Annotated in this window: 51 protein-coding genes and 4 tRNA genes (2 of these 55 running past the window's edge); 39 read left to right on the top strand and 16 right to left on the bottom strand. The window is 65.0% G+C overall.

What is annotated here, in order from left to right; translation table 11 throughout:
- Positions 1-1,221 carry the 5' portion of a tRNA (N6-isopentenyl adenosine(37)-C2)-methylthiotransferase MiaB gene (gene miaB, locus AC3DET_RS04035; RefSeq protein ID WP_446537584.1) on the bottom strand. Its footprint begins 216 nt before the window's first position, so the window shows 1,221 of its 1,437 coding nt (coding positions 1-1,221); its start codon is at positions 1,219-1,221; its stop codon lies beyond the left edge, outside the window.
- Between the two features lie 217 nt (positions 1,222-1,438).
- Between miaB and AC3DET_RS04030 the strand changes: the two genes are divergently transcribed.
- The 6 genes from AC3DET_RS04030 (at position 1,439) to AC3DET_RS04005 (ending at position 6,469) form a co-directional block, all read left to right on the top strand.
- Positions 1,439-2,341: a lytic transglycosylase domain-containing protein gene (locus AC3DET_RS04030; RefSeq protein WP_488390777.1), complete on the top strand. Its 903-nt coding sequence runs from the start codon at positions 1,439-1,441 to the stop codon at positions 2,339-2,341.
- A 170-nt stretch (positions 2,342-2,511) separates the two neighbouring features.
- The gene (petA, locus tag AC3DET_RS04025) at positions 2,512-3,123 is read left to right on the top strand and encodes a ubiquinol-cytochrome c reductase iron-sulfur subunit (protein WP_488390776.1); all 612 of its coding nucleotides are present in this window, start codon (positions 2,512-2,514) and stop codon (positions 3,121-3,123) included.
- Positions 3,124-3,126: 3 nt separating this feature from the next.
- Positions 3,127-4,386 carry a cytochrome b gene (locus AC3DET_RS04020; RefSeq protein ID WP_192200459.1) on the top strand — a complete coding sequence of 420 codons (1,260 nt, stop codon included), beginning with the start codon at positions 3,127-3,129 and terminating at the stop codon, positions 4,384-4,386.
- On the top strand, positions 4,379-5,125 hold the full coding sequence (locus tag AC3DET_RS04015) for a cytochrome c1 (RefSeq protein ID WP_192200461.1): 747 nt from the start codon (positions 4,379-4,381) through the stop codon (positions 5,123-5,125). The genes AC3DET_RS04020 and AC3DET_RS04015 overlap by 8 nt, the downstream gene beginning before the upstream one ends.
- A gap of 185 nt (positions 5,126-5,310) precedes the next feature.
- Entirely contained in the window at positions 5,311-5,946 is a 636-nt protein-coding gene (locus AC3DET_RS04010) for a glutathione S-transferase N-terminal domain-containing protein (protein ID WP_142123694.1), read from the top strand.
- Positions 5,947-6,016: 70 nt separating this feature from the next.
- Positions 6,017-6,469 carry a ClpXP protease specificity-enhancing factor gene (locus AC3DET_RS04005; RefSeq protein ID WP_142123695.1) on the top strand — a complete coding sequence of 151 codons (453 nt, stop codon included), beginning with the start codon at positions 6,017-6,019 and terminating at the stop codon, positions 6,467-6,469.
- A 50-nt stretch (positions 6,470-6,519) separates the two neighbouring features.
- On the opposite strand, the gene AC3DET_RS04000 is transcribed toward AC3DET_RS04005, so the two are convergent.
- The 3 genes from AC3DET_RS04000 to AC3DET_RS03990 are packed head-to-tail and all read right to left on the bottom strand — an operon-like array spanning position 6,520 to position 7,995.
- Positions 6,520-6,855 (bottom strand): DUF3301 domain-containing protein, encoded by a 336-nt coding sequence (locus AC3DET_RS04000; RefSeq protein WP_446537582.1) that lies wholly within the window; start codon positions 6,853-6,855, stop codon positions 6,520-6,522.
- Between the two features lie 7 nt (positions 6,856-6,862).
- Positions 6,863-7,729, bottom strand: coding sequence for a carboxylating nicotinate-nucleotide diphosphorylase (gene nadC, locus AC3DET_RS03995; protein ID WP_488390775.1), 867 nt, complete (start codon positions 7,727-7,729; stop codon positions 6,863-6,865).
- The gene (locus tag AC3DET_RS03990; RefSeq protein WP_488390774.1) at positions 7,726-7,995 is read right to left on the bottom strand and encodes a Trm112 family protein; all 270 of its coding nucleotides are present in this window, start codon (positions 7,993-7,995) and stop codon (positions 7,726-7,728) included. Before AC3DET_RS03990 ends, nadC begins: the two co-directional genes overlap by 4 nt.
- Positions 7,996-8,062: 67 nt before the next feature.
- Between AC3DET_RS03990 and purE the strand changes: the two genes are divergently transcribed.
- Complete coding sequence (purE, locus tag AC3DET_RS03985; protein ID WP_337730375.1) at positions 8,063-8,572, top strand: 5-(carboxyamino)imidazole ribonucleotide mutase; 510 nt, start codon at positions 8,063-8,065, stop codon at positions 8,570-8,572.
- Positions 8,569-9,711: a 5-(carboxyamino)imidazole ribonucleotide synthase gene (locus AC3DET_RS03980; protein WP_446537579.1), complete on the top strand. Its 1,143-nt coding sequence runs from the start codon at positions 8,569-8,571 to the stop codon at positions 9,709-9,711. The genes purE and AC3DET_RS03980 overlap by 4 nt, the downstream gene beginning before the upstream one ends.
- A 78-nt stretch (positions 9,712-9,789) precedes the next feature.
- Here the strand turns inward: AC3DET_RS03980 and AC3DET_RS03975 are convergent, their stop codons facing one another.
- Complete coding sequence (locus AC3DET_RS03975; protein WP_093300497.1) at positions 9,790-10,368, bottom strand: superoxide dismutase; 579 nt, start codon at positions 10,366-10,368, stop codon at positions 9,790-9,792.
- A gap of 157 nt (positions 10,369-10,525) precedes the next feature.
- Here AC3DET_RS03975 and grxD point away from each other — a divergent pair, with 157 nt between their 5' ends.
- The 5 genes from grxD to ppnN all read left to right on the top strand — a co-directional run bounded on the left by grxD (position 10,526) and on the right by ppnN (position 17,412).
- Entirely contained in the window at positions 10,526-10,846 is a 321-nt protein-coding gene (gene grxD, locus AC3DET_RS03970) for a Grx4 family monothiol glutaredoxin (protein WP_142123702.1), read from the top strand.
- Positions 10,843-11,589, top strand: a complete 747-nt coding sequence (locus tag AC3DET_RS03965) for an SDR family NAD(P)-dependent oxidoreductase (protein ID WP_337730373.1) — start codon at positions 10,843-10,845, stop codon at positions 11,587-11,589. Before grxD ends, AC3DET_RS03965 begins: the two co-directional genes overlap by 4 nt.
- Positions 11,586-12,188: a YhgN family NAAT transporter gene (locus tag AC3DET_RS03960; RefSeq protein WP_142123704.1), complete on the top strand. Its 603-nt coding sequence runs from the start codon at positions 11,586-11,588 to the stop codon at positions 12,186-12,188. The genes AC3DET_RS03965 and AC3DET_RS03960 overlap by 4 nt, the downstream gene beginning before the upstream one ends.
- A gap of 261 nt (positions 12,189-12,449) precedes the next feature.
- The gene (locus AC3DET_RS03955) at positions 12,450-15,899 is read left to right on the top strand and encodes a TonB-dependent receptor (protein ID WP_488390773.1); all 3,450 of its coding nucleotides are present in this window, start codon (positions 12,450-12,452) and stop codon (positions 15,897-15,899) included.
- Between the two features lie 130 nt (positions 15,900-16,029).
- Positions 16,030-17,412, top strand: coding sequence for a nucleotide 5'-monophosphate nucleosidase PpnN (gene ppnN / locus AC3DET_RS03950; protein ID WP_488390772.1), 1,383 nt, complete (start codon positions 16,030-16,032; stop codon positions 17,410-17,412).
- Here ppnN and AC3DET_RS03945 read toward each other — a convergent pair.
- Positions 17,394-18,461, bottom strand: coding sequence for a sensor histidine kinase (locus tag AC3DET_RS03945; protein WP_488390771.1), 1,068 nt, complete (start codon positions 18,459-18,461; stop codon positions 17,394-17,396). The genes ppnN and AC3DET_RS03945 overlap by 19 nt on opposite strands.
- Before the next feature lie 159 nt (positions 18,462-18,620).
- Here AC3DET_RS03945 and AC3DET_RS03940 point away from each other — a divergent pair, with 159 nt between their 5' ends.
- Genes AC3DET_RS03940 through AC3DET_RS03915 form a run of 6 tightly spaced genes read left to right on the top strand, consistent with a single transcriptional unit; the run spans position 18,621 to position 25,115 of the window.
- Positions 18,621-19,160: a GspH/FimT family pseudopilin gene (locus AC3DET_RS03940; RefSeq protein ID WP_488390770.1), complete on the top strand. Its 540-nt coding sequence runs from the start codon at positions 18,621-18,623 to the stop codon at positions 19,158-19,160.
- Positions 19,160-19,636, top strand: coding sequence for a type IV pilus modification protein PilV (pilV, locus tag AC3DET_RS03935; RefSeq protein ID WP_488390769.1), 477 nt, complete (start codon positions 19,160-19,162; stop codon positions 19,634-19,636). The genes AC3DET_RS03940 and pilV overlap by 1 nt, the downstream gene beginning before the upstream one ends.
- Positions 19,633-20,499, top strand: a complete 867-nt coding sequence (locus AC3DET_RS03930; protein ID WP_488390768.1) for a PilW family protein — start codon at positions 19,633-19,635, stop codon at positions 20,497-20,499. Before pilV ends, AC3DET_RS03930 begins: the two co-directional genes overlap by 4 nt.
- Positions 20,496-21,032: a pilus assembly PilX family protein gene (locus AC3DET_RS03925; protein ID WP_488390767.1), complete on the top strand. Its 537-nt coding sequence runs from the start codon at positions 20,496-20,498 to the stop codon at positions 21,030-21,032. Before AC3DET_RS03930 ends, AC3DET_RS03925 begins: the two co-directional genes overlap by 4 nt.
- A 16-nt stretch (positions 21,033-21,048) precedes the next feature.
- A complete protein-coding gene (locus AC3DET_RS03920; RefSeq protein WP_488390766.1) occupies positions 21,049-24,690 on the top strand; it encodes a pilus assembly protein in 3,642 nt (1,213 codons plus the stop codon).
- Between the two features lie 8 nt (positions 24,691-24,698).
- A complete protein-coding gene (locus AC3DET_RS03915) occupies positions 24,699-25,115 on the top strand; it encodes a type IV pilin protein (protein WP_337730878.1) in 417 nt (138 codons plus the stop codon).
- A gap of 120 nt (positions 25,116-25,235) precedes the next feature.
- Here the strand turns inward: AC3DET_RS03915 and AC3DET_RS03910 are convergent.
- A tRNA-Asn gene (locus tag AC3DET_RS03910) sits at positions 25,236-25,312 on the bottom strand.
- Between the two features lie 72 nt (positions 25,313-25,384).
- Positions 25,385-25,951: a GspH/FimT family pseudopilin gene (locus tag AC3DET_RS03905; protein WP_337730364.1), complete on the bottom strand. Its 567-nt coding sequence runs from the start codon at positions 25,949-25,951 to the stop codon at positions 25,385-25,387.
- A gap of 153 nt (positions 25,952-26,104) precedes the next feature.
- Here AC3DET_RS03905 and uvrB point away from each other — a divergent pair, with 153 nt between their 5' ends.
- From uvrB to AC3DET_RS03840, 13 genes are all read left to right on the top strand, one after another.
- Positions 26,105-28,123 (top strand): excinuclease ABC subunit UvrB, encoded by a 2,019-nt coding sequence (gene uvrB, locus AC3DET_RS03900; protein WP_337730363.1) that lies wholly within the window; start codon positions 26,105-26,107, stop codon positions 28,121-28,123.
- Between the two features lie 74 nt (positions 28,124-28,197).
- Positions 28,198-28,272 (top strand) — tRNA-Val (locus AC3DET_RS03895).
- Between the two features lie 222 nt (positions 28,273-28,494).
- A complete protein-coding gene (thrS, locus tag AC3DET_RS03890) occupies positions 28,495-30,399 on the top strand; it encodes a threonine--tRNA ligase (protein WP_488390765.1) in 1,905 nt (634 codons plus the stop codon).
- Positions 30,400-30,449: 50 nt separating this feature from the next.
- Positions 30,450-30,974: a translation initiation factor IF-3 gene (gene infC / locus AC3DET_RS03885; RefSeq protein WP_233210880.1), complete on the top strand. Its 525-nt coding sequence runs from the start codon at positions 30,450-30,452 to the stop codon at positions 30,972-30,974.
- Between the two features lie 322 nt (positions 30,975-31,296).
- On the top strand, positions 31,297-31,494 hold the full coding sequence (gene rpmI, locus AC3DET_RS03880) for a 50S ribosomal protein L35 (protein WP_014160066.1): 198 nt from the start codon (positions 31,297-31,299) through the stop codon (positions 31,492-31,494).
- A gap of 11 nt (positions 31,495-31,505) precedes the next feature.
- The gene (rplT, locus tag AC3DET_RS03875; RefSeq protein ID WP_337730361.1) at positions 31,506-31,865 is read left to right on the top strand and encodes a 50S ribosomal protein L20; all 360 of its coding nucleotides are present in this window, start codon (positions 31,506-31,508) and stop codon (positions 31,863-31,865) included.
- 190 nt (positions 31,866-32,055) lie between these two features.
- The gene (pheS, locus tag AC3DET_RS03870; protein ID WP_337730360.1) at positions 32,056-33,051 is read left to right on the top strand and encodes a phenylalanine--tRNA ligase subunit alpha; all 996 of its coding nucleotides are present in this window, start codon (positions 32,056-32,058) and stop codon (positions 33,049-33,051) included.
- Between the two features lie 86 nt (positions 33,052-33,137).
- Positions 33,138-35,531 (top strand): phenylalanine--tRNA ligase subunit beta, encoded by a 2,394-nt coding sequence (pheT, locus tag AC3DET_RS03865; protein WP_488390764.1) that lies wholly within the window; start codon positions 33,138-33,140, stop codon positions 35,529-35,531.
- A 56-nt stretch (positions 35,532-35,587) separates the two neighbouring features.
- Entirely contained in the window at positions 35,588-35,887 is a 300-nt protein-coding gene (locus tag AC3DET_RS03860) for an integration host factor subunit alpha (protein WP_055936063.1), read from the top strand.
- Positions 35,868-36,224 carry a MerR family transcriptional regulator gene (locus tag AC3DET_RS03855; RefSeq protein WP_056878218.1) on the top strand — a complete coding sequence of 119 codons (357 nt, stop codon included), beginning with the start codon at positions 35,868-35,870 and terminating at the stop codon, positions 36,222-36,224. The genes AC3DET_RS03860 and AC3DET_RS03855 overlap by 20 nt, the downstream gene beginning before the upstream one ends.
- 86 nt (positions 36,225-36,310) lie before the next feature.
- A tRNA-Pro gene (locus AC3DET_RS03850) sits at positions 36,311-36,387 on the top strand.
- A gap of 102 nt (positions 36,388-36,489) precedes the next feature.
- The gene (locus AC3DET_RS03845; RefSeq protein ID WP_337730358.1) at positions 36,490-36,960 is read left to right on the top strand and encodes a cupin domain-containing protein; all 471 of its coding nucleotides are present in this window, start codon (positions 36,490-36,492) and stop codon (positions 36,958-36,960) included.
- 89 nt (positions 36,961-37,049) lie between these two features.
- Positions 37,050-38,072: a TraB/GumN family protein gene (locus AC3DET_RS03840; RefSeq protein WP_488390763.1), complete on the top strand. Its 1,023-nt coding sequence runs from the start codon at positions 37,050-37,052 to the stop codon at positions 38,070-38,072.
- 18 nt (positions 38,073-38,090) lie between these two features.
- Here the strand turns inward: AC3DET_RS03840 and dxs are convergent, their stop codons facing one another.
- The 5 genes from dxs to AC3DET_RS03815 all read right to left on the bottom strand — a co-directional run bounded on the left by dxs (position 38,091) and on the right by AC3DET_RS03815 (position 44,720).
- Complete coding sequence (gene dxs, locus AC3DET_RS03835) at positions 38,091-39,998, bottom strand: 1-deoxy-D-xylulose-5-phosphate synthase (protein ID WP_488390762.1); 1,908 nt, start codon at positions 39,996-39,998, stop codon at positions 38,091-38,093.
- A gap of 127 nt (positions 39,999-40,125) precedes the next feature.
- Positions 40,126-40,779: an HNH endonuclease gene (locus AC3DET_RS03830; protein ID WP_192200495.1), complete on the bottom strand. Its 654-nt coding sequence runs from the start codon at positions 40,777-40,779 to the stop codon at positions 40,126-40,128.
- A gap of 96 nt (positions 40,780-40,875) precedes the next feature.
- Complete coding sequence (locus AC3DET_RS03825; protein WP_488390761.1) at positions 40,876-42,669, bottom strand: acyl-CoA dehydrogenase C-terminal domain-containing protein; 1,794 nt, start codon at positions 42,667-42,669, stop codon at positions 40,876-40,878.
- A gap of 40 nt (positions 42,670-42,709) precedes the next feature.
- Positions 42,710-43,186: an LEA/WHy family protein gene (locus tag AC3DET_RS03820; protein WP_446537560.1), complete on the bottom strand. Its 477-nt coding sequence runs from the start codon at positions 43,184-43,186 to the stop codon at positions 42,710-42,712.
- Between the two features lie 73 nt (positions 43,187-43,259).
- Positions 43,260-44,720, bottom strand: a complete 1,461-nt coding sequence (locus tag AC3DET_RS03815) for a glycoside hydrolase family 30 protein (RefSeq protein WP_488390760.1) — start codon at positions 44,718-44,720, stop codon at positions 43,260-43,262.
- 226 nt (positions 44,721-44,946) lie between these two features.
- Between AC3DET_RS03815 and AC3DET_RS03810 the strand changes: the two genes are divergently transcribed.
- The 4 genes from AC3DET_RS03810 to AC3DET_RS03795 all read left to right on the top strand — a co-directional run bounded on the left by AC3DET_RS03810 (position 44,947) and on the right by AC3DET_RS03795 (position 52,804).
- Complete coding sequence (locus AC3DET_RS03810; RefSeq protein WP_488390759.1) at positions 44,947-47,715, top strand: TonB-dependent receptor; 2,769 nt, start codon at positions 44,947-44,949, stop codon at positions 47,713-47,715.
- Positions 47,716-47,847: 132 nt separating this feature from the next.
- A complete protein-coding gene (locus AC3DET_RS03805) occupies positions 47,848-50,391 on the top strand; it encodes a glycoside hydrolase family 3 protein (protein ID WP_488390758.1) in 2,544 nt (847 codons plus the stop codon).
- Between the two features lie 118 nt (positions 50,392-50,509).
- Entirely contained in the window at positions 50,510-51,964 is a 1,455-nt protein-coding gene (locus AC3DET_RS03800) for an MFS transporter (RefSeq protein ID WP_142123725.1), read from the top strand.
- Positions 51,965-52,288: 324 nt separating this feature from the next.
- Positions 52,289-52,804, top strand: a complete 516-nt coding sequence (locus AC3DET_RS03795; RefSeq protein WP_488390757.1) for a Rid family hydrolase — start codon at positions 52,289-52,291, stop codon at positions 52,802-52,804.
- A gap of 13 nt (positions 52,805-52,817) precedes the next feature.
- Here the strand turns inward: AC3DET_RS03795 and AC3DET_RS03790 are convergent, their stop codons facing one another.
- The gene (locus tag AC3DET_RS03790; protein WP_488390756.1) at positions 52,818-53,228 is read right to left on the bottom strand and encodes a hypothetical protein; all 411 of its coding nucleotides are present in this window, start codon (positions 53,226-53,228) and stop codon (positions 52,818-52,820) included.
- A gap of 340 nt (positions 53,229-53,568) precedes the next feature.
- Between AC3DET_RS03790 and AC3DET_RS03785 the strand changes: the two genes are divergently transcribed.
- Positions 53,569-53,829, top strand: a complete 261-nt coding sequence (locus tag AC3DET_RS03785) for a hypothetical protein (RefSeq protein ID WP_488390755.1) — start codon at positions 53,569-53,571, stop codon at positions 53,827-53,829.
- A gap of 147 nt (positions 53,830-53,976) precedes the next feature.
- On the opposite strand, the gene AC3DET_RS03780 is transcribed toward AC3DET_RS03785, so the two are convergent.
- On the bottom strand, positions 53,977-54,687 hold the full coding sequence (locus tag AC3DET_RS03780) for an rRNA pseudouridine synthase (protein ID WP_488390754.1): 711 nt from the start codon (positions 54,685-54,687) through the stop codon (positions 53,977-53,979).
- A gap of 96 nt (positions 54,688-54,783) precedes the next feature.
- Between AC3DET_RS03780 and AC3DET_RS03775 the strand changes: the two genes are divergently transcribed.
- Positions 54,784-55,638 (top strand): PA4780 family RIO1-like protein kinase, encoded by an 855-nt coding sequence (locus AC3DET_RS03775; RefSeq protein ID WP_192200506.1) that lies wholly within the window; start codon positions 54,784-54,786, stop codon positions 55,636-55,638.
- 91 nt (positions 55,639-55,729) lie between these two features.
- On the opposite strand, the gene AC3DET_RS03770 is transcribed toward AC3DET_RS03775, so the two are convergent.
- A tRNA-Phe gene (locus tag AC3DET_RS03770) sits at positions 55,730-55,805 on the bottom strand.
- A 181-nt stretch (positions 55,806-55,986) separates the two neighbouring features.
- On the opposite strand from AC3DET_RS03770, the gene AC3DET_RS03765 reads away from it, so the two are divergent.
- On the top strand, positions 55,987-56,080 hold the beginning of the coding sequence (locus AC3DET_RS03765; protein ID WP_446537552.1) for a DUF6491 family protein. The gene runs 362 nt beyond the window's last position; 94 of the gene's 456 nt are visible here — the first part of the coding sequence; it begins with the start codon at positions 55,987-55,989; its stop codon lies beyond the right edge, outside the window.

Here is a 56,080-nt window from a genome sequence, read left to right as displayed (position 1 = left end):
GTAGGCGTTGATCTGCTGCTGCAGGCGGTCCAGGCGCGCGTGCTTCACGGCATCCGGCGTGTCGTCTTCCAGGTCCGCGGCCGGCGTGCCCGGGCGGCGCGAGTAGATGAAGGAGAAGCTCTGGTCGAAGCCCACGTCCTCGATCAGCTTCATCGTCTTCTCGAAATCCGCATCGGTCTCGCCGGGGAAGCCGACGATGAAGTCCGAGCTGATCGAGATGTCCGGCCGCACCGCGCGCAGCTTGCGGATCTTCTGCTTGAACTCGAGCGCGGTGTAGCCGCGCTTCATCGCGGAGAGGATGCGGTCGCTGCCGGCCTGCACCGGCAGGTGCAGGAAGTTGGCCAGCTGCGGCACGTCGCGATACGCATCCACCAGCGAGTCGCTGAATTCCAGCGGGTGCGAGGTGGTGAAGCGGATGCGGCCGATGCCGTCGATCTCGGCGATCGTGCGGATCAACAGGCCGAGGTCGGCGACCTCGCCATCACCATAGGGACCGCGATACGCGTTGACGTTCTGGCCGAGCAGATTGATCTCCCGCACACCCTGCGCGGCCAGCTGCGCCACTTCCACCAGCACGTCCTCGAACGGCCGGCTGACCTCGGTGCCGCGCGTGTAGGGGACCACGCAGAACGAGCAGTACTTCGAGCAGCCCTCCATGATCGACACGAACGCCGAGGGGCCCTCGGCGCGCGGCTCGGGCAGGCGGTCGAACTTCTCGATCTCGGGGAAGCTGATGTCGACCTGCGGCCTGTTCTGCTCGCGGCGGGCGCGGATCAGCTCCGGCAGGCGGTGCAGGGTCTGCGGGCCGAACACCAGGTCCACGTAGGGCGCGCGCTTGACGATGGCTTCGCCTTCCTGCGAAGCCACGCAGCCGCCCACGCCGATGATGACGTCACGGCCACCGGCCTTGAGTGCCTTCCAGCGGCCGAGCTGGCTGAAGACCTTCTCCTGCGCTTTCTCGCGGATGGAGCAGGTGTTGACCAGCACCACGTCCGCTTCCTCGGGGTTGTCGGTCAGCTCCAGCCCATCGGAAGCGGCGAGCACGTCGGCCATCTTGGCCGAGTCGTACTCGTTCATCTGGCACCCGTGGGTCTTGATGTAGAGCTTGCCCTTGACCTGCTCGGGTGCACGGGGGCGACCGGTGGGCAACGGAACAAGGGCGGGGTCGGTCACGGCAGGGGCGGCCGTGGTCGGCAGTGCGGGGGCTTGCGTCCCGGTCATGGCGCTTAATCCAGTCGGGTGGGCGGGCAGGGGGCGCGTAGTTTACGCGCTGCGCGACGGCCGGTCCCCGTCCCCGCTGGCGTTGATAGCGGGTAACAGCCCGGCATGAAGGGGCCGGCGTCCGGCAGTCGGAACTCCGACCGGCCGCACAGATTGGAGGAAACCTTTGTTGGACAAGGACTTGGCAATCACCCGGGAATTCGGGACACTGCGCGGCATGAGGGGGACTCTGACGCTTCTGGCCGCACTGGCCGCGTTGACCGCACTGCCGGCCAGCGCGGGCACGCTGTACAAGTGCACCGGCAATGACGGTGTGCCGAACTACGTCAGCAAGCGTGTCAGTGGCGCAAGCTGCGAAGTGGTCAGCCGCTACACGCCCGACCGCAACCGGCCGACGCAGGTCTCCGCCGTGTCACGGCCTGCAGCCGCCACACCGGCGGTGGGAGCGGCCAGCTCGCCCGCCCTGTCCGATTCGGCCAGCGCCATCGTCCCGGCAGCGGTGCCAGCCGCGTCCGTCCCCGCGCCGGCCACCGGTCCGCGCCGCGTGGTCAGCGGGCAGGTCTACTCCTACATCAAGGACGGCGTGCGTCACTACACCAGTACGCGCCCGCGCGGCGGCACCCAGGTCGCCAGCCTGCGCACCATCAAGTACAGCTACATCGAGACCTGCTTCGCCTGCGGGAATCCGAGCGTCGACTTCGGACGGCTGCGACTGAACACATCCGCCTACCAGGCCGAGATCGCCGCCGCGTCGCGCGAATTCGGCGTGGAGGAATCCATCCTGCGCGCGATCATGCACGCGGAATCGTCCTATAACCCGATGGCGCTGTCGCATGCCGGGGCGCAGGGCCTGATGCAGCTGATGCCGGCCACGGCGCGCCGGTTCGGCGTCACCGATTCCTACAACGCCGCGCAGAACATCCGCGGCGGCGCGCAGTACCTGTCCTGGTTGCTGAAGCGCTTCAACGGCAACCTGACCCTGGCCGCCGCCGGCTACAACGCCGGCGAAGGTGCGGTGGACCGCCACGGGGGCGTTCCGCCGTACAAGGAAACCCAGCGCTACGTGCAGCGCGTGGCCGTCCTGGCCGACCGCTACCGGCAGGCGGTTGCCGCGCGCTGAAACAGCTCGCGGCGACGCCGGACGCGCCGCAAGGCCTTGATTTCACGGCGCCCGTTGTCGGCCCATTAAGCCATCCGTTACACTTCGCCGTCTTTATGCGGCCCGCACCGGCGTTTCGGGTGCGGCCTTGGCAGCCTTTTTAGCTACCTGATTGTTTTGCGGAGTGCCGGATGGCCATCGATGGGGTCAATGGGCCTGTGAATACGGGCCGACGCCGGTTCCTGACTGCGACCACCGCTGTGGTGGGTGCAGTGGGTGCCGGTATTGCAGCTGTACCTTTTATCAAGTCGTGGAATCCGAGCGCCCGGGCCAAGCTGGCCGGTGCCCCGGTGACCGCCGACCTGACCGGTCTGCAGGAAGGCCAGCGCCTGATCCTGGAATGGCGCGGCCAGCCGATCTGGATCGTCAAGCGCTCGAAGGCCATCCTGGATGCGCTGCCGTCCCTGGACGCGAACCTGCGCGACCCGCAGTCGCAGAACCTCGATCAGCAGCCGTCGTACATCAAGGGCGAGACGCGTTCGCTGAAGCCGGAGATCTCCGTGCTGGTCGGCCTGTGCACGCACCTGGGCTGCTCGCCGGAAATGGCGGCCGAGATCAAGCCCGAGCCGTACGATCCGGACTGGAAGGGCGGCTACTTCTGCCCTTGCCACAAGTCGCGCTTCGACATGGCCGGCCGGGTGTTCCAGGGCGTGCCGGCCCCCACCAACCTGGTGGTGCCGCCGCATTACTACGAGAACGACACGACCATCGTCGTCGGCCTCGACCCGCAGGGGGGCGCATAAGCCATGGCGAACATCATTACCCGTACCGCTGATGGCGTGATGGACTGGTTCAACGCGCGCGCCCCGGGCTTCATGCCCGTGTACCGCAAGCACATGAGCGAGTACTACGCGCCCAAGAACTTCAACATCTGGTACATCTTCGGCGTGCTGTCGATCGTGGTGCTGGTCAACCAGATCCTGACCGGCATCTTCCTGACGATGCACTTCAAGCCGAGCGCGGCGGAAGCCTTCGCCTCGGTCGAGTACATCATGCGCGACGTGGAGTGGGGCTGGCTGATCCGCTACATGCACAGCACCGGCGCCTCGCTGTTCTTCATCGTCGTCTACATCCACATGTTCCGCGGCCTGATGTACGGCTCGTACCAGAAGCCGCGCGAGCTGGTGTGGATCCTCGGCATGCTGATCTACCTGGTGCTGATGGCCGAAGCCTTCCTCGGCTACGTGCTGCCGTGGGGCCAGATGTCGTTCTGGGGCGCGAAGGTCATCATCTCGCTGTTCGGCGCCATCCCGGTGATCGGCAACGGCCTGACCGAATGGATCATGGGCGACTACCTGCCCAGCGACGCCACCCTGAACCGCTTCTTCGCGCTGCACGTCATCGCGCTGCCGCTGGTGCTGCTGCTGCTGGTGGTGCTGCACATCTTCGCGCTGCATGAAGTCGGCTCGAACAACCCCGATGGCGTGGAGATCAAGAAGGGCCCGAAGGGCAACCGCTGGTCGCCGACCGCTCCGGCCGACGGCGTGCCGTTCCACCCGTACTACACGGTGAAGGACGGTTTCTATGTCGGTGGCTTCCTGATCCTTGCGGCGTTCATCGTGTTCTTCGCCCCCGCCATGGGCGGCTGGTTCCTCGAGCACGACAACTTCTCCGAAGCCAACAGGCTGGTGACGCCGGAGCACATCAAGCCGGTGTGGTACTACACGCCGTACTACGCCATGTTGCGCGTGGTGCCGCACAAGCTCAGCGGCGTACTGGTGATGTTCGGCGCCATCGCGATCCTGTTCCTGGTGCCGTGGCTGGACCGCGCCAAGGTCAAGTCCTACCGCTACCGCGGCCTGCTGTCCAAGGTGCTGCTGGGCGTGTTCGCCATCTGCTTCGTCTGGCTGGGCAAGATCGGCGCCGGCCCGGGTACGGATCCGGTGGAAACCATCATCGGCCGTTTCCTGACCGCCTTCTACTTCCTGTTCTTCCTGACCATGCCGATCTGGACCAAGATCGACAAGACCAAGCCAGTGCCCGAGCGGGTGACGACGCATGACTAAGACTTTCGCCTCTCGCCTAGCTGTCTTCGCCAGCGGGTTGCTGATCTCGTTCTCCGTGTTCGCCGCAGGCGGCGGCGACAAGCTGCAGGCCGGCAACGACCTGAGCGATCGCGCCTCCCTGCAGCGCGGTGCGCAGCTGTACATGAACTACTGCGCGGGCTGCCACTCGCTGAAGTACATGCGCTATTCGCGCATGGCCGAGGATCTCGGGCTGACCGAAGACGAGGTGATGAAGAACCTCAACTTCACCGGCGCGAAGTTCGGCGAGCAGATCCAGGTGTCGATGCCGCATGACCCGGCCACGAAATGGTTCGGCAAGATGCCGCCGGACCTGAGCGTGATCTCGCGCGTGCGTGGCAGCGACTGGATCTACACGTACCTCAAGTCGTTCTACCTCGACGAGTCGCGTCCGCTGGGCTGGAACAACAAGCTGTTCCCGAACGCGTCCATGCCCAATCCGTTGTGGGAGCTGCAGGGCCTGCAGCATGCGGAGTTCGGCCAGCCCGACGCGGCCACCGGCGAACGCCATGTGGAAAGCCTCAAGGTGACGCAGGCCGGTCGCCAGAACGCGCAGCAGTTCGACCAGACCGCGCGCGACATCACCAACTTCCTGGAGTATGTCGGCGAGCCGGCAGCCCTCAAGCGCCAGAGCATCGGCGTGTGGGTGATCCTGTTCCTGGCGGCGCTGACGTTCCTGGCCTACCTGCTGAAGCAGGAGTACTGGAAGGACGTCCACTAAGGACCGTCGCGCATCCACTGCAGCGGTGCAGGGCTTCCGTGCCCGCACCGCAGGCGAAACCGGCCGGGCTGGGGTTGCTTGGCTTTTTTCGGCAGGGATTGCACACTCAAGGACCGTGGCGACCGTCAGCAAGGGGCTGGCGGCGTCGGTGCGATCGGCGGATTCCGATCGTCGGAGAGCCGTGAATGGCTGCGAGTCCACGTATGCGCAATACACTGACGCTGTTTTCTTCCACCGATGACGTGCTCTGCCACCGCGTGCGGCTGGTGCTCGCCGCCAAGGGCGTCAGTTACGACCTCGTGCCGGTGGATCCGCAGAATCCGCCCGAAGACCTCATCGACCTGAATCCCTACCATTCCGTGCCCACCCTGGTGGAGCGCGACCTGGTGCTGTACGCCGCGTCCGTGGTCAGTGAGTACCTCGACGAACGTTATCCCCATCCGCCGCTGATGCCGGTGGATCCGCTGTCGCGCGCACGCCTGCGGCTGGCCATGCTGCGCATCGAGCACGACTGGGTGCCCCAGGTCCAGGCCATCCAGCTGGGCAACAAGCAGCAGGTCGAAGCGGGCCGCAAGCGCCTGAAGGAATTGCTGACCGCCTCGGTGCCGCTGTTCAAGGCGAGCAAGTTCTTCCTCAACCCCGAAATGAGCCTGGCCGACTGTGCGATGGCCCCGATCATCTGGCGCCTGCCTTCGCTCGATGTGCCGCTGCCGAAGGACGGCAAGGCGATCGAGGACTATGGCAACCGCATCTTCCGCCACCCCGGTTTCCTGCGCAGCCTGACGGATGCGGAGAGGAAGCTGCGCGAGATCCCGGCTTAGCCGGCATCCGAGCAAGGCTTGGTTCGCAGGCATTGCAGGACAGCCCAGCGACCGGCAGCCGAGACGCGAAATGACTGACGCCACGCCCCGCATGACCAGCCATCGCCCGTACCTGTTGCGGGCGCTGAACGAATGGATCGCCGACAACGGCATGACGCCGCATCTGCTGGTGGACGCCACGCAGGCGGGCGTCCAGGTGCCCGTCAGCGCGGTGAAGGAAGGCAAGGTGGTGTTGAACATCGCCGAACGTGCGGTGGTGCGGCTGTTGATCGACAACGAGGCGGTCAGCTTCACTGCGCGGTTCGGCGGGGTCAGCCAGGCCGTGTACGTGCCGGTCAGTGCCGTGCTGGCGATCTACTCGCGCGAAACCGGGCAGGGCATGGCGTTGCCGGACGACGTGGCACACGATCCCGATGCCGGTGGTGGTGACGACGACCAGCCGCCCTCTCCGGACACGCCACCCGATGACGATGCACCGCCGCCAGCGGGCAAGCGCCCGCCGTTCCTGCGCGTGGTGAAATAGGTCTGTATCGCGCTCCCGCGCGGATAGGTCGACAGACCCCGGTAGCGGACTCAGTGCAGATCGAGCGGCGTGACGGCGCGTGCGACCGGCCCGACGAACGAGACCAGTTGGCCCTTGCGCAGCACCAGCCGCCCCACATGGCGATCGATGCCGTCGTGGGAATACTCGAAGCGGAAGCTGCGCTCGAAGCCCAGCCAGCCATCTTCGCCGCGCCGCAGACGTAGTCCGCTCGCATGCACGCTCTGGTCAAGCCAGATGACCCCGGCTGCCTGGCAGGCATTCCGGCCAAGCGCGCCTGCACGCTCCGCCGCCGCGCGCGCCGCATTCCAGTAGGCGAACGCAGCCGCCGCGGCGATCAGCCATAACAGGGCGCTCAGTGGCGACATGCGTTGCTCATGGCGCCGGGCCGAGTTTCATCGACAGGTCGATGGCGCGGACATGCTTGGTCAGTCCGCCGATGGAAACGAAATCCACGCCGTCTTCCGCAATGGCGCGCAGCGTGCCCAGATCGACCCCGCCGGAGACCTCGAGAGGGATGCGGCCGGAATACGGTGCGGACTTCGCGCGACGGACCGCGTCGCGTCGCGTCTCCGCATCGAAGTCATCGACGAGGATGCGCTCGCAGCCTTCAGCCAGTGCTTCATCGAGTTGGGCCAATGTCTCCACCTCGACGATGAGCGGCAGCGACGGTTGCAGATGGCGCGCTGCGCGGATCGCCGCAGTGAGCGATCCCGCCGCGCGGACATGGTTCTCCTTCAGCATCACGGCGTCGTACAGGCCCATGCGATGGTTCTGGCCGCCACCGCAGCGGACCGCATATTTCTGCGCCAGCCGCAGGCCGGGCAAGGTCTTGCGCGTATCCAGGATCGTGCAGCCGGTGCCACGCACGATATCGACGTAAGTGGCCGTCACCGTGGCCGTCCCCGTCAGCGTCTGCAGGAAATTGAGCGCGGAACGCTCCGCCGTCACGAGCGCGCGCGCGCGTCCCTCCAGCGTGGCCAACACGGTGCCGGCCGGGACCCGGTCACCGTCCTGGAAACGCCAGTCGATCCGTACGTCCGGATCGAGCGCACGGTGGCAGGCATCGAACCACGGCTGTCCGGCGATGACGGCCTCCTCCTTGCAGAGCAGGTAGGCGATGTCCGCCACGTCCGGCAGCAATGACGCCGTGGCGTCGCCGCTGCCCACGTCTTCGGCCAGCGCGCGCGCCACGTCGTCGGCGATCGCGTCAGCGGCGGGGGGTACAGGGCGCGTGCTCATCGGCTGGCGAATTCGCCCGCCTGCGCCGTGGCGATCGCTTCTTCTGCGAGCAGCACGGGTATGCCGTCCTCTACGCGGTAGACGGTCTTGCGGTCATGCGTGACCAGCGCCTCGCGCAAGGGTTCGGCCTGCACGGTATCGTCGGCGCGCTTGACCTGGCCCGCACTGATCGCGCGGTTGAGCGCCTCCAGGCCGCGGGCATCAAGCACGGCCAGTGGCTGGCGGGTGGTGGGGCAGCAGAGGAGGTCGAGCAGTTTGCGATCCATCGGGATGGGGACTCGATCAGCGGTTCGGTCAGAAGGGTAGAATACGTCTTTGCGACCGAGGACGGCCATGACCGCCAGCGTTTCCAGCCCCGTGGTGGGCATCGTGATGGGTTCCCGCTCGGACTGGGACACCATGCAGCATGCCGCGCAGAAGCTGGATGCGTTGGGCGTTCCCTACGAGGTGAAAGTGGTGTCGGCGCACCGCACGCCGGACGTGCTCTTCTCGTACGCGGACGCCGCCGGGTCACGCGGGCTGCGCGCGATCATCGCGGGCGCGGGAGGGGCCGCGCACCTGCCAGGCATGCTGGCGGCGAAGACGGCGGTGCCGGTGCTCGGCGTGCCGGTGCAGTCGAAGGCGCTCAACGGCATGGACTCGCTGCTGTCCATCGTGCAGATGCCGGCAGGTATTCCGGTGGCGACGTTCGCGATCGGCAATGCAGGTGCCGCCAATGCAGGCCTCTTCGCTGCCGCCCTGCTGGCTTCCGACTATCCGGCCATCGGTGCCGCGCTCGCCGCCTTCCGTGCACGCCAGACCGAGGATGTGATGGCGCACGACGATCCCCGCCAGCCGCTATGACCACGGTCGGCATCCTGGGCGGCGGGCAACTCGCGCGCATGCTCGCATTGTCTGGCGCGCCGCTGGGCCTGCGCTTCCTGGTGATGGATACGGCGGCCGATGCGTGCGCCGGCCAGTTCGCTCCGCTGCTCGTCGGCGACTACCGCGACGAAGCCGCGTTGGCCGAGTTCGCGTCGAAAGTCGACGTGGCCACCTTCGATTTCGAGAATGTGCCGGCGGAAAGCGCCGAGTGGCTCGCGCATCGCGTCCCGGTGTTCCCGAATCCGCGCGCGCTCGCCGTCGCGCAGGATCGCCTGGTCGAGAAGACGCTGTTCCGCGAACTCGGCATTCCGGTAGGTGCCTTCGCGAATATCGAAACGCGCGCGCAGTTGCAGGCCGGGGTCGAGCAACTGGGCGGTGCCTGCATCCTCAAGACGCGTCGGCTGGGCTACGACGGCAAGGGCCAGTTCCGCATCAGGTCGGTGGCGGACGTCGACGCGGCCTGGCAGGCGCTCGGTGCGCAGGCTGCGACCGTCGGCCTGATCGTGGAGGCGTTCATCCCGTTCGAGAGGGAACTGTCGGTGATCGCCGTACGCAGCCGTGACGGCGAGTTCCGTACATGGCCGATGACCGAGAACTGGCATGTCGATGGCGTGCTGTCGGCCAGCCTGGCGCCTGCGAGTGTCGACGCAGCGCTGGCAGGCGCCGCGTGCGCCCATGCGCGGCACCTGGCCGACTCGCTCGACTACGTCGGCGTGTTCGCGCTCGAACTGTTCTATCGCGACGGTGAGCTGTTGGCCAACGAGATGGCGCCGCGCGTACACAACTCGGGCCACTGGACGATCGAAGGCGCCGAAACCTCGCAGTTCCAGAACCACCTGCGTGCGGTACTCGGCTTGCCGCTGGGCGACACGCGGGTGCTCGGCCATGCCTGCATGCTCAACTGGATCGGTGAAATGCCGGCGTCGGGCGCGGTCCTGCAGGAAGCGGGCGGGCATTGGCACGATTACGGCAAGGAGCCGCGGGCCGGGCGCAAGGTCGGCCATGCCACGTTGCGTGCCGACGATGCCGCCCTCCTGGCCGAAGCGTTGCGTCGCGTGGGATCGGCGCTGGGGCGTGAAGCTCAGGTAGCGCCTGTCGTGGGGCGCCTGTCCGCCTGACTTTGCGGTTCCTGCAGGAAGGAAACGAAAACGGCCGGGTCTCCCCGGCCGTTTCTGCATTGAAGCGGAGCCTGTGGATCAGCGCAGGTTGCCGGCCACGAAGTCCCAGTTCACCAGCGCCCAGAACGACTCGACGTACTTCGGTCGCGCGTTGCGGTAGTCGATGTAATAGGCGTGCTCCCACACGTCAATGGTCAACAGCGGCTTGTCTTCACCGGTCAGCGGGGTGGCGGCGTTGGACGTGCTGGCCAGGGCCAGTGAACCGTCCGGACGCTGCACCAGCCAACCCCAGCCGGAACCGAAGGTACCGATGGCGGTCTTGGTGAATTCTTCCTTGAACTTGGCGAAGTCGCCGAAGGTCTTGTTGATCAGTTCGGCCAGCTTGCCGGTCGGCTCGCCGCCACCGTTGGGCTTCAGGCAGTTCCAGTAGAACGTGTGGTTCCACACCTGCGCGGCGTTGTTGAACATGCCGCCCTGCGACTTGCGCACGATCTCTTCCAGCGATGCGTCGGCGAACTCGGTGCCCTCGATCAGCTTGTTGAGGTTGTCCACATAGGTCTTGTGGTGCTTGCCATAGTGGAAGTCGATCGTCTCGCCGGAGATGTGCGGTTCCAGCGCGGTGCGGTCGTAGGGCAGGGGGGGAAGTTCGATGGCCATGGCTCGGTTCCTTACGCTAGGCGGGTAAAAAGGGGGTGCGGGCACCGTCGGAGCGATGCGAGGGCTTACACTATGCAATCCGCGGGCGAAGCCGGCGGAACGGACCGAAAGTGTACCCGACGATGGTTGCCAAACCGTCAAGGAAGGAGAAATCAGCATGCCGGTGATGGAACGCATCCAGGCCGAAGTGGATGGCCACCCGATCGTCCTTTTCATGAAGGGCACGCCGCAGTTCCCGATGTGCGGCTTCTCCAGCCGTGCGGTACACGCGTTGCGCGAAGCGGGCGCGGAGCATGTCTACACCATCAACGTGCTGGAAGAGCCCGAGATCCGCGCCAACCTGCCGCGCTTCTCCAACTGGCCGACGTTTCCCCAGCTTTTCATCAATGGCGAACTGATCGGCGGTTGCGACATCACGCTGGAGCTGCACGAGTCCGGCGAACTGCAGCGGATCGTGGCCGAGGCGCTGTCGCAGTGAGCCTGGTCGGGTTGCCCAAGCGTGCACCGCGTGCCCTGGACCAGCGTGTGGTGCTGGTCAGTGGCGCGCATGGCGGGCTGGGCAGTGCGGCGGCGGTCGCTTGTGCCGAAGCGGGCGCCACGGTGGTGTTGCTGGGCCGCAAGGTTCCGAAGTTGAACCGGATCTACGACGCCGTGTCGCAAGTGGGCGCGGAACCCCTGTTGTATCCACTCGACCTGGAAGGCGCGACGCCCGACGATTACGCCGAACTCGCCGACCGCCTGCACGCCGCGCTGGGTCGTCTGGACGGCGTGCTGCATTGCGCCGCCGAGTTCAAGGGGCTGACGCCGCTGGAACATACCGACCCCGCCGCGTTCGCGCGTGTCGTGCACGTCAACCTGACCGCGCCCTGGTGGCTGTCGCAGGCCTGCCTGCCCCTGCTGAAGCAGTCGGACGACGCGGCGCTGGTTTTCAGCGTCGACGATCTCGCACGGGTGGGCCAGGCGTACTGGGGCGCGTATGGCGTGGCCCAGCATGGGCTGACATCGCTCGTCGGCATGCTGCACGCCGAACTCGCCAGCAGCAGCGTGCGTGTCGCCGCACTGCAGCCGGGGCCGATGCGGACCGCATTGCGCTCTCGCGCCTATGCCGACGACAACGACGCACAGGCCCGGGACGCCGCCGATTACGCGGCGGCCTGTGTCACCCTGCTGTCATCTGCGGGCGCAGCGCACAGGGGGCAGATATGGAAGGTGCGGGCATGACCGTCCTGTCGGCGGCCCTGCTGCTGTTCCTGATCCTGGATCCGCTGGGCAACATTCCGGTGTTCCTCAGCGTGCTCAAGCCGTTGCCACCGCGTCGCCAGCGCATCGTGGTGGTACGCGAGTTGCTTATCGCGCTGGTCGTGCTGATGCTGTTCCTGTGGGGCGGCAAGTACGCGCTGGAAATGATGCACCTGCGCCAGGAATCGGTCGCCATCGCCGGCGGTATCGTCCTGTTCCTGATCGGCGTGCGGATGATCTTCCCCCGGCCCGAGGGCCTGATGGGCGAACTGCCCGGGGGCGAACCCTTCATCGTGCCGCTGGCCATCCCGCTGGTCGCCGGCCCGTCCGGCATGGCCGCCGTCATGCTGATGGGCAGCAACGACCCGTCCCGGCTCGGCGACTGGAGTCTGGCGCTCCTGCTGGCCTGGGGCGCCACCGCAGCGATCCTGTTCTCGGCGACAGTGCTCTACAAGTGGCTGGGAAGAAGTGTCTTGACCGCGATCGAGCGGCTAATGGGCATGCTTCTGGTCGCCATTTCCGTGCAAATGGTCCTGGATGGCATCGGCACCTACCTGAAGCTGACCCCGCCCAACATCTGACAGTTCAGGCGCTCCGGCCCGCTGAGGGCAGGGTCCGGCGGCGACCATCCGCCTTGGGGCTGCACGCTCATGCTGCAGTGCGGAACATTGTCATGCCGCGGTCACAAAATGGTCCTATCGTGTTAACCTGTTATTAACCTCCGCGAACGACGCGTGGGCCATGGGAACCCCTAGCACGCCCTTCAGAACCGACCCACCGGGTGGTTCCGCACGTCTCGTCAGCCAGCTTCGCCACATCACTCCCGTACCGAGGTTTATCCGATGAACCAATCCCGTCGTCTTCGCCTGTCCAAGCTCAGCCTTGGCCTCGTCGTCGCACTCGCCGCCGCGCCTGCCTTCGCGCAGAGCACCTCGGCCGGCGTGGGCGGCCTGGTCACCGACAATGGCGGCCAGCCCGTCGTCGGCGCCGAGGTGACCATCACCCACGTCGAATCCGGCACGGTCAGCCGCGCCACCACCGATGCCAGCGGTCGCTACAACGCGCGCGGCCTGCGCGTGGGCGGTCCTTACCAAGTGACGATCACCAAGTCGGGCTCGGGTACCAAGACCGAGGACAACGTCTTCCTCACGCTGAACCAGGTGAACACCGTCAACGCGGCGCTGACCGGCGACCTGACGACCCTGGAGACCGTGACGGCCGTGGGCTTCACCGGCGGCTCGGAAGTGTTCAGCGCCACCAAGATGGGTTCGGGCACCAGCGTCGACCGCGTCACCATCGAGAACCTGCCGTCGGTCAATGGCAACATCCAGGACTACATGCGCCTCGACCCGCGCGTGACCTTCAGCGACCGCGCTTCCGGCAGCATCACCGCCGGTGGCATGAACCCGCGTTTCAACAAGATCACCATCGACGGCGTGTCGGCCAGCGACACCTTCGGCTTGGAAGGCAATAACATGCCGACCCAGCGCCAGCCGGTCTCGATGGAAGCCATCGAAGCCATCGACGTCAATCTGTCGAACTACGACGTGACGATGTCCGGCGCTGCCGGTGCCAACGTCAACGCGGTGACCAAGTCGGGTACCAACGAATTCCATGGTTCGGTGTATGGCACGTACCGTGACGGCGACTGGTTCGGCGACTATCCGGGGCGCGTCGCCGGCAGCACGGCAGTCAACGTCACCGGCATGCCGTTCGACGAATACGACGACGAGTCGACCTGGGGTGTGACCCTTGGCGGCCCGATCATCAAGGACAAGCTGTTCTTCTTCGCCAATTATGAGAAGTTCAAGCAGACCAACATCGGACCGGCCGGCAAGAGCCAGGGCACCAACCCGCTGGCCACCGGCAATGCCGACTTCACTGCCGCAGACTTGGCCGAAGTGCAGCGCATCGCACTCGACGAGTGGGGTTTCGACGCCGGTGGCCTTACCGGCGGCGGCGACACCGAGTTGGAAGAGTATGCGCTGAAGCTGGACTGGAACATCAGCGACGCCCATCGCGCCAGCCTCCGTTACAGCAAGCTCGAGCAGAATCGCGTGCGCCCGGAAGCCTCGACGGCCAGCGTTCTGGCGCTGAGCTCGAACTGGTTCAACCATGCCAAGACCGTGGAGAGTTACGTCGGCCAGCTGTTCAGCGACTGGTCCGACACATTCTCGACCGAGCTCAAGGTGTCATATCGCGACTACTCGGCGATCCGCATCAGTCCGACCAACGCACCGACCATCCAGGTCTACTTCGACGACGGCGTTGCCCAGAATGGAAACGACAGCCCGATCGGCAGCAACAGCAATAGCTTCGCAGGCCTGGACGCCATCCGCCTGGGCACCGAGCGCAGCTCGCCCGGCAATGCCTTGATGACCGAGACGTGGAACTACTTCGGCTCGGGTACCTGGACTATCGGCGACCACGACATCAAGTTCGGCGCCGAGTACAGCGAGAGTGAGATCTACAACTTCTTCCTGCAGGACTCGTGGGGCAATTACAGCTTCTACGTCCCACGGCCTCTCGTTAACGGCGTGCGGGTGTCCGATTTCAGCAACCTGCTGCGCGGCCAGTACTTCGACTACGACCTGCAGACGAATCCGGCCAATCCGGACGCCATCGCCGCGCGCTACAAGAACAAGAGCCTCGGTTTCTTCGTCCAGGATACGTGGTACGTCACGCCGAACCTGACGCTGACCCTCGGCCTGCGTGCAGACAAGCCCAGTGCCAGCCCCAACCCGCCGTTCAACGAGTGCTTCGCCGCCGCCCCGGGCACGGTGAACGCTGCCTGCGGCACCGGCTACACCGGCGGCTTCGGCATTGCCAACAACAACACCTACAACGGCGACTACATCATCCAGCCGCGCTTCGGCTTCAACTACACCTTCGACAGCGAGCGCTCCATGCAGCTGCGTGGTGGCGTGGGTCTGTTCCAGGGTGACGCCCCGAATGTGTGGGTGGGCAACGCCTACAGCAGCACGGGCATGAACTACGTCTCGTACCAGAACCTCAGCGCCTGGCAGACCGTGCCCTTCAGTGCCGATGGCCTGAACCAGAACGTGCCGACCACGCCTGGTGCGGGCGTGCGTAACGTCAACGCCATCAGCGATGACTTCGAACTTCCGTCGGTATGGAAGGCCAATCTGGCGATCGACGTCGAGACGCCGTGGAATGGCATCGTCGCATCGGCCGAACTGTTGTTGACCGACGTCAAAAATGGCCTGTTCTACCGCAGCCTCAACGTCGGTCCCGGCTACCTCGGTCCGGACGGTCGCGTGCTGTACTGGAACCCGAACAGCCCGCGTCCGTTCGGTAACACCAGCTCGTGCCAGAACAATAGCAACCCCTGCAATGCGCCCAACACGACCATCACCAATGGTGCACGCTACAACCGCAACGCCTACTTCGGCGATGTCTTCCTGCTGGAGAACACCAACAAGGGCAAGGGTCAGCAGCTGACCGTCTCGTTGACCAAGCCGTTCTCGACCGAAAGCGACTGGTCCTGGAGCTTGGGTTACACCCGCACCAACGCCGAGGAAGTGTCGGCGCTGACCAGCTCCACCGCAGGTTCGGGCTACGGCTCGCAGCTGGGTGTCAACATCAACGAGCCGACCAGCTCGACCGCGCGTTACGAGATCAAGGATCGCTTCAGCGGCTCGTTGAACTGGACGCACAAGTTCTTCGGCGACTACGCCACCCAGGTGGGCCTGGTCTACGAAGGCCGCAGCGGCCGTCCGTTCAGCTACATCTTCTCGGGCGACGCGAACGGCGACAACCGCACGTTCAACGACCTGTTCTACGTGCCGAACGGCACGGGCAACGACGTCAAGTTCGGTACGCTTACCCCGACCGGCGGGTTTGTTGCCAACGCAGCGATGGAGCAGGCCTTCTGGACGTGGCTGGAACAGCAGGACGGCCTGAGCCGCTACAAGGGGACCTACGCGCCCGAGAACGGCTTCACCTCCGGCTGGGTCAACACGTTCGACATCCGCATCAGCCAGGAACTGCCTGGCTTCATGAAAGGCCACAAGTCCAAGATCTGGCTGGACATCCAGAATGTCGGCAACCTGATCAACAAGGACTGGGGCCACGTCCTCGACTACGGCTTCAATGCCAACAACGCCGTGGCGACGCTGCAGGGCATCCACAACGGCCAGTACGTGTACGGCTACCGCTCGGGCACGGAGTTCGGCCAGGCGACTGCGTACGGCATGCCGACCAACGCCGACGGCCAGACCAACGGCATCTCGCAGTGGTCGCTGCAGGTGGGTCTGAAGTACGAGTTCTGATTCGCAGCGACATCGCGGAACGCAACACGAACGGCCGGGGCAACCCGGCCGTTTTCTTTTGGGCGGGCTCCTCAGGCCCCGGGGACTGCGCTAAAGTCCCGCCTCTGACGAACGAAGACAGGAACAACCCATGAGTGAAACGGCATCGAGGGCGTTGCCGGTGCAGGACGCGCGGATCTACCCGCGCGGTGGCCTGGACGTGCTTTCCCGCGCCGAAGTGGCGCGCCTGCGTGACGCCTCCTCCGGCGGCATGCACGAACTGCTGCGCCGCTGCGCGCTGGCCGTGCTGACCAGCGGCAGCGCGTCAGACGATCCGCGCGCCGCGCGCGATCTGTATCCGGATTTCGACATCCAGGTACTGCAACAGGACCGCGGCGTCCGCATCGACCTGATCAACGCGCCTTCGATGGCCTTCGTTGACGGCGAAATCATCCGTGGCGTGGCCGAGCTGCTGTTCGCCGTCGTGCGCGACCTGGCGTATACCGCGATCGAACTGGGTCCGGAATATGCGGCCGATCTGGAATCTTCCGCCGGCATCACCAACGCGGTGTTCCGCCTGCTGCGCAACGCGCGGATCCTGAAGCCGAGCGATCCCAACCTGGTGGTCTGCTGGGGTGGCCATTCCATCTCGCGCGACGAGTACCTCTACACCAAGCAGGTCGGCTACGAGCTGGGCCTGCGCGGGCTGGACATCTGTACCGGCTGCGGCCCCGGTGCGATGAAGGGGCCGATGAAGGGCGCCACGATCGCGCACGCCAAGCAGCGCCGCGCCAAGACCCGCTACATCGGCGTGACCGAGCCGGGCATCATCGCCGCCGAATCGCCGAACCCGATCGTCAACCACCTGGTCATCATGCCGGACATCGAGAAGCGCCTGGAGGCGTTCGTCCGCATCGGCCACGGCATCATCGTGTTCCCGGGCGGCGTGGGTACAGCCGAAGAGATCCTGTACCTGCTCGGCATCCTGCTGCACCCAGACAACGCGCACCTGCCGTTCCCGCTGATCCTGACGGGCCCGACCATCGCCGCACCGTACTTCGAGCAGATCGACCGCTTCATCCGCCTGACGTTGGGCGATGAGGCCGCCGAACGCTACGAGATCATCATCGGCGACCCCGTGGCCGTCGCGAAGAAGATGATCGCGGGCGTCCGACGCGTGCGCGAGTACCGGATCGAGCACAAGGATTCGTTTTTCTTCAACTGGGCCATCCAGATTCCCGAGGACTACCAGCAGCCGTTCGTCCCATCGCATGAAGCGATGGCAGCGCTGCAACTACGGCCGGGACGCGCCGTGCACGACCTGGCCGCCGACCTGCGGCGCGCGTTTTCCGGCATCGTCGCGGGCAACGTCAAGGAAGACGGCATGCGCCGGATCGAGGAGTTCGGTCCGTTCGAGATCCACGGCGACGCGGCGATGATGCAGGCGCTGGACGCGTTGTTGCGCGCTTTCGTGGAGCAACGGCGCATGAAGATCGCGGGCGAGTACAAGCCCTGCTATCGCGTGGTGACCTGAGGCCTGGAACTATCAGCGGCTGATGCGTCGTACGGCATGCGGATGGTCGCCAGGTAGCGATCATCCGTTGTCTTGATGCTGACACCGCCCAGGCCCTGGGTCAGGGCATCGATGCGGGCACGCACCGAGCTGAGTCCTACCTGGTGGCCCGTCGCGACCCGCACGGAGTCGGAGGGCAGAGTGTTGGCCACCGATACCCGAAGCTCCGTTGGCCCCACTTCAACCCGGATGCTCACCTCTCCGCCGCCCGTGGAGGGCTCGATGCCGTGCCGGATGGCGTTTTCCGCTAGCGGCTGGATCGACAGGGTCGGAACCCTGACGTCGGGCAGGGTGCTGGGAAGTTCCCACGTCAGGCGCAGTCGATCACCCAGCCGTAGCTGCTCGATCTCCAGATAGCGACGCGCGAGCGACAGTTCCTCGGCAAGGGGAATGGTGTCCCGCGTCGAGAGCGCAGCCCGGAACAGGTCCGAAAGGTCCAGCAGCAACCGTTCGGCGGTGTCGGGCTTTGCGTGCAGCAGCGAGATGCCGGTGTTGAGGGTATTGAACAGGAAATGCGGCCGGATGCGGGCTTGCAGGGCCTGGAGCTTGGAGTGTTCGGCATTGACGGCGAGTTGCTTCGCTTTCCACTGCGCCTGGAAGGCGCCCAGGCCCAGCAGGCCCATGATCAGGGCTATCGAGGTGACGCGCAGGATGAAGCCGCGCCAGCCTTCTTGAGGCGGTGGCGCCAGATCCCGGAGTGTCAGCCAGGCTAGGAAGAGGACAAGCCAGGTTGCCAGCAACAATGCACCCAATCCGAGCTGTGCCACGACAGGCGGGCTCACATCGCGGAGCCAGCGACGGACGAGGTAGAGCATGCAAAGCGACGTAAGCGTGATCCATTGGATCGCCAAGGATGCGACGCCAAAATAAGTCAGCCGGTCGCCCTCCGTTCCCGGGGCGACGGTGAGCACCGCAGCCAGCGCTTCTCCCGCCAGGACCGTCCAGATCAGCGTCCTGGCCTGCCACAAGGTATCGAGAGGGCTGAGAGGCGCGTTACGGGAGGTCGGCATCGGGAGGTCGGCATCGTTGACGTCCCCATGATGCCCCGACCGACCGCCCCCCGGACAGCCTCCCTGCCTTTCAGTCCCCGGATCGCGCCGTTCGTTCGGGAAAGACTGGTGCGCGGTCCGGGGAGTGTTCTACCGTCTGGTCGTTCATAAGGGGGGGGTATGTCCGCATTCCGCAAAGCTCGCCAGGCGCCGGGAAGGCATCAGCGGTCTCGGGGGTTCACCCTGATCGAGCTGATGGTGACCATTGCCGTGGTCGCCATCATTGCTGCGATCGCCACGCCGGGCATGGTGACCCTGATCAATTCCAACCGTTTGGCCGGGACGACGGGGGAGATCTCGGCGGCAATCCAGCTTGCGCGTTCCGAAGCCATACGTCGCAACGCCCGCGTGACCGTCTGCAGCAGCACGAATGGCACCACTTGCAGCAATAGCGACAATTGGTCGCGATGGATCATCACCGGGCGGGACAATACGACCGGCGTGATCGACGTGATCCGTGACGAGACCCTGACCGGAACGATGCGCGTTGCCGGACCGGCGGCGGGTATCCAGTTCAGTCCTTCGGGTCTGCTCAATGCGGGGCAGCTCGTTACGGTGTGCATTCCGACCGACAAGCCCCAGGCCAACCTGCGTGCCATCAATGTGCTGGTCAGTGGCAGCCTGACGACGACGAAAGTGAATAATGGAGGTACGTGCTAGTGAAGGCAAAAACTCCGGCTCGCGAACGTGATGGGGCATTGCGGATCCCGTATCGAGCGCGCGGCGTCAGTCTCATCGAAGTGCTCGTCTCGGTGGTCGTGCTGAGCATCGGCCTGCTGGGCGTAGCTGCAATGCAGTCGGTCGCCCTGCGCGGCGGTCAAAGCTCATTGGAAAGCAGTCAGGCCGTCATGCAGACAACCGCCATCATCGAAGCCATGCGAGCCAACAGCGCCGCTGCGGCGGACTACAACATGGCAATGACGTGTGCGGTTCCGGGAGGAGGAACCCTCGCCCAGAACGACCGGAGGGCGTGGATCGCTTCCCTGAAAGCCACCCTCGGATCGGGTAATGCGGATACGACCACATGCGGTGCGATTGCCGGGTGTCCCGCCGCATGCGTGATAACCGTGCAATGGGATGACTCGCGTGCGCGGGGTGGGCAGACACGTTCCATCGTCACGGGAACCCGCATATGAGCCGGTTCTCTCGAAAGGGTCCCACTAGTTCGCCAAGAGGCGGTGCAGGCTTCAGTCTTATCGAGCTGATGGTCGCCCTGGTTCTGGGGTTGCTTGTGGCCGGCGCAGCGTTTGCCATCTTCCATGCGAATCAACTCAGCTACCGTTCCAACGAAGGTCTTAACCGCGTGCAGGAAAGCGCGCGCGTCGCATTCGAGTTGATGTCACGCGACATCCGTGCAGCCGGGGGGTCTGCCTGTTCCAATGTCGCCAGGCCTAACGTGGAGCATGCGAATTCGGCCGAAGAGGTTGCATTCCTCACCGCCCCCTTGAGTAGTGTGAGCCCGCAGACTGAGCTTACGACCGTGTCGGGCGACGATACGGCGTACCGGATCACCGCCTCGACGACCTCATCGCTCACGCTGGATGCCGCACAGATTGCTGACGCCACAACGGCCTTCAACGTGAACGACCAGCTCGTGCTGTGCAATGCAAATCAGTTGTATATCGTGCGCGCGACAAGCGTCACGCCCACGACAGTCGCCTTCACCCCGGCCACTACGGTGGCGCTCACCGCAGACCCGCTTGCACCCGCGGCTACGGTGATGCTGGCGCGTTACCGTAACACCCGCTGGTTTGCCGCCGACAACTCGCTTTTCGTGTCCCGCGCCGGCGGTGCCCGCGAGGAGGTCGCGCAGGGCGTGCAGAATCTGGCCGTGAGCTACCTGGAAACAGGCGGCAATACTTACAACCCGGTACCCGCCGACTGGGCGAACATTGTGGCCGTCCGGGTCAACATGACCTTGGTGGGGCAGGATGGTGAAGGTCGTGCCATCAGCCGCAACGTCTCAAACGTGGTCAGCCTGAGGAGCCGCACGCCATGAGGCAAGCGAACGACATCCAGAGATCGCCGCGATCAGGGCATCGCGAAGCCGGCGTATCGCTGGTGGTGGTGTTGATCCTGCTCGTGGCCATGTCCATCCTGGGCCTTGCAGTGATGCGCAGCTCGGGCATGCAGGAGCGGATGAGCGCCAACATGCGCGACCGCAGCCTGGCATTCCAGGCAGCGGAAACCGCGCTGCGCGTCGCGCAGGAAGACGTGCTCGGCAACCCGGCCATCGAGGATCTCCAGTATGGCCGGACACTCACCGAGCTCGGGATTACCTGTGCGGGAGACGGCATCTGCGATGCGACCGCAGTGCCCGCGCCTGCAGCCGTATGGTTGACCGCGCCGGATGGCCGCTCCACGTATCGCATCGAGTACCTCGGTACCGGCAATGGGGCGAAGTTGCCTGGCGTTTGCCAGACGACCCCAGCCACCTACGAGTGCGAGAGACCCATGTTCCGTATCACCGCGCGCGGCCGTAGCCCAGGCCTGTCCGAGGTGTTTCTGCAAGCCAACGTTGTGAGCCGGTAAGCCGGGAACTTCAATCATGAATCTTCGATCTGTGCAGAACCCACATGCCACCGCTCGCGCACGCGGCGTGGGGTTCCAATGGTGGTCCGCCCCTGTAGCGTTCCTGGCCACGCTGCTGGCTCTGCCAGTGAATGCAGGGATCACGCTGCCGGATGATCCGCTTACGACGACCAGCCGCGTCGCGCCCAACGTGCTCTTCATTCTGGACGACTCGGGGTCGATGGAAGAGACGAGCATGCCTTCCACGCCGCCGGCGACGACGGCGCCCAACGTGGCGAACCTGGCGTATACGCGCAACACGTTGTCGTACAACCCGGGCGTCTCCTATCAGGCATGGACGCAGGCGAGCGGTGACCGGATGACTGGCGGCGTCGCATACACGGGGGCGTATTCCGACCTGAGCCTTGCCAGCGGCAACATCAACTTGGCGAGCGCGACCAGAACGTTCTATGTGCCCAAGAATACGGCGAGTAGCGATGCAACCTATCTGGGGGCCGGCACCAATTATTACCGCTACCAGATAACGCCGGATGGCAGAATTTATCGGAGCGAGTGGTTGACCTCGGGCAGTTCCACGTCGCCAACGGTGAACGGGACCTTGGGAACGGCGGGGACCACGAACGCGGGCAATTACTCGAATATATGGAACGTGTTGATTCCGCCTTATGCGTACGGTCTGACCTTTGCCAGCAGCGGCGGTACGGTCAGCGGTACCAATCGGGGGGCGGATCTGTATATCCGGTCGGGCAACCAGACTGTGAATATCAACAACAACTACACCAGCCGGGGCCTGAACAACGGAAATGCTGAAAGCGTCGCGGGGGCCGTTTCCGACTCGGAGGTCACATGGTACGCACGCCTGTATGCCCAGACCAATTTCGGCGGGACGGTCACCGTCGGCTACACCTACAGCCTGTGCGCAACGGGGTCGATATCCGGCGCGGCATGGCGCAACTGCACCGAGGTGAGCTCGATTCCGAATACCGGCCGCTCAACGGTCGCCGCTGAGCTGACGAACTACGCCACGTGGTATTCGTATCATCGCACCCGCATGAAGGCGGCCAAGGCCGGCGCCGGCGACGCGTTCCGTGGACAGGGCAACAAGGTGCGCGTGGGTTTCCGCACCATCTGGGGGCGCAATACGTTCGATATCCCCGTTGGCGACGGAAACGATGGTCGCTTCGTCAACAACATGGACGACCCGAATACCGTTGCGAATGAGTCCACAACGTCGCGCAGTACGTGGTATTCGCGCCTCTATGGTGCCGAGGGCAGCGGCTATACGCCCTTGCGCACCGCGCTGCGAGATGCTGGTGCGTACTTCAGCCTGGACACCAACAGCGGCCCGTATGGCCCGCAGGCGCGGGTCAGCCAGTTCTCCTGCCGGCAGAATTTCACCATCCTGACAACCGATGGTTACTGGAACGACGATGGACAGGGTGGCAGGCCCTCGTTCGACGCGACCGGCACGGGCGATCAGGACGGCACGGCCGGCGCCACTATTACCGGTCCGAACGAACAGACCTTCACTTACACGCCGGGTGCGCCATTCCGGGACGGAGCAACCACGCATTCCAATACGCTCGCTGACGTTGCCATGAGGTATTGGAAGGGCGATTTGCGCAGTGACCTGATCAACAATGTTCCTGCGACGCCCGAGAATCCCGCCTTCTGGCAGCACATGGTCACGTTCGGGATCTCGATCGGCCTTTCGGGCACCAGCGGCCGTAGCTCGGTCGATGACGTGCCGGCGAATGCAACCTGGAACAATCCGCTGGATGGTGAGGACGGCGACCGCATCGATGACCTGTTGCATGCGGCAGTGAATGGTCGCGGAGCCTTCGTGTCAGCCTCGAATCCGAAGGAGTTTGCCGCGGGCCTGTCCCAGGCACTGGACGTCATTGCCAAGCGTACGAGCTCGTATTCGAACGTCGCGACCAACTCGACCTCGCTGAACACCGGCGCCCAAGTCTTCAGCGCAAGCTATACGTCAGGTACTTGGGTTGGCTCGGTTACGGCACGTTCCGTCACCCGTGCCGGTGTGTCCGACACCGTGGCCTGGACGGCGTCCATCCCCACGTGGAGCACGCGTCGGGTATTCACTTCAAATGGCACCTCGGGTTCCGCGTTCCCGACAAGCTCCCAGGTGGCCGCGCTGTTGCGTACGGGTGGCCCCGTCGATTACCCCGTTACCGGGACTGAGAACGCGAACTATCTGAAGGGTGATGCCAGCAAGGAAGAACGCAACGGTGGTTTGCTGCGGAACCGCGCCACCCTGCTTGGTGACGTTGTGGGCTCATCGCCGGCCTACGTGAAGGACACGAACACGGTGTATGTCGGTGCCAACGACGGCATGTTGCATGCCTTCGATGCTGCCAATGGCAACGAGCTTTTTGCCTATGTGCCCAGCATTCTCAACTTCAACCATCTGGCAACGTTGAGCCGGGGTGACTACACCCACAAGTTCTTCGTCGACGGCCCGGTTGCAGTGAGCAATCGCACGTTGACGCCCGGCCGGAATACGCTGGTCGGCACGCTGGGTCGCGGCGGCAAGGGACTTTATGCCTTGAACGTGAGTGCTCCCGCCTCCTTCGGTGGTACCGATTTCAAATGGGAGCTTGCAGACACGCCGGCGGGCAATATGGGCCTTGTGCTTGGTGCGCCCGTCCTCGCGCAGGTGCGCAACGGGGCATCGAGTCCGGCAGTGGTCATTGGCAATGGCGTGAACAGCACCACGGAGCGTGCCGTTCTGATCGTCCTCAATCTGGATACCGGCGCCGTGATCCGCGAGATCGATACGGGCGTTGGCAGCACCTTGGCGCCCAATGGCCTGTCCGCGCCGACCGGCGTGTATGCCGCAGACGGCAAGACGCTCGCCTATGTCTACGCGGGTGACATGCAGGGCAATGTGTGGAAGTTCGACCTGCGCAGTACGTCGCCTGCGGCGTGGTCGGCTACCCGGTTGTTCACTGCGGCAAAGCCCGGCGTTACGCAGCCGATTACCAGCGGCATCACGCTGGCGACAGATCCGGCCACCAACGCGCGCTGGGTATTCTTTGGCACAGGCCGCTTCATGACGACGAGCGATGCCGACGACAAATCCACCTTCAGCCAGAGTATCTACGGCGTCAAGGACGAGGACGTCGCATACGCGCGGGCAGACTTGACCGCGAGAACGATCACGGTCACCGATGCGACATCCAGCGGGTATCCTGTACGCGCGTTCCAGACGAAGGAGGCGCTGCCTCTCGCATCCAAGGGTTGGTATGTCGATCTGCCGGCCGCGGGCGAACGGATCGTGCAGGATGCGCAGATTGTCTCGAACTTTCTGGTGACGGCGAGCATGATCCCGGAAGGTAACGCCTGTGAATCTTCGGGTACCGGATACATCAATGCCTTGGATGCGTTCACGGGCACGAGTGGAGGAACGTCGTTCTTCAATCTCGACAACGGCACCACGACCGACGACACAGCGGTAGGAGGTCTGCCCGTGGGCTCGGTGAACCTTGGGGTCGGCATGCCTACGCGGCCGGTACTGCTGCCGGGGCAGATCGTGCTTGGAGGGTCGGGTGACGGTAGTGCGGCTGGTCTCGGCGGAAGCCCGACTTTCGGCATGCGCTGGCAGCGTGTCTCGTGGCGCGAAGTCCGGCAGGATTAAACAACGTGATGTTCAACAAGGAACAGGATGCTATGCGCTACTCACGTGTGTCGGGCTTCTCGCTTATCGAGATCATGATCGTGGTGGCGATCCTCGCCATCATCGCCTCGATCGCGCTGCCCAGCTACAACGAGCACATCCGCAGGACCCGGCGTGCTGCCGGCGCCGCCTGCCTGTTGCAGGCGTCGCAGCAGATGGAGCGCTTCTACACCGTGAATCTGGCTTACAACGCACCCGGATCTCCGGCGGCGTTCACCTGTGACTCCGATACGACTCCGTTCTACACCATCACGCCAGGGGCAGTCGCGGCGAAAACGTACACCCTCAATGCCACTCCCATCGGGGCGCAGGCGGGCGATAGTTGCGGCACATTGTCGATCACCGCAGCAGGGGTCCGGTCTCCCACAACGGCGGGTTGCTGGTAAGCAACATGTTGCACGTGTGGGCGCAGGTCAACGCGCGATAGTGGTATCAACGCGAGCGCCTTACTGACGCTCCAAAAGCAGAAGGCCGCGATTACTCGCGGCCTTCTGCTTTTTTGATGCTGGCGCCCGAAGTTGGACTCGAACCAACGACCCCCTGATTAACAGTCAAGTGCTCTAACCGGCTGAGCTATTCGGGCGGGGCGCGTATTGTAGCCAGCCTTTCAGGTGGGGACAAGCCTCCAGGCTGCCCTTCGGGAGCCTCGACGTGATCAGCAGGGCGTCGTCATGTCGCCGCGGACCGTGCGGGGGCGGCCCGTGCTGTTCACGATGACGCTGCCCGCCACGCGACCATCGTGGCAGATGCGGATGGTGAGGTTGGTGCCATAGCTGAATCCGGAAGACTGGTAACGTAAAAATCGACGTCCCGACGTAGAAAGGATCTTCAGGTCACGCTGCGCGGGTGCAGGATCATTCCTGTAGATATCGAGCTCCTCATCAGGTTGCCGATTGCCATCCGGATCGCGAAAGGCAAGCCAGTGGCTGCTCCAGTCGCTGCCCTGGCTGCACAGGCCGTCGCCCAGGCTCGGACACACGACTACCGGCACGCCCTGGGTGATGGCGGTTATCCGTGCGGATGCGAAGTGGGAGGTGAGCAGGTTCATGGTGGCACTGGCCTGCTGTCGGACCATGAGCCGCTGGAACGACGGCAAGCCGATGGCGACCAGCATGGTCAGGACGGCGAGACAGACCGACAGCTCGACCAGGGTGAATCCTGTCCTGCCGGTTCTCTTGCCCGTGTGGGCCCCGTTTCCGGGAGATGAGGGCATCCATGCCATCAAAGACTCCTTGTCCGAATTGACGGCTACCACAGTCATCCGCCGGGCGGGGACGCGCCATCAGGGCAGTCCCTGTCCGCGTGTAGGAAATGGCTGCAGGGGCTGTCACGCCTGCGCGGCTATACTCAATGGTTGGCTCCCGGGCGGCGTGCGATGACTGATCGTTTCCAGCTTGTTTCCCCGTATTCCCCTGCCGGTGACCAGCCGCAGGCCATCGAGAGGCTCGTGCAGAATTTCGAGGCGGGATTGGCGAAGCAGACCCTGCTGGGCGTGACGGGTTCAGGCAAGACGTACACCATCGCCAACGTGGTCCAGCAGGTGCAGAAGCCGACACTGGTGATGGCGCCCAACAAGACCCTGGCCGCGCAGCTGTATGGCGAGTTCAAGGCGTTTTTCCCGCACAACGCGGTGGAGTACTTCGTCAGCTATTACGACTACTACCAGCCGGAAGCCTATGTCCCGGCCAGCGACACCTTCATCGAGAAGGACAGCTCGATCAACGAGCACATCGAACAGATGCGGCTGGCAGCGACCAAGACGCTGCTTTCGCGACCGGACGCGCTGGTGGTGGCGACCGTGTCCGCGATCTACGGCCTGGGTGCGCCGGAGGACTACCTGTCGTTGCGGCTGATCCTGTCGCTGGGCGAACGCATCGACCAGCGCGAGCTGATCCGTCACCTGACCCAGCTGCAGTACACCCGCAACGAGTACGAACTGCAGCGCGGCACGTTCCGCGTACGCGGCGAGGTGATCGATGTGCATCCGGCGGAAAGCGACATGGAAGCACTGCGCATCGAACTGTTCGATGGCGAGGTCGAAGGGCTGACCCTGTTCGATCCGCTCACCGGCGAATCCATGCGCAAACTGCAGCGCTACACCGTGTATCCGAAAACCCACTATGCGACCACGCGCGAACGCGTGCTGGCGGCCGTCGATACCATCAAGGTCGAGTTGAAGGACCGCCTGGAGCAGCTCTACGCGCAGAACAAGCTGGTCGAAGCCCAGCGGCTCGCCCAGCGTACGCAGTTCGACGTGGAGATGATGGCGGAGGTCGGTTTCTGTTCGGGCATCGAGAACTACTCGCGCCACCTGACCGGCAAGGCGCCGGGCGAGCCGCCGCCCACGCTGTTCGACTACCTGCCGGCCGACGCGCTGCTGGTGATCGACGAATCGCACGTGACCATCCCGCAGATCGGCGCCATGTACAAGGGCGATCGTTCACGCAAGGAAACGCTGGTGGAGTTCGGGTTCCGCCTGCCGTCGGCGCTGGACAACCGGCCACTGCGTTTCGAGGAGTGGGAAGCGCGTTCGCCACGCAGCATCTATGTCTCCGCGACACCCGGGCCTTACGAGCTGCGGGAGTCCAACGGCGAGATCGTCGAACTGGTGGTGCGCCCGACCGGCCTGATCGATCCGGAGGTGGAGATCCGCCCGGTCGGCACGCAGGTGGACGATCTGCTGTCCCAGATCAATGAACGCGTGTCGTGGGGCGACCGCGTGCTGGTGACCACGCTGACCAAGCGCATGGCCGAAAACCTGACCGAATACCTGGGCGACCACGGCATCAAGGTGCGCTACCTGCATTCGGACGTGGACACGGTGGAGCGCGTGGAGATCATCCGCGACCTGCGCCTGGGCAAGTTCGATGTGCTGGTCGGCATCAACCTGCTGCGCGAAGGCCTGGACATGCCGGAGGTGTCGCTGGTCGCGATCCTGGACGCGGACAAGGAGGGCTTCCTGCGTTCCACCGGTTCGCTGATCCAGACCATCGGCCGGGCCGCCCGCAACCTGCGCGGCAAGGCGATCCTGTACGCGGACCGCATGACCCGGTCCATGCAGGCCGCCATCGACGAAACCGGTCGGCGGCGCGAGAAACAGGTGGAATACAACCTTGAACACGGCATCACGCCCAAGTCGGTGGCGCGGCCGATCGTGGACATCCTGGAAGGGGCGCGCAGCGAGGGGGCCGAGACCAAGGGCGGCCGGGGCAAGGCACGCCGGGTGGCGGAGGAGCCTGCCGACTACGGCCCCCTGGATCCGGCACAGGCGCTGGCCAAGATCAAGGCGCTGGAGCAGCAGATGTACCAGCACGCCCGCGACCTGGAGTTCGAGGATGCCGCGCGCCTGCGCGACAAGATCCGGCGCCTGAAGGAGGCCAGCCTCGGCGCCTGAGCCGTCCGTGCACGGCCTGGTTGTCGGCGACCCCGCTTCCGGGCTAGAATTCGCGCCCCTGCAAAGGGCAGACCGGGCGGTTAGCTCAGCGGTAGAGCACTACCTTGACATGGTAGGGGTCACAGGTTCGAACCCTGTACCGCCCACCACGCTTCCACAGCGTGGCATCGTTTCCCTTTGACGCCATCCGCAGCATCACGAGGTGGCCCGCGGAAACGCCGGCCGAGCGTGCGACATGAGCACTACCACCGCCTGAACCTGGTACTGCCCGAGGCTCTGCATCCCGTAGGCGCCCTCGTGGCGCTTTTTTCATGCCCGTACACGCCCGGACGCCATCGCGCCGGCGTCACCCAGACCGAGTCCACGCTCCGATGATCACGATCACGCTCCCCGACGGCAGCCGCCGCGAGTTCGAGAACCCCGTTTCCGTCATGCAGGTGGCCCAGTCCATCGGCGCGGGCCTGGCCAAGGCCACCCTGGCAGGTGCGGTGGACGGGAAGCTGGTGGACGCCAGCGACGTCATCGACCACGACGCCAGCTTGCGCATCATCACGCCGAAGGACGAGGAAGGCCTGGAGATCATCCGCCACTCCTGCGCGCACCTAGTCGGCCATGCGGTGAAGCAGCTCTATCCCGACGTGAAGATGGTCATCGGCCCCGTGATAGCCGAGGGCTTCTACTACGACATCCACAGCGAACGCCCGTTCACGCCGGAAGACCTGGCGGCGGTCGAGCAGCGCATGCAGGAACTGATCGCGCAGGACTACGACGTCATCAAGAAGATGACGCCGCGCGCCGAGGTGATCGAGGTCTTCAAGGCCCGCGGCGAGGACTACAAGCTGCGTTTGATCGACGACATGCCCGACGAAACCGCGATGGGCCTGTACTACCACCAGGAATACGTGGACATGTGCCGCGGACCGCACGTGCCCAACACGCGCTTCCTGAAGGCGTTCAAGCTGACCCGCATCTCCGGCGCCTACTGGCGCGGCGACGCCAAGAACGAGCAGCTGCAGCGCATCTACGGCACGGCGTGGGCCGACAAGAAGCAGCTGGAAGCCTATATCCAGCGCATCGAGGAAGCCGAGAAGCGCGACCACCGCAAGATCGGCAAGCAGCAGGAACTGTTCCACCTGCAGGAAGAGGCGCCGGGCCTGGTGTTCTGGCACCCCAAGGGCTGGGCCATCTGGCAGGTGGTCGAGCAGTACATGCGCAAGGTCTACCGCGACAGTGGATACCAGGAAGTGCGCTGCCCGCAGATCCTAGATGTCGCCCTGTGGAAGAAGTCGGGCCACTGGGACAACTACAAGGAAAACATGTTCTTCAGCGAGTCGGAGAACCGCACCTACGCGGTCAAGCCGATGAACTGCCCGGGCCACGTGCAGGTGTTCAACCAGGGCCTGCACAGCTACCGCGACCTGCCGATCCGCTATGGCGAGTTCGGCGCCTGCCACCGCAACGAGCCCTCGGGCGCGCTGCACGGCATCCTGCGCGTGCGCGGCTTCACCCAGGACGATGGCCACATCTTCTGCACGGAAGACCAGATCGAGGCCGAGGTAACGGCGTTCCACCAGCAGGCGTTGAAGGTGTACGCGGACTTCGGCTTCGAGGACATCCAGATCAAGATCGCCCTGCGCCCCGAATCGCGCCTGGGCGACGACGCCACCTGGGACAAGGCCGAGACCGCCCTCCGTGCCGCTCTGCGCAGCTGCGGAGTGGAATGGCAGGAACTGCCGGGCGAAGGCGCCTTCTACGGCCCGAAGATCGAGTACCACCTGAAGGACGCCATCGGCCGCACCTGGCAGTTGGGCACCATGCAGGTCGACTTCATGATGCCGGGCCGCCTGGGGGCCGAGTACGTGGACGAGAACAGCCAGCGCCAGCAGCCGGTCATGCTCCACCGGGCCATCGTCGGCTCCATGGAGCGGTTCATCGGCATCCTGATCGAGCACCATGCTGGTGCATTCCCGTCCTGGCTGGCGCCCCAACAGGCCGTGGTGATGAATATCACCGATGCCCAGGCCGATTATGTGGCCGATGTCCGGAAAACCCTTTCAAATCAAGGGTTCCGGGTGGCGGCCGATTTGCGGAACGAGAAGATCGGCTATAAGATTCGCGAGCACACGCTGCAGCGGGTGCCGTACCTGCTGGTGGTCGGAGACCGCGAGAAGGAAAATGGCGCCATCGCCGTGCGTACGCGTTCCGGGGAAGATCTGGGCACGATGTCCGTCGCCGCCTTCGCCGAACGTTTGCGGAACGAGCACGCTACGCAATAATTGGTTCCGGTCCTTCGCGGACCGGTGCACCCCTCCCTGGAGACCGCAACATCAGCATCCCTGACAACAAGCAAAACCGCAAAAACCACGAGATCCGCGTACCGCGCGTGCGCGTGATCGGTTCGGACGGCGAAATGATCGGCGTGCTCACGCGCGACGAGGCGTTGGCCAAGGCGGAAGACGAAGGACTGGACCTCGTCGAGATCCAGCCCAACGCCGAGCCGCCTGTCTGCAAGATCATGGACTTCGGCAAGTTCAAGTTCGAAGCGCAGAAGAAGGCCAATGAGGCCAAGAAGAAGCAGAAGCAGGTCGAGATCAAGGAACTGAAGTTCCGCCCCGTCACCGACGAGGGCGACTACCAGATCAAGATGCGCAACATCCGCCGCTTCCTGGAAGAAGGCGACAAGGTCAAGGTCAACATCCGCTTCCGTGGCCGTGAGATGAGCCACCAGGAGCTGGGTCGCGAAATGGCCGCGCGCATCGAGGCCGAGCTGGGCGACGAGATAGTCATCGAATCCCGTCCGCGCCTCGAAGGTCGCCAGATGGTCATGATGATCGCCCCCAAAAAGAAGTGATGTCAGCGGCCAAGCCGTTGACACCTGCCGTTCCCCTCGCCCCGCAAGCGGGGAGAGGGCAAAGGGTGAGGGGAAGGCGCCGCAAGGCGCCTTTCTCGCTTTCAGCTCTCCGCTACTGGGCTAAGTAGCCGGATTTGCAAGAAAAAACAGCAGCGGGCATAATACGCGGCCCGGTACGCCGGGAGGCTGCTCGCAGCCGATGGACCCGTTGGAGGTTCCGTTCTGGAATCAACGACTTACAAGCCGATATGGGCAGGGATGGAAAGTGTGGTCGTCAGACTGCCGCCCCGATCAGTGACATAAACCCGTCAAGGACATAGCAATGCCCAAGATCAAGACCCACCGGGCGGCAGCGAAGCGTTTTCGCAAGACCGCATCCGGCAAGTTCAAGGCTGGCCACGCCAACCGCAGCCACATCCTCACCAAGAAAGCGACCAAGCGTAAGCGCGGCCTGCGTGCGACGAATATCATTCGCGCCGAGGACAGCGGCCGTTTGAACCGCATGCTTCCCTACCTCTGAGGATTTGAGACATGGCACGAGTTAAGCGTGGCGTGACGGCGCGTCGTCGTCACAAGAAAGTCCTCCACCTGGCCAAGGGCTACTACAACGCCCGTCGCAAGGTGTTCCGCGTCGCCAAGCAGGCGGTGATCAAGGCGGGTCAGTACGCCTACATCGGCCGCAAGCAGAAGAAGCGCAATTTCCGTTCGCTGTGGATCACCCGCATCAATGCGGCTGCCCGCATCAATGGCCTGAGCTACAGCCGTTTCATGAACGGCCTGCTGAAGGCTGGCATCACCCTGGACCGCAAGGTGCTGGCGGATATCGCCGTGCATGACGCGGCCGGTTTTGCGGCCCTGGCTGAAAAGGCGAAGGGCGCACTCGCGGCGTAAGCCGCGTCTCCACCGTAACAGCACACCGGCAGTCCATCGCCGGGAACACGTGGGGAAGGGCGCGAGTCCTTCCCCATTGTTTTTTGTGGTTTCCGTCTTGTGGGAGCGACGTGAGTCGCGATGGGCATCTGGGCCCCTTCATCGCGACTCACGTCGCTCCCACAAGATGGCCTCCTCTCATGGACATCCAATGAGCGATATCGAATCCCTGTCCACCCAGGCGCTGGCCGACATCGCCGCCGCGCCTTCGCCCGATGCGCTGGAGCATCTGCGCGTCGCGCTGCTGGGCAAGAACGGCAGCGTCACCACGCAGCTGAAGCAACTGGGCGCACTGCCCGCCGATCAGCGCAAGGCTGCGGGCGAAGCCATCAATCGGGCGCGCGATGCCATCGGTGATGCGCTGTCCACGCGCAAGGCCGTGCTGGAAGACGCTGCACTGGATGCCCGTCTGGCCGGCGAAACCGTCGACGTCACGCTGCCCGGCCGCAACGGTACACGCGGCGGCCTGCATCCGATCAGCCGCACGCTGGAGCGCATCGCCGACATCTTCGGCCGCCTGGGCTATGAACTGGCCGATGGCCCCGAGATCGAGGACGATTGGCACAATTTCGAGGCGCTGAATTTCCCGCCGCACCATCCGGCGCGCGCCATGCACGACACGTTCTACTTCGGCGACGGTCGCCTGTTGCGCACGCACACCTCCGGCGTGCAGGTGCGCTACATGGATTCGCACCAGCCGCCGCTGCGCATGATCGCGGCCGGCAAGGTCTATCGCAGCGACAGCGACCAGACGCATTCGCCGATGTTCCACCAGGTCGAAGGCCTGCTGGTGGACGAGCATTCCACCTTCGCCGACCTCAAGGGCACGCTGGCCGAGTTCGTGCGCGCGTTCTTCGAGCGCGATTTCGAGATGCGCTTCCGTCCCAGCTACTTCCCGTTCGTGGAACCGGGCGCCGAGGTCGACATCGCCTGGCAGCAGCCCGATGGCAGCACGCGCTGGCTGGAAGTGCTGGGCTGCGGCATGGTGCATCCCAACGTGCTGCGCAACTGCGGCATTGATCCGGAGCGCTACACCGGCTTCGCATTCGGCCTCGGCGTGGAGCGCTTCGCGATGCTGCGCTATGGCGTCAACGACCTGCGTGCGTTCTTCGAGAACGACGTGCGGTTCCTGCGCCAGTTCGCGTAACGGGCTCGCGCCCACTGCGGTTCCGGCATCACGACACCTGATACATGACGACGGCGGGCCATGGCCCGCCCTACGGATCACGAACGATGAAGTTCTCTGAAAACTGGTTGCGCAGCCACGTTCCGACCCAGGCTACCCGCGCGGAGCTGGCGGCCACATTGACCGCCATCGGCCTGGAGGTCGAAGAGGTCACCGCCCTGGGCGATGGACTGGCGGGTGTGGTGGTCGCGCGCATCGTCGAGTGCGCCAAGCATCCCGAAGCGGACCGCCTGCAGGTCTGCCAGGTGGACGCAGGGCAGGGCGCTCTGCTGCAGATCGTCTGCGGGGCGCCGAATGCGCGTCCCGGCCTGCTGGCGCCGCTGGCGATGGTGGGTGCCAACGTGGGCGGCATCGCGATCAAGGCCGCCAAGCTGCGCGGCGTCGAGTCCAACGGCATGCTGTGCTCGGCCAAGGAACTGGGCATCGATGCGGACGCCTCCGGCCTGCTGGAACTGCCTGCCGATGCGCCGGTCGGTACGCCGATCGCCGATTATCTGGGCCTGCCGGATGCCAGCATCGAGATCAAGCTGACGCCGAACCGCGCTGATTGTTTCAGCGTGCGCGGCATCGCCTATGACGTCGCCGCCTCGCTGGGCAGCGAGGTGAAGCCGCTCGATGCCGCGCCGGTGCCGGCGCAAAGCCAGTCGGAACTCAGCGTCGAACTGGATGCAGGTGAACGCGTGCCGCGCTTCGTCGGTCGGGTGATCGAAGGTGTCGACGCGACGGCGCTGACGCCGGTGTGGATGGTGGAGCGTCTCCGTCGCAGTGGTGTACGACCGATCAGCTTCCTCGTCGATGTCACCCAGTACGTCATGCTGGAACTCGGCCAGCCGATGCATGCCTTCGACAAGGACACGCTGGAAGGTGGCATTGTCGTGCGTCCCGCGCGGGCAGGCGAGACGCTCGCGCTGCTCGACGGGCGCACCGTGACGCTCGATGAGGAGTTCCTGACCGTTTCCGACGGCCGGGGCGGTCGCGCAGCGCGCGCTGTCGCGCTGGGCGGCATCATGGGCGGCCACGACACCCGCGTCACCGATGCCACCCGCAATGTGTTCCTCGAGGCCGCGCACTGGATTCCCTCGGCGATCATCGGTCGCAGCCGCAAGCTCGGCCTGCACACGGATGCCGGCCATCGCTTCGAGCGCGGCGTCGACCCCGAGTTGCCGCGCATTGCCGTGGAGTACGCCACCCGGCTGATCATGGACGTCGCCGGTGGCGTCCCGGGTCCGGTCACCCAGGCGGACCTGCCCGAACATCTGCCGAAGCCGGCGAGCATCCTGTTGCGCCGTGCGCGTGTCGCACGCGTGCTGGGCGTCGAGATTCCGGACCTGGAGATCGAACGCATCCTGCACGCGCTGGGCTTGCAGGTCGTGGCCGTCGCCGACGGTTGGAGCGTGGTTGCGCCCAGCCGGCGCTTCGACATCGCCATCGAGGAGGACCTGATCGAGGAACTGGCACGCATCCACGGCTACGACCGCGTGCCGACCACGCTGCCGGGTGGTGCGACCCGCATCGCGGCCCCGAGTGAGACCCGCGTCGAGGCCGGCACCGTGCGTCGGCATCTGGCGGCCCGCGACTATCTGGAAACAGTCAATTTCGCTTTCGTCGATGCCCAATGGCTGGCGCAGTGGAACGCGGCCGATGGTGCCGTGCCGCTGGCGAACCCGCTCAGCGCCGAGCTGGCGGTGATGCGTACGCGACTGCTGCCCGGGCTGGTGGCAGCGTTGCAGCGCAACGCCGCGCGCCAGGCCGGACGGATCCGCCTGTTCGAGATCGGCAACGTGTTCCATGCGCCAACGCGGGCGGGCGGTGCGCCGGTCGAATCGCTGCGCCTTGCCGCCGCGATCGCTGGCGAGGCGGCGGCCGAGCAGTGGGGCGCCCCTTCGCGCAAGGTCGATTTCCATGACCTCAAGGGCGACCTCGAGAGCGCGGCGGCACTGGCCGGCGCCACCCTCGAATTCCGCCCCTCGCGTGCCGCTCACGGCCACCCCGGCCGCTCGGCCGACATCTACCGCGATGGCGCCTGCATCGGCTGGATCGGGCAACTGCATCCGCGCCTGCAGCGCCAGTGGGACCTGGACGCCGACGTGGTCGCGTTCGAACTGGATCTGGGCCCGCTGACCGCGCGTGCGTTGCCGCGCGCCACGGAGCTGTCCCGGTACCCGTCCGTCCGCAGGGACCTCGCGTTCGTCGTCGCCGAGGAGGTGTCCTGGGCAGCGCTTGGCGATACGGTGAAAGCTGCCGCAGGGCCGCTGCTGCGCGATGTCCAGTTGTTCGACCGGTATGTCGGGCAGGGGGTCGAATCAGGTCAAAAGAGTCTCGCTATGGGCTTGATTTTGCAGGACAACTCACGCACTCTCACAGAAGACGACGTGGCGCAGGTAGTGGCGGCCGTCGTGGCCGCGATCAGCGCCTCGCATGGCGCGAAGATCCGCGGATGACCGATATGAAGGCAGTGGCAGGGCCGGTGACGGCCGCAATGGGGATGCAGTAGTCCATGGCATTGACGAAGGCGGAGATGGCCGAGCGTCTTTTCGACGAGGTCGGCCTGAACAAGCGCGAGGCGAAGGAATTCGTCGACGCCTACTTCGACGTGCTGCGCGAGGCCCTGGAACAGGGCCGGCAGGTGAAGCTGTCGGGGTTCGGCAATTTCGACCTGCGCCGCAAGAACCAGCGTCCCGGCCGCAACCCCAAGACCGGTGAGGAAATCCCGATCTCGGCACGGACGGTGGTGACCTTCCGGCCGGGCCAGAAACTCAAGGAGCGGGTGGAGACCTATGCTGGATCCGGGCAGTAACCGCGAGCTTCCGCCGATCCCGGCCAAGCGCTACTTCACCATCGGTGAGGTCAGCGAGCTGTGCGACGTGAAGCCGCATGTACTGCGGTACTGGGAGACGGAATTCCCCAGCCTCGAACCCGCCAAGCGCCGCGGCAACCGGCGCTACTACCAGCGCCATGACGTGCTGATGGTGCGGCAGATCCGCAGCCTGCTGTACGAACAGGGCTACACGATCGGCGGTGCGCGCCTGCGCCTGGAGGGTGAGGGTGCCAAGCAGGAGGCTGCGTTGAGCCACCAGATCGTGCGCCAGGTGCGCATGGAACTGGAAGAAATCCTGCAGTTGCTTCGCCGGTGATGCATGGCGGCGCTCCTGCTGGGAGACGCCGAGGAATTCCGGCTATAATGCGCGACCCGTCGCAAGGCGGGCCGATCCGCGAGATTCGGGGCGTAGCGCAGCCTGGTAGCGCATCTGCCTGGGGGGCAGAGGGTCGTCGGTTCAAATCCGGCCGTCCCGACCAATCGCGGTTCGACATCAAGCCTGCGCTCACGCGTGGGCTTTTTTGTGCCCGCCGCGCGCCGCTGGCGATGGCTGGTCCCGTCCATCGTGTACAGGAAGGCCCATGCACCCACGCGCCGAAGAACTGATCCGCACGTTGCAGCTGGTACCGCATCCCGAGGGCGGGCACTTCCGTCGCGTCTACGAATCGACCAAGCGCACGGAGGTGAACGGGATCGAGCGGCCCACCCTCACCGCCATCAAGTTCCTGTTGCCCGAAGGCGTCGTGACGCGCTGGCATCGTGTTGACGCGACCGAGGTCTGGGACTGGCACGAAGGGAATGCGATGGAACTGTCGATGTTCGATCCGGAGCAGCGCACGTTGACCCGTGTACAACTGGATACGTCGGCCCGCGGGGGACAGTCCAGCCAGGTGGTCCCGGCGGGCGTCTGGCAGAGCGCGCGCTCGCTTGGCCATTTCACCCTGGTGGATTGCTCCGTGTCGCCGGGTTTCAGCTGGAAAGGTTTCGAACTGATGCAGAGCGGCAGCGATGCCGAACGCACGCTGCGCGAGGCCGGCGGCAAAGTCGCCTGAACGAATCCCCCCGCGGCAACGTGCCGTCGCGCACGATGCGTGGTTGCCGACGGCACACTCTGGCGGATTCTTCCGATGGAGTCTCAGGGATGCGTCTGTCGCTTTGCGGGATGCTGTGCGTATCGTTGTTGATCGTGCCGGGCGCAGGTGCGCAGGAGGCCGGGGAAGCGCCGGCCGCAGCGGAGACTGGCGTGATCGAGATGGATGCCGTCGTCGTGGCGGGCGTGCAGCCGGGGCCGGGCCTGTGGAAGGTGCGTCGTGGCGACCATCTGCTGTACGTGCTGGGAACCCAGTCACCGCTGCCGAAGCACATTACCTGGCGATCGGACGAGGTCGACCAGGTCCTGCGGATCGCGGATGAAGTCCTGGCTTCGCCCGGCATCACCGTTGATGCCGACGTCGGCTTCTTCCGGGGACTGACGCTGCTGCCTTCGGCCATGAAAGCCTCCAGGAATCCGGACGGGCAGAAACTCCAGGAAGTCCTGCCTGCGGATCTCTATGCTCGCTGGAGTGCGCTCAAGCAGCGGTACATGGGGCGCGATGGCGGTGTAGAGAAGAAGCGCCCGTTGATCGCCGCTTACCAGCTCTACACCGAAGCGCTGTCCGATTCCGGCCTGCGCGAGGGCGGAGTCATCGATCCTGTCATCGACGCAGCGCTGAAACAGCGCAAGATGAAGCGCACTCCCACGTTGCTGAAGCTCAAGCTGGAAGATCCACGCGCCGCGCTGGCGGATTTCCGGAAGGAAACGCTCAAGCCCGAAGACCTGGTCTGCTTCAGCAGGACGCTGGATGTCATCGAACGCGATCTGCCGCAGGTGGCGGCGCGGGCCAATGCGTGGGCGGTGGGCGACTGGCCCGCGCTGCGCTCGAGTTCCAGACAGGATTGGCAGCAGGCGTGCGCCACGGCCTGGTTCAACACCGAAACGGCGCGCAAGCGCGGCATCTCCGACGTCGAGGCCCGCATGCAGGCGCGCTGGATGGACGTCGCCGAGGGGGCACTAGAAAAGAACCGCATCACGTTCGCCACCTTGCCCGTCTGGCAGCTGGTCAAGCCGGGCGGCTATCTGGCCGCCCTCCAGGCCAGGGGTTACGAGGTGGAAGCGCCCGAATGATCAGGCGCCATGGAGCGATCAGCCTGCCGCAGTGAGTGCGGGCTGGCCTGCGCCAAGTTGCGGCCAGCGCTTCAGCACGCTGGCACGGATGCCGGCGGCATCGATGCCGGCTTCGGCCAGCAGGTCCTCGCGGCTGGCGTGGTGCTGGAATTCGTCCGGCAGGCCGAGATGCAGCACGGGCAACGTCACGCCTTCGGCGCTCAGGAGCTCGGCCACGCCGGAACCCGCGCCACCCATCACGACGTTGTCCTCGATGGTGACGAAACCCTCGTGGCTCTTGGCGAGGTCCATCAGCAGCGCACGATCCAGCGGCTTCACGAAGCGCATGTTCACCACGGTCAGGCCCAGTGCGCGGCCAACGTCTTCCGCCGCCGTCACGGTGGAGCCGAACGCGAGCAACGCGACGCGACTGCCACGCACGCGCAGGTCCGCCTTGCCGATCGGCAGCGTGTCCAGGTTCGACTCGATGGCTACGCCCGGGCCGGTGCCGCGCGGGTAGCGCACGGCCGCCGGTCCGTTGAAGTGGTAGCCGGTGCTCAGCATCTGCCGGCACTCGTTCTCGTCCGCCGGCGCCATCACCACCATGTGCGGCACGCAGCGCAGGTAGCTCAGGTCCAGATTGCCGCCATGCGTGGCGCCGTCCGGCCCGACCACACCGCCGCGGTCGATGGCGAACAGGACATCGAGCTTCTGGATGGCCACGTCGTGCACGAGCTGGTCATAGCCGCGCTGCAGGAAGGTGGAATAGATCGCGACCACCGGCTTGCTGCCTTCGCAGGCCATGCCGGCCGCCAGCGTCACCGCATGCTGCTCGGCGATGGCGACGTCGAAGTAGCGCTCGGGATACTCCTTGCTGAAGCGCACCAGGCCCGAGCCTTCGCGCATCGCCGGGGTGATCCCCAGGAGTTTCGGCTCCGCGGCGGCCATGTCGCACAGCCAGTCACTGAAGATGTCGGTGTAGGTGGGCTTCTTCGCGCCGCCCTTGCTGACCAGGCCTTTCTCCGGATCGAATGGCCCCACCGCGTGATAGCCGATCTGGTCGCCTTCGGCCAGTTCGTAGCCTTTGCCCTTGGTGGTCAGGATGTGGAGCAACTGCGGACCCTTGAGGGTCTTCAGTGTCTTCAGCGCGCCGACCAGCGCCTCCACATCGTGGCCGTCGATCGGGCCGGTGTAGTGGAAGCCCATCTGCTCGAACAGCGTGGACGGCACGAACATGCCCTTCCAGTGCTCTTCCCAGCGACGCATGAAACGGGCGGGCGGCTTCTTCTTGTCGCCGAGCAGCTTCTTGCCGCCCTCGCGCAACGCATTGAGGGTACGGCTGCTGCTCAGGCGGCCCAGCATCTTGGTCAATCCGCCGACGTTTTCGGAGATCGACATCTGGTTGTCGTTGAGGATCACCAGCAGGTTCGGCTCGGGCTCCATGCCGCCGGCGTGGTTGAGCGCCTCGAACGCCATGCCGGCGGTCATCGCGCCATCGCCGATCACCGCCACCACCTTGCGGTCGTCGCCCTGTTGTGCGAGTGCGATGGCCATGCCGAGCGCAGCGGAAATGGACGTGGAGGAATGACCCACGCCGAACGTGTCGTACTCGCTTTCCTCACGCTTCGGGAACGGCGCCACGCCATCCTTCTGCTTGACCGTGTGGATGGTGTCGCGGCGGCCGGTCAGAATCTTGTGCGGGTAGGTCTGGTGGCCCACGTCCCACACCAGCCGGTCACGTGGTGTCTCGAACAGGTAATGCAGCGCGACCGTCAGTTCGATGACCCCCAGTCCCGCACCGAAATGCCCCCCGCTCCGGCCCACCGACTCGATCAGGTAGCCACGCAGTTCCTCCGCGATCGCGGGCAGTTCGGATTCATCGAACTGGCGCAGATCGGCCGGGATCTGGATGCGGGAAAGGCGGGGGTAGCGGTCGGGGTCGATCATCGGGCGCAAGCTTCGTCTGAGCCGTTATTGTCCCCCCCCGATGTGAAGTGGGGCAAGCAAGCGCGTGAAGCAGGCGTGTGGTCGGCCGGGTCGGTTCAGCAATCGCCGTGAAGGCGAGGCGCCACGTTCAGGCGGAGAGCTTGGACTTCCTGGGCAGTTGCGCCTTCAGGAAGGCCATCTGGTCCGCCAGGATGTTGCGGTTGGACAGGATCAGGTGCTCGATCCAGCTGGGCCGGTACGGCACGGCGAGCAGGGGCATGTGGGCCTGCTGCGGCGTGCGGTTGCTCTTGCGCGAATTGCAGTGGAAGCAGGCCGTCACCACGTTTTCCCAGATGTCCCGGCCGCCCTTGGACAGCGGCAGCACGTGGTCGCGGGTCAGGTGCGGACGCGAGTACTCATGCCCGCAGTACAGGCACAGGTGTGCGTCGCGGGCGAACAGCGCGGTATTGGTCAGCGTGGGTGTGGGCGAGAGCGCATGTGCACGGGCATGTCCGCGGGACGCGACGATGGGGTGCAGTTCGATCAGGCTCTGCTCGCCGGTAAGCCTGGAGAGGCCTCCGCGCACGTGCAGGCAGGGGTCACCGAGCGTCCAAGCCACGGCCCCGCGGGCGTACAGACAGGTGGCGTCCTGCCAGTTGATCCAGTCGAGCACGCGGCCGTGCGCGTCGAGCGACAGCAGTCGCAAGGCGGCGGGGTGTGGACGGGGGGACGACGGAGACGGGACCGGTGAATGATGGGGACCGGTCCGGACCAGGTGAAGCTGAGCTCTGTCTGCTTCCATGGAGGAGCAGGTTATACCCAAATGTTGACGAAATGTGTATATCGCGCGGGCATTTCGTCGGAGGAGCGCGCCGACCGCGCTCCTCCACTGCCCGGATCAGTCGCCGAAGCGCTCGGCATCCATCGCCATCAGCGTGTCTGCCCCGGATTCGATGGCAGCCGCGTGCGCCAGCGTGCGCGGCAGGATGCGACCGAAGTAGAAGCGCGCGGTTTCGCGCTTCGCCTGCCTGAAGGCATCGCCATGCGCGGATGCGTCGGCCGCAGCCACGCTGCGGGCCCACCAGTAGGCCAGCACCACGTAGCCGGAGTAGAACAGGTAGTCCGTGCTGGCCGCGCCGATCTCTTCCGGGTTCGCTGCAGCACGCTCGAGCACCTTCTTCGTCAGTGCCGCCCACTCGGCCGCCTTCTGCTGCAGCGGGTCGATGAACTCGCGCAGCGCAGCGTCGTCCTTGTGGGTCTGTGCGAAGGCGTGCACATCGGCCAGGAACAGCTTCAGGCCCGCAGCCTGTGTCGACGCCGTCTTGCGGCCCATCAGGTCCAGCGCCTGGATGCCGGTCGTGCCTTCGTACAGCGTGGTGATGCGCGCATCGCGCGCCAGCTGTTCCATGCCGTGCTCGTGGATGTAGCCGTGGCCGCCGAAGCACTGCAGCGCATGGTAGGTGTTCTCGATGCCCCATTCGGTCTGGCAGGCCTTGGAGATCGGCGTCAGGAAGCTGACAAGTGTGTCGGCGCGCTCGCGTTCCGCCGGGTCCTCTGCGTGGTTCGCGACATCGATCAGCGTGCCGGCATGCAATGCGAGCAGGCGGCTGCCTTCCACCAACGACTTGACCGTCAGCAGCATGCGGCGCACGTCCGGATGGACGATGATCGGGTCGGCGGGCTTGTCAGGGGCCTTCGGGCCGCTCAGTGAGCGCGTCTGCAGGCGTTCACGCGCGTAGCGCAACGCATTCTGGTATGCGCGCTCGCTCAGGCCGATGCCCTGCAGGCCCACGCCGAGGCGCGCGGTGTTCATCATGGTGAACATCGCCTGCAGGCCCTTGTGCGGCTGGCCCACCAGATAGCCCTGCGCGCCATCGAAGTTCATCACGCAGGTCACCGATGCCTTGATGCCCATCTTGTGTTCGATGGAACCGCAGTGCACTGCGTTGCGTTCGCCCACGCTGCCATCGCGAGCGACCTTGAACTTCGGCGTGACGAACAGCGAAATGCCCTTGGCGCCCGGCGGGGCATCGGGCAGTTTTGCCAGCACCAGGTGCACGATGTTGTCAGTGAAGTCGTGCTCGCCCGCGGTGATGAAGATCTTGGTGCCGGTGATGGCGTAACTGCCGTCGGCGTTCGGTTCCGCCTTTGTCTTCAACAGGCCCAGGTCGGTGCCGCAATGCGGTTCGGTCAGGCACATGGTGCCGGTCCAGCGGCCCTCCACCAGCGGCTTCAGGAAGACCTCGCGCTGCCAGTCTTCGCCATGGTGCTTGAGGGCTTCGACAGCGCCGTGCGACAGCAGCGGGAAATTGCCCCACGCCAGGTTACTGGCATTCACCAGCTCGTTGAGCGGCACACCCATCGTATGCGGCAGGCCCTGTCCGCCGAAGTCGGGCGAGGCGGTCAGGCCGGTCCAGCCGCCCTCGACGAACTGCGCGTAGGCCGCCTTGAAGCCCGGTGGCGTGGTGACGTCGCCGGTGGTCTTGTCGAACGTACTGCCGACTTCGTCGCCGACGCTGTTGAGCGGTGCCAGCACGGTCTCGGCGAAGCGGGCAGCTTCATCCAGCACGGCATCGAGGATGTCGCGCGTCGCCTCGGTGTAGCCCAGGCGCTGGAACAAGGGTTCCACGCCCAGCACGTCGTACAGGGCGAAGCGGAGATCGGTCAGGGGAGCTTTGTAGGACGCAGGCATGCAGGTTCTCGAAAAGGCATGTAGAGGGAGGCGGCGTAGCTCAGCGCAGCACGCCGTCCAGGCCGGGGACCGGGTTCAGTGTGCTGCGGGCATCGATGTCGAACGTGCGGGGTTTCGCTTCTTCCGGCGTCGCACTGGCACTGCCTTTCAATGCGTAGGGCAGGGCGCGGCGACCAGCGAGGGCATCGGCCACCACGATGCGGCCGGCGCTGTTGGGTGCGAATGCCACCGTAACCACGTCGGCCGATTCGGGTCCAACGGAAAGGCCTGGCGTGGCGCGCAGCTTGCCCGCGCTCTGGTCGCCGACTTGCACGTCCATCTCGACGGTGTCGAAACGCATCGGAATGCTGCTGTAGTTCTGCAGGCGCAGGTCCACGGACCACTGGCCGTCGGCCTTCACCGTGAGCTGCTGCACGCTGACGGCGGGATCGGAAACGCGTCGGACCATGCCATCGCCGCAACCTGCCAGCAGCGCGGTTGCCGCCAGAAGGGCCAACAGGGAAATACGCCTCGTCATGCCGCTGCTCCATGGGAGAAGACGGCAGGATACTACGGCGTATGGCGCCCCGTATGACACGATGCCATCGACCTCAGTCCTGTTGCACTGCGTCAGGCTTCCAGACGAAAGTCGCCACGCTCCGGGCGGGTAGCGTGTAGCCGAACGCGTGCCCGGCGTGTGCCACCGAGAAGTGGCGCGACTGCTTGGCTTCGTTGGCCACCAGCAGGACCAGCGACCCATCGTCGGCATTGCGGAAAGCCACGTTGTCCAGGCCGGCGGTGGCATCGCTGGAGGCGATCCGGCGCGCCCCGGGACGCACGAAGCGGCTCGCGTGCGCCAGTGCGTAGTACTCATCGGTGCGGGTGACCGCGCCGGTGCGGGAGTCGATGGTGACCACGCCGCGGCAGGTATGGCAGCCCCCCGCATAGGGACCGTTGTTCTCATCCAGTGCCAGGTTCCAGAACAGGGCGCCGCGGGCCCAGTGCCTCGCGCTGCGGATGATGATGTTCTTCATCTGTAAGGGCAGTCCCCCGCTGCGCACCGGCTCCCAGTCGCCGCCGGAACACTCGGTCATGTACGCGTCCTTGTCGGGAAACGCATCACGCACGGGGGTCTGTGCGGAGACTTCACCGCCATAGCAATGCCAGGCGACGGCATCGACATGCGGATTCGCCTTCGGGTCGGACAGCACGCCGAGCGGTTCTTCCGGTTTGTCCCAGTTGTGGTCCCAGTCGAAGATCAGCGGGCCGGCGCCGCGTGCCGCGATCATCGGCCCGAGATGGTCGCCGATCAGTCGCGCGCGCGCCGGCGCATTGATCCGCATCCCGGGATAGTCCTTGGGTTCGTAGTCCGGTTCATTCTGTACGGTGAGCGCGAAGATCGGGATGCCTTCGGCAGCGTAGGCATCCACATACTTCAGCAGGTAGCGCGAGAATGCATCGTAGTACTCCGGCAGCAGGCGACCCTGGATCAGGCTGTTGCTGTCCTTCATCCAGCCAGGCGCGCTCCACGGCGACGCCATGATCTTCAATTGTGGATTGATCGCCAGCATCGCGCGCGCCACCGGGATCACGTCGCCACGGTTCGGTGCGATGCTGAAATGCTCCAGGGCGGGATCCGGCTTGCCATCCGGGGTGTCGGCCAGGCTGTAGTGGTGGCGCGAGAAATCCGACGCGCCGATGGTCAGTCGCGAGAAGCTCAGCCCAAGGCCGCCATTCCCGCGCCCGAACAATTCCTTCAGAAGGGCGTCGCGCTGCCGGTCGTCGAGTTTGTTCTGGATCAGCCACGCGGATGAATCGGTCAGCGATGCGCCGAACCCGACCATTTCCTGGTAGCGCTGCGCATCGTCGACAAGGATCTTCGTTGTTGCGGAGGCTTCCATTCCGAAGCGCGCCGGCGTTGATGGCGCCATCGCCATCGTGTGATCGGCAGTGGTGATCCACACCGCGACGTCCGGCCCCTGCGATGCGGATGCCAAGGGGGCGGTGGACGAGGCCAGCATGAAGAGGCTGGTGAGCAGCGTGCGGGAGCGCTTCCGGGACGTGGTGTTCATGCAGTGATTCCTTCCTGTTGCAGGTGTCGATGCTTTCGGCGAACCCTTCCCGGACTCCGCGCAAAGCGGGTGCTGCATTGCAGCGAGATTTCTCGTGTGAGTCGACGCGCATCGAGCAAATTCAATCGTGTGCGCGAATGCATGTCGTGGATGTTAGGAATTTGTTGACAGTCCATTGGAGCTTGTATATGACAGCGCTGTCAACCACGGTCGGAGAGGGACCCAGATGAAGCATTCGAACCCCACAGCGGGTGTTGCCCCGCATGCGCGACGTCGCGCCCTGCGCAAGCAGACGCTGGCCATGGCGTGCTGCCTGGCATTGGCGTTCCCGCTTGCCGCACAAGCCCAGCAGGCGGAGCAAGCCGCAGACCAGACAGTCGAGACGCTCGACACGGTGAAGGTCACCGGCATCCGTGCCGCCATCGCGAGCGCGGTGGAAACCAAGAACGAGTCCACGTCGATCGTGGAGGCGATCTCGGCGGAAGATATCGGCAAGCTGCCCGACATCAGCATCGCGGATTCGATTTCGCGCCTGCCTGGCCTGACCATGCAGCGCGTCGATGGACGCGCGCAGGTGATCCATATCCGCGGCATGTCGGAGCAATTCGCGGGCACGCTGTTGAACGGGCGCGAACAGGTCACGACCGGCGACAACCGCGGTGTCGAGTTCGACCAGTACCCGGCCGAACTGGTCAGCGGCGTGACCGTATACAAGACGCCGGATGCTTCTCTGGTTGGACAAGGCCTGTCCGGTACCGTGAACATGCAGACCGTGCGGCCGTTGGATTTCAGCGAACGCCGGATCGTGTTCAGTGGTCAGGGGGAGTCCAACTCGCTGGGCGACCTGACGGCCGGCGGTGACGACAAGGGCTACCGCGTTTCCGCGTCCTACATCGATCAGTTCGCCAATGACACGGTCGGCCTCGCCATCGGCGTGGCGCGCATGAATTCCCCTTTCCAGGAAAAGCATTACAAGTCCTGGTGGTGGGCCAATACCGATATGTGGGGCACGCCGCAGGACGGCAAGCCGGCTGATGCGATCGCGCTGCAGGGAGCCGAGGGTTGGGTCAAGTCGCGCGACATGACGCGCGACGGCGTGATGGCGGTGCTGGAGTTCAAGCCCAACGACACGTGGCACAGTGTGTTGGACGCTTATCACTCCAAGTTCGACCAAGGCGAGTGGATGCGTGGCGTGATGTGGACCAACGATCCGTGGTGGAACGGTGGGGCGGCGGACTACTCCAACGTCGGCACGACGGACTACCACGGCACACCGGTCGTCACGAGCGGTACCTTGAGCGGTATCCAGCCCCTGGTGCGCAACGATGACAACCGGCGCGAGTCGAAGCTCGATTCCTTCGGCTGGAACAACGAATTCAAGTTGGGAGCATGGACCCTGGGAGCCGACGCGAGTTACTCGCGCGCCGAAATCGAAGAGTCGAAGCTGGAGGCCTATGCGGGCATGCTGGGCGGCGTGACGACGGATTTCCGCATCCCGTTGTCGCCGGGTTATGCCCACTATGCGTTGCCCGACATGTCCGATCCAAACGCCGTGTACCTTAGCGATCCGCAAAGTTACGGGCGTGAAGCACGCCTGGAGGACTCGCGACAGAAGGACGAACTGAAGGCCTTCCGGCTCTCGGTCAACCGTGCGGTCGAGTCGTCCGATTTCCTTCGCAGCTGGGATGCGGGCTTCAACTACAGCAAGCGGACCAAGAGCAAGAGCGCTGACGTGTACTTCGGCCTCCTGCGGAATGATCGCGAACCCACCCTGGTCGACCCCTCGCTGCTGCTGGCGCCGACCGATCTGGGCTTCGCCGGAATGGGCCGGGTGCTGACATTCAATCCCCGCGCGCTGCTGTCCCGTTACTACGATGTCGCCCTGAACGAGGACAACAACGACCTCCAGAAGGATGCGATCACCGAAGAGCAGATCAAGACCTTCTATTTCAAGGCCAATCTGGACATGGATATCACGGATGCCGTGCGCCTGCGCGGCAACGCCGGCGTCCAGTACATCCGCACCGAGCAGACATCCCAGGGTGTCTATTTCGACCCGACCGGCATGCACATCGGCTCGGCAGGCGCATCGTACGGCGACATCCTGCCCAGCTTGAATCTTGTGCTGGACTTCGGAAACGGCTGGAACGTGCGGTACGGCATGGCCAAGGAACTGATGCGTCCGCGCATCAACGACATGGGCGCCTATGCCAGCGTCGGCCTGTCGGATGGCAGTACCGGTCCCCGCGTGTGGTCCGGCAGCGGCGGCAATCCGTCGCTGGAACCGTATCGCGCCAATGCGATCGACCTGTCGATCGAGAAGTACTTCGGTGCCGCCAGCTACGTGGCACTGGCCGGCTTCTACAAGAACCTCGATTCGTACGTTTATACCCGGAACATTCCCTGGGATTTCTCCGGTTACGATTACACCGGCGCCGCACCGCCGTCGAACTTGGGCGAATTCTCCACACCGGCCAACGGCACCGGCGGTTACATGCGTGGCGTCGAAGTCAGTACCGCACTCGGTGGCGACCTGATCAACCCGGCGCTGGATGGCTTTGGCCTGCTGGTGAACGCCTCCTACACCGAGTCGTCGATCGATCCGGATGGTCCCGACCAGGGTTCCAGCACCGACACGTTCCCCGGCCTGTCCAAGATCGTCGCCAATGCCACGGTCTACTATGAGAAGCATGGGTTCTCGGCGCGAGTCAGCCAGCGCTATCGCGACAAGTACCGTGGCGAATACAGCAGCCTGTTCGGTCAGCGCGTGTACCGTTACACGCTCAGCGAGCGCACCGTCGACCTGCAACTGGGCTACGACTTCCCGGAATCCAGCCGCCTGTCGGGCTTGTCGATCCTCTTCCAGGTGAACAACGTCAATAACGAGCCCTTCCGCACTGAAGTCAGTTCCGGCACACATTCGGACCTGTTCTTCCCGGAGGAGTACACGGAGTACGGCCGACAGTACCTGCTCGGCTTCCGCTACAAGCTGTGACCGCGCGTCGCGATTGAACGCCGCAATACCTGACGGGATGCGGGGCGTGCCCCCGCGTCCCGTCGGATTTTTCGGCGCGGCGCGGATCCTGTCGAGGATCGCGTGCGTGCCGCCATATAGAGGGAGATGCGAGTGAAGCCGATCCGAATGACCCTGCTGGGGGCCAGCCTGTTAGCCTGCCTGTCGTGTACCGGCCAGAAGGATGCCGCCGACACCAAGCCCGTTGCTTCCGCCGCCGAATCGGCCGAGCTGAAGGACTGGCCGGCGCTGAAGAGCCGGTTCGCCCAGGACCCCGCTATCGAAGCACGCGTGGCCGAGATCCTCGCCAGCATGACGCTGGAGCAGAAGGTCGGGCAGATGGTGCAGCCGGAGATCAAGGCCATCACGCCGGATGAAGTGCGCCAGTACTACATCGGCTCGGTGCTCAACGGCGGCGGTTCGTGGCCGGCGATGAACAAGCAGGCGAAGGTCGAAGACTGGGTCAAGCTCGCCGACGCGTATTACGACGCCTCCATGGGCACCGACGCCAAGATCCCCGTGCCGGTGATCTGGGGCACGGACGCCGTGCACGGGCACAGCAACGTCTATGGCGCCACCATCTTCCCGCACAACATCGGCCTGGGCGCCGCGCATGACGTCGAACTGATCGAACGTATCGCCGAAGCCACCGGACAGTCCACTCGTGCAACCGGTGTGGCGTGGACGTTCGCGCCCACCGTCGCCGTAGCGCAGAACGCGCGCTGGGGCCGCACATATGAGAGCTATTCCTCGCAGCCTGCGCTCGTGCGCGAGTACGCGACCGCCTACGTGAAGGGCATGCAGGGCATGTTGGACAAGGACGGCAACGTCGTCGCCACCGCCAAGCACTTCATTGGCGATGGCGCCACCGAGGGCGGCAAGGACCAGGGCAACGCGCTGGTCACGCAGGCGCAGATGATCAACATCCACGGCCAGGGCTACTACGGCGCCATCGAAGCCGGCGTGCAGACGGTGATGGCCTCGTTCAACAGCTGGAACGATGTCGCGGCCGGCAAGGACTACGGCAAGATGCATGGCACGCGCGATCTGCTGACGGTGGCGCTGAAGGAGAAGATGGGCTTCGACGGCTTCGTCGTTTCCGACTGGAACGGCATCGGCCAGGTCACCGGCTGCACCGACGACAGTTGCCCGCAGGCCATCAACGCCGGCATCGACATGGTGATGGTGCCGGACAAGTGGAAGAACTTCATCGCCAACACGATCGCACAGGTGAAGTCGGGCGAAATCCCTCAGGCACGCATCGATGATGCAGTCACCCGCATCCTGCGGGTCAAGCTGCGCGCCGGACTGTGGGACCACAAGCCGTCCGCCAGCCAGCATGCCGGCAAGCTGGAATCGCTGGTGCACCGCGACCTGGCCCGTCGCGCCGCGCGCGAGTCGCTGGTGCTGCTGAAGAACGACGGTGGCGCGTTGCCACTGAAGAAGGGCCAGCGCGTGCTGCTGGTCGGCAAGAGCGCCGACAGCATCTCCAACCAGACCGGGGGCTGGTCACTGACCTGGCAGGGCACCGACAACACCAACGCCGACTTCCCGAATGCCGACAGCATCGCGGCCGGCCTGCGGGAGCAGCTGGGCGAGGCGAATGTGCAGCTGCGCGACAGCGCCGAAGGCGTGGACCCGGCGACCTACGACGTCATCGTGGCCGCCATCGGCGAGACGCCCTACGCCGAGACCAATGGCGACATCGTGCCGTCCGATACGATGGCGCACAGCCGCCGCCACCCGGAAGATCTGGCCACGCTGAAGGCGGCGGCTGCCAGCGGCAAGCCGGTCGTCACCGTGTTCCTGTCTGGCCGCGCGCTGTACGCCAACGACCTGATCAATCTGTCCAGCAGTTTCGTCGCCGCCTGGCTGCCCGGCACGGAAGGCAAGGGCGTCACCGACGTGCTGGTCGCGGGCGCCGACGGCAAGCCGGCGCATGATTTCCGCGGCAAGCTGACGTTCCCATGGCCGGCCGTCGCGTGTCCGAAGGCCGACAGCACGCCCCAGTTCGCACTGGATACCGGCCTGCGCTATGGCGACAGTGGTCGTGTGGGCAAGTTGCCGGAAGACAGCACGACCCGTTGCGGTGATGCGACCACGCTGGGCATCTTCAAGCAGTCCGACATCGCACCCTTCACCCTGCAGATGGCTGCGGGCAGCGAAGAGAAGGCGGTGGGTTCCGACATGAATGCCACGCAGCGCTGGCCGCAGGCGAAGCCTGCGCTGCAGATTGGAACGGTGCAGGTCAACACGCAGCAGGACGCCAAGGAGGTGACCTGGCTGGCGCCGGCACGCTTCTTCGCCCGCAATCCTTCGAAGAACAACCTCGCGGCGATGGCCACCGCGCGTGGCGTGGTGCAGTTCGACGTGGTGGTGAAACAGGCGCCGGTCAAACCCGTGCAGTTCACGCTGGGGTGCGGTGCCAACTGCGGTGCGAGCCTCGACCTGACGGCGACGTTCTCCGGCGATGCGGTCGGCAGGAAGCAGACCGTCAAGGTGCCGCTGGCCTGCTTCGGCAAGCTCGGAGCGGACCTGACCGGCGTGGATACGCCTTTCAGCATCGCCGCCGATGCTCCGTTCGTTGCCGCGTTCACCAATATCCAGGTGGTCGCCGGTGCGGCGGATGGCGCCGATGTGGTGAAGTGCGCGCAGTGAGTGTCCTGCGCCTTGCGGCCGAGCCGCAGGGCGCTGACGCAGTGCAAGTTGCAATCGCGCGGCGGCCCCGTAGGCTGGCCGTTCCGTCCGGATCCCATACCAGCAGGCATACCAATCCATGACCACACAAACCACCCGATGGTCGCAGTTCGGCGTGCTGATCACCGTGTTCTTCTTCTGGGGCTTCGTTGCGGCGAGCAACGACATCCTGATCCCGGTGTTCAAGAAGGCCTTCGACCTGACGCAGGCGCAGAGCCAGTATGTCGCCGTTGCGTTCTACGTGGCGTATACCGTCGGGTCGCTGATCTACGTGGCGATTTCCAAGGTCATCGGGCTCGATCTGCTCAACAGGATCGGCTACAAGAACGGCATCTGCCTGGGGCTGGTGATATCCGCGTTGGGCACGCTGCTGTTCTACCCTGCTGCCAACACCGGTTCGTTCAGCCTGATGCTGTCGGGCCTCTTCATCGTCGGCCTGGGATTTTCGCTGCAGCAGATCGCGGCCAATCCGCTGGCCATCGTCATCGGTGATCCCAAGACCGGTGCGCAGCGATTGACCCTGGCGGGCGGCATCAACAACTTCGGCACCACCATCGGGCCGCTGCTGGTGAGCGTGGCGATCTTCGGCAGCGTGCTGACCGGAAACACCGAAGCCAGCATCGAAAGCGTGAAGACGCCGTACCTGGTGCTGGGCGTCGCCTTCATCCTGGTGGCGATCTTCCTGAAGTTCTCCTCGGTGCCCAACCACATCGACCTGGAGAAGCTGTCCGAGACCGAAGCCCAGGACAGCAGCAAGCTGATCCACAAGAAGTCGGCGCTGGGCTACCCGCAGCTGGTATTGGGCATGCTGGCGATCTTCGTCTACGTCGGCGTGGAGGTGTCCACCATCAGCAACCTGCCGGCCTATCTCGAGTCGCCCGAAGGTCTGGGCCTGGATACGTCGCAGATCGCCCCATTCGTGTCGCTCTACTGGGCCAGCCTGATGATCGGCCGCTGGGGCGGCGCGGCGGGTGCGTTCAATGTGGGAGCGGGCGCGAAGCGCTGGCTGACGCTGCTGCTGCCGTACGTGGCGTTCGCTGTGTTCCTGGCAGTCAACGCCATCATGAAGCATGACGTCTCGCAGTTCCTTGGCTACGCCGCCGTCATCGTGTTGATGATCCTCGCGACCCTGGCCAGCAAGGGCAATCCGGCACGCATGCTGCTGTACTTCTCCATCTGCGGCATTGCCGCGCTGCTGATCGGCATGTTCACCACCGGCTGGACCAGCGTGGTGGCCTTCATCAGCGTCGGCCTGTTCTGCAGCACCATGTGGCCGTGCATCTTCGCGCTGGCCATCACCGGGCTGGGCAACAACACCAACCAGGGCAGCAGCCTGCTGATCATGATGATCATGGGGGGCGGCTTCGTCAGCCTTGCCCAGGGTGCGCTGGCCGACAAGGTCGGCGTCCATTTCAGCTTCATCGTCGGCGTGGCGTGCTTCGCTTACCTTGTGTTCTATGCGATCGCCGCGACCCGTACGCTGCGCAACCAGGGCATCGATCTGGACAAGCTGGCCGCCGGCAACGGCCATTGAGTGCGGTGCGCGCCGGAGAGAGGCCGGCGCGCATCCCCCAAGCCACCGGGCCACTCTCCAGCCCGGTGGCTTTTCTTTTTGGTTGCCGTCCCTTTGTCCTCGCGCGCTAAGGAACAACATCGCCCTCCTGGGTCTGGCTTCCGGGGCAGGCATGGCGACGAAGGACGTAGACGGCTGCGTCGATGGAGACTGTGGTGGGCTCCAGGAAGTGCGATCGCTGCGCGCCGGCCGGCGTGGATGGACGGGCCGGCGGCGTGACGGATGGGACATGGCGCAGGCCCGCGGCGGGGGCAAGACTGCAGAACTTCCGCCGGAGTCACGCCCATGTTGCCGCGCCTGTCATGCCTGCTTCTTTCGCTTGTTGCCTTCCACGCCACGGCGCAGGAAGCCCCGACCCGCGAACACTTCGCCACTCCCGGCCACGAAGCGGCGTACCACGACTGGCACTACACGCCCGTGGTGAAAGTGGGCGACATGGTGATCGTGTCCGGCATTCCCGCCGCCGGCCCGGGGACGTACGAAGAAAAGGTGCGTCGCATGTTCGTGGCGCTGGGCAAGCAGCTGGCACAGGCCGGCGCCACCTATGCCGACGTCGTGGAACTGACGACATTCCACACCGGCCCGACTGATCCACAGAGCTTCCAGGTCGAGTTCGCCCGCTTCGCCCCGATCCACCACGAGTTCTTCCCCGCGAACTACCCCGCGTGGAGTGCGGTCGGCACGAGCGCGCTGCTCGCACCCGGTGCGGTGGTGGAGATGCGCGCGGTGGCGATGATCGGATCCGGGCGTGCGCCGAAGGCGGACATTCCGAAGCCGAAGCCGCGCCCGGCAACGCCCTGAGTGCGCGCTGGCGTCAGCGTGCCACGGTGTCGTTGCGTTTGGCCAGCATGTCTTCGATCAGGTCCAGGATCTCCGCCAGGCTGATGCCGTAGGCGCCGGCCTGGCCCGCGTCGAAGGCCTGCTTCCACTGGTCGTAGCCTTCCAGGTAGACCGGGTCGATGGCGCCCTGGCCGACCAGTTCGGCGCCACTGCGTTCCAGCACCTGGCCGATGATCGGCAGGTGGGCGAAGGTGGTGATGACGCCTGCGCGCAGGCCGGGATGTCGGATGCGTGCTTCGCTCACGCTGACGTGCAGGATTTCGCCGCCCAGCGGGTGCGGATCGATGCGATTGATCGTCAGTACCGGTGTCTCCCTGGCGCCGCGACCACGGCAGCGCCAGCGTTGGCCGACCGCATAGAGGGCGGAGGCAGGGGCATTCGTCATGGAGATCGAGAGCGGCTGGGACGGGGCCGCTCAGGATAGACAGGCTATGGCGAGCTGGGCGCGGCGCGGTGGCATGAAGGCTTGAATGACCCGATGCGGCAAAGTGGAGGCGATATCGGAGGGGAGCTGGAACCCCACGATGGGCGCGTTGAGCCGGGTTGATCGGGTACGACCCTTGCGCATACAAGGTCCGGAAAGCGTGGCGTCCCTCCGGTGGCGGACGATGGGGAACGTATTTGTCCGGATCGGACCGCACTCGGCGATATCTGATCTCGATGCCCGGCGTGTGCGCGCACAGTGCCCGCCCTTGGCGCCTCAACTTCCCAAGGACTGTCCCGCCATGCCCCTCGACGCGAACTCTCGTTTCATCGCCAAGGTGTGCGGTGCTGCCGTCATCTTGCTGACGGCCTGGTTCCACGGCAATGGCAAAAGTCTGGACCAGGGCCTGTCGCGTTGCGAAGCGAGCGGGTTGCAGGCGCAGGAACCGCGCGACTGCATCTCCTGCGAGCGCCATGAGGCGTCGCACGCAGACGCACTACGGGTGGATTGTGACGCGTCGAGCCACGCATTGCGCATGCGCAGCGCTACTCGGCGTTCGTGATCCTGCGCCAGTGACCTGCGGTCTGCTAGGTCACGCCGTGGTGGACCGAGTGGGATAGCCGCCGACACAGGGCGGCGCATTGCGTGTGCGGATGCAGTTTGCAGGGCATCCGGTGTTGCGGCGTGCCGCCGGTCTTGTGATGCACGCCTAGAAGCGCGCACCGACCGGCAGATAGCGCCACTGGCCCACCGGCATCTTCGCCAGTGCGATCCGGCCGATGCGCAGCCGCCGGATCGACACCACCTCAAGCCCACCTTCGCGGCAGCGGTGGCTCAGCTCGCCCGGCTGCACGTCCTTGATCGCAAAACGCAGCCGCACCTCGTTCTGCCAGCTGACCTTGCAGGGCGCCAGCCCCCGGCCCTGGTGGCTGGCCACGTGGCCGATGCGGCTGAGGGTATACGGGTCGGTGTTGCCGCGGATCTCCACCACGAATTCCTGCTCGATCTCCGCATAGTCCTCGGTCAGGCGGCGCCATACGCGGCCATCCTGGCTCAGCACCATGAGTCCGCTGGCCCCGGTGTCCAATGGCATCAGGGGAGTCAAGCGGTGGAAATGGCGCTTCAGTGGACGCACGCCGCTGTCGTCTTCGAGCAGATGCGTGGCCGGGGTGGCCAAGACGGCCGTATCCTGCCAGGCAACGCCTTCGGGCTTGTGCAGCAGCAGGGTGGCTGGCTCGGTGGCCGTGAGTTCGGCTGCCGGGTCGATTTCCACGCGCTCGGTGGTAACCGGATGTTGCGGCGCCTCCACCGTTTCACCGTCCACGGTGACCCAGCCCCCTTCGATGTACTGCTCGGCCTCCGTGCGCGAGCAGCCGGTGAGTTCAGCGACGCGCTTGGCCAGGCGGATGGGTTCGGGCATGGGAACACCGGCGTTTCAGGGCGGCTAGTGTAAAGATAGCGGGGACGCCCCGCGTCGAATCTTCGTTCTTCATCTTCATTTTCCCGCCAGGACCGCATGAAAACGCCCCCAGGACTGCAAGCGCTGATCGATGATGGTGTGATCGACCGCGTGCTGCGGCCGCTGAAAAGCGGCAAGGAAGCCTCCGTCTACGTGGTGGATGCGGGAGGCGAAGTCCGCTGCGCCAAGGTCTACAAGGACATGGCGCAACGCAGTTTCCAGCAGCGCACGCTGTACCAGGAAGGGCGCAAGGTCCGCGGCAGCCGCGAGGCGCGCGCGATGGGCAAGGCCACGCGCTACGGGCGCAAGCAGCAGGAAGTGGCATGGAAGAACGCCGAAGTCGACGCTCTGTACCAGCTGCGTGATGCCGGCGTGCGCGTGCCAGAACCGTTCGGTTATGTGCATGGCGTGCTGGTGATGGAGCTTGTCGCCGATGCCAGCGGCCACTCCGCGCCCCGTCTGGGCGAAGTGGACCTGACCCCGGAGCAGGCGCGCGACTTCCACCGTTTCCTGGTGCGCGAGGTGGTCAAGATGCTGTGTGCCGGTCTGATCCACGGGGACCTGTCGGAGTACAACGTGCTGGTGGGCGGGGAAGGCCCGGTGATCATCGATTTCCCGCAGGTGGTCAGTGCCGCCGGCAACAACGCCAGCCGTCGACTGCTGCTGCGCGACGTCAACGCCCTGACGGCGCGCCTGGGCCGTTATGCGCCGGAACTGCTGGACACTTGGTACGGCGAGGAGATGTGGGCGCTGTACGAAGCCGGCACCCTGCACCCGGACACGGAGCTGACGGGGCTGTTTACCCACGATGCCTCGCGCGTGGATGTGGACAGCGTGCGGCATGCCATCGAGGACGCGCGGCAGGAAGCGATCATCCGCCAGCAGGGCAGGGAAGCGGCCGCTGCGGAGTAACGCGATGAGGGGACGGGGCCGGGCGCATCGGCGCGGCCCTGGGCGCAGGCAAACAAAAGGGCCTGCCTTGCGGCAGGCCCTTCGGAATGAGTGGTGGCCCGGGGCGGATTCGAACCACCGACACGCGGATTTTCAATCCGCTGCTCTACCAACTGAGCTACCAGGCCAGGATCTGTCGCGGTACGGCAGTGCCGGCGCGAAGAGCGGCAATGATACGGACCGGTCGGGGCAATGGCAAGCCGGACAGCCCCTGAATGGCGGGTCGTGCGGCCGCCGCAGGCTGCGCCGGGCGGAGGCATCATGCATCCACGGGAGTGCGCCCCCTCAACGCGCCGACAGAGAACGACCATGAAACGCCTGATTCCCTTCGCCCTGCTGATCGCGTCCGGTCTGGCCGCCTGCGCGACCGACGGCCGGCAGACCGATGCCGAAAAGCTCGCCT

This window comes from Pseudoxanthomonas sp. 97-1-1 (assembly GCF_057773125.1).
The sequence above is the reverse complement of the archived record's forward strand: the minus strand, read 5'-3'. Positions and strand labels throughout refer to the sequence as shown.

What these genes read in the sequence shown, in the direction of transcription:
- AC3DET_RS04030 (WP_488390777.1), top strand. Translation starts at nt 1,439, where the DNA reads ATGAGGGGGACTCTGACGCTTCTGGCCGCACTGGCCGCGTTGACCGCA.
- petA (WP_488390776.1), top strand. Translation starts at nt 2,512, where the DNA reads ATGGCCATCGATGGGGTCAATGGGCCTGTGAATACGGGCCGACGCCGG.
- AC3DET_RS04020 (WP_192200459.1), top strand. Translation starts at nt 3,127, where the DNA reads ATGGCGAACATCATTACCCGTACCGCTGATGGCGTGATGGACTGGTTC.
- AC3DET_RS04015 (WP_192200461.1), top strand. Translation starts at nt 4,379, where the DNA reads ATGACTAAGACTTTCGCCTCTCGCCTAGCTGTCTTCGCCAGCGGGTTG.
- AC3DET_RS04010 (WP_142123694.1), top strand. Translation starts at nt 5,311, where the DNA reads ATGGCTGCGAGTCCACGTATGCGCAATACACTGACGCTGTTTTCTTCC.
- AC3DET_RS04005 (WP_142123695.1), top strand. Translation starts at nt 6,017, where the DNA reads ATGACTGACGCCACGCCCCGCATGACCAGCCATCGCCCGTACCTGTTG.
- AC3DET_RS04000 (WP_446537582.1), bottom strand. Translation starts at nt 6,855, where the DNA reads ATGTCGCCACTGAGCGCCCTGTTATGGCTGATCGCCGCGGCGGCTGCG.
- nadC (WP_488390775.1), bottom strand. Translation starts at nt 7,729, where the DNA reads ATGAGCACGCGCCCTGTACCCCCCGCCGCTGACGCGATCGCCGACGAC.
- AC3DET_RS03990 (WP_488390774.1), bottom strand. Translation starts at nt 7,995, where the DNA reads ATGGATCGCAAACTGCTCGACCTCCTCTGCTGCCCCACCACCCGCCAG.
- purE (WP_337730375.1), top strand. Translation starts at nt 8,063, where the DNA reads ATGACCGCCAGCGTTTCCAGCCCCGTGGTGGGCATCGTGATGGGTTCC.
- AC3DET_RS03980 (WP_446537579.1), top strand. Translation starts at nt 8,569, where the DNA reads ATGACCACGGTCGGCATCCTGGGCGGCGGGCAACTCGCGCGCATGCTC.
- AC3DET_RS03975 (WP_093300497.1), bottom strand. Translation starts at nt 10,368, where the DNA reads ATGGCCATCGAACTTCCCCCCCTGCCCTACGACCGCACCGCGCTGGAA.
- grxD (WP_142123702.1), top strand. Translation starts at nt 10,526, where the DNA reads ATGCCGGTGATGGAACGCATCCAGGCCGAAGTGGATGGCCACCCGATC.
- AC3DET_RS03960 (WP_142123704.1), top strand. Translation starts at nt 11,586, where the DNA reads ATGACCGTCCTGTCGGCGGCCCTGCTGCTGTTCCTGATCCTGGATCCG.
- AC3DET_RS03955 (WP_488390773.1), top strand. Translation starts at nt 12,450, where the DNA reads ATGAACCAATCCCGTCGTCTTCGCCTGTCCAAGCTCAGCCTTGGCCTC.
- ppnN (WP_488390772.1), top strand. Translation starts at nt 16,030, where the DNA reads ATGAGTGAAACGGCATCGAGGGCGTTGCCGGTGCAGGACGCGCGGATC.
- AC3DET_RS03945 (WP_488390771.1), bottom strand. Translation starts at nt 18,461, where the DNA reads ATGCCGACCTCCCGTAACGCGCCTCTCAGCCCTCTCGATACCTTGTGG.
- AC3DET_RS03940 (WP_488390770.1), top strand. Translation starts at nt 18,621, where the DNA reads ATGTCCGCATTCCGCAAAGCTCGCCAGGCGCCGGGAAGGCATCAGCGG.
- AC3DET_RS03930 (WP_488390768.1), top strand. Translation starts at nt 19,633, where the DNA reads ATGAGCCGGTTCTCTCGAAAGGGTCCCACTAGTTCGCCAAGAGGCGGT.
- AC3DET_RS03925 (WP_488390767.1), top strand. Translation starts at nt 20,496, where the DNA reads ATGAGGCAAGCGAACGACATCCAGAGATCGCCGCGATCAGGGCATCGC.
- AC3DET_RS03920 (WP_488390766.1), top strand. Translation starts at nt 21,049, where the DNA reads ATGAATCTTCGATCTGTGCAGAACCCACATGCCACCGCTCGCGCACGC.
- AC3DET_RS03915 (WP_337730878.1), top strand. Translation starts at nt 24,699, where the DNA reads ATGTTCAACAAGGAACAGGATGCTATGCGCTACTCACGTGTGTCGGGC.
- AC3DET_RS03905 (WP_337730364.1), bottom strand. Translation starts at nt 25,951, where the DNA reads ATGGCATGGATGCCCTCATCTCCCGGAAACGGGGCCCACACGGGCAAG.
- uvrB (WP_337730363.1), top strand. Translation starts at nt 26,105, where the DNA reads ATGACTGATCGTTTCCAGCTTGTTTCCCCGTATTCCCCTGCCGGTGAC.
- thrS (WP_488390765.1), top strand. Translation starts at nt 28,495, where the DNA reads ATGATCACGATCACGCTCCCCGACGGCAGCCGCCGCGAGTTCGAGAAC.
- rpmI (WP_014160066.1), top strand. Translation starts at nt 31,297, where the DNA reads ATGCCCAAGATCAAGACCCACCGGGCGGCAGCGAAGCGTTTTCGCAAG.
- rplT (WP_337730361.1), top strand. Translation starts at nt 31,506, where the DNA reads ATGGCACGAGTTAAGCGTGGCGTGACGGCGCGTCGTCGTCACAAGAAA.
- pheS (WP_337730360.1), top strand. Translation starts at nt 32,056, where the DNA reads ATGAGCGATATCGAATCCCTGTCCACCCAGGCGCTGGCCGACATCGCC.
- pheT (WP_488390764.1), top strand. Translation starts at nt 33,138, where the DNA reads ATGAAGTTCTCTGAAAACTGGTTGCGCAGCCACGTTCCGACCCAGGCT.
- AC3DET_RS03860 (WP_055936063.1), top strand. Translation starts at nt 35,588, where the DNA reads ATGGCATTGACGAAGGCGGAGATGGCCGAGCGTCTTTTCGACGAGGTC.
- AC3DET_RS03855 (WP_056878218.1), top strand. Translation starts at nt 35,868, where the DNA reads ATGCTGGATCCGGGCAGTAACCGCGAGCTTCCGCCGATCCCGGCCAAG.
- AC3DET_RS03845 (WP_337730358.1), top strand. Translation starts at nt 36,490, where the DNA reads ATGCACCCACGCGCCGAAGAACTGATCCGCACGTTGCAGCTGGTACCG.
- AC3DET_RS03840 (WP_488390763.1), top strand. Translation starts at nt 37,050, where the DNA reads ATGCGTCTGTCGCTTTGCGGGATGCTGTGCGTATCGTTGTTGATCGTG.
- dxs (WP_488390762.1), bottom strand. Translation starts at nt 39,998, where the DNA reads ATGATCGACCCCGACCGCTACCCCCGCCTTTCCCGCATCCAGATCCCG.
- AC3DET_RS03830 (WP_192200495.1), bottom strand. Translation starts at nt 40,779, where the DNA reads ATGGAAGCAGACAGAGCTCAGCTTCACCTGGTCCGGACCGGTCCCCAT.
- AC3DET_RS03825 (WP_488390761.1), bottom strand. Translation starts at nt 42,669, where the DNA reads ATGCCTGCGTCCTACAAAGCTCCCCTGACCGATCTCCGCTTCGCCCTG.
- AC3DET_RS03820 (WP_446537560.1), bottom strand. Translation starts at nt 43,186, where the DNA reads ATGACGAGGCGTATTTCCCTGTTGGCCCTTCTGGCGGCAACCGCGCTG.
- AC3DET_RS03815 (WP_488390760.1), bottom strand. Translation starts at nt 44,720, where the DNA reads ATGAACACCACGTCCCGGAAGCGCTCCCGCACGCTGCTCACCAGCCTC.
- AC3DET_RS03810 (WP_488390759.1), top strand. Translation starts at nt 44,947, where the DNA reads ATGAAGCATTCGAACCCCACAGCGGGTGTTGCCCCGCATGCGCGACGT.
- AC3DET_RS03800 (WP_142123725.1), top strand. Translation starts at nt 50,510, where the DNA reads ATGACCACACAAACCACCCGATGGTCGCAGTTCGGCGTGCTGATCACC.
- AC3DET_RS03795 (WP_488390757.1), top strand. Translation starts at nt 52,289, where the DNA reads ATGTTGCCGCGCCTGTCATGCCTGCTTCTTTCGCTTGTTGCCTTCCAC.
- AC3DET_RS03790 (WP_488390756.1), bottom strand. Translation starts at nt 53,228, where the DNA reads ATGACGAATGCCCCTGCCTCCGCCCTCTATGCGGTCGGCCAACGCTGG.
- AC3DET_RS03785 (WP_488390755.1), top strand. Translation starts at nt 53,569, where the DNA reads ATGCCCCTCGACGCGAACTCTCGTTTCATCGCCAAGGTGTGCGGTGCT.
- AC3DET_RS03780 (WP_488390754.1), bottom strand. Translation starts at nt 54,687, where the DNA reads ATGCCCGAACCCATCCGCCTGGCCAAGCGCGTCGCTGAACTCACCGGC.
- AC3DET_RS03775 (WP_192200506.1), top strand. Translation starts at nt 54,784, where the DNA reads ATGAAAACGCCCCCAGGACTGCAAGCGCTGATCGATGATGGTGTGATC.